Annotated in this window: 57 protein-coding genes (2 of these 57 cut by a window edge); 29 read left to right on the top strand and 28 right to left on the bottom strand. The window is 57.0% G+C overall.

The genetic code is table 11. The features are described 5' to 3' along the window. From glgP to asd, 6 genes are all read right to left on the bottom strand, one after another. Positions 1-2,179: the 5' portion of a glycogen phosphorylase gene (glgP, locus tag N6P30_RS07720; RefSeq protein ID WP_008503064.1), read on the bottom strand. It extends 269 nt beyond the left edge of the window; 2,179 of the gene's 2,448 nt are visible here — the first part of the coding sequence; the start codon lies at positions 2,177-2,179; its stop codon lies off the left edge, out of view. 18 nt (positions 2,180-2,197) lie between these two features. After that, entirely contained in the window at positions 2,198-3,631 is a 1,434-nt protein-coding gene (gene glgA / locus N6P30_RS07715; protein WP_008503065.1) for a glycogen synthase GlgA, read from the bottom strand. Beyond that, complete coding sequence (gene glgC, locus N6P30_RS07710; RefSeq protein ID WP_008503066.1) at positions 3,631-4,926, bottom strand: glucose-1-phosphate adenylyltransferase; 1,296 nt, start codon at positions 4,924-4,926, stop codon at positions 3,631-3,633. Before glgC ends, glgA begins: the two co-directional genes overlap by 1 nt. 17 nt (positions 4,927-4,943) lie before the next feature. After that, on the bottom strand, positions 4,944-6,917 hold the full coding sequence (gene glgX, locus N6P30_RS07705; protein WP_023294731.1) for a glycogen debranching protein GlgX: 1,974 nt from the start codon (positions 6,915-6,917) through the stop codon (positions 4,944-4,946). After that, positions 6,914-9,100, bottom strand: a complete 2,187-nt coding sequence (gene glgB, locus N6P30_RS07700; RefSeq protein WP_021242180.1) for a 1,4-alpha-glucan branching enzyme — start codon at positions 9,098-9,100, stop codon at positions 6,914-6,916. Before glgB ends, glgX begins: the two co-directional genes overlap by 4 nt. 248 nt (positions 9,101-9,348) lie before the next feature. Beyond that, the gene (asd, locus tag N6P30_RS07695) at positions 9,349-10,452 is read right to left on the bottom strand and encodes an aspartate-semialdehyde dehydrogenase (protein ID WP_021242179.1); all 1,104 of its coding nucleotides are present in this window, start codon (positions 10,450-10,452) and stop codon (positions 9,349-9,351) included. A gap of 177 nt (positions 10,453-10,629) precedes the next feature. Between asd and yhgN the strand changes: the two genes are divergently transcribed. Then, complete coding sequence (gene yhgN / locus N6P30_RS07690) at positions 10,630-11,223, top strand: NAAT family transporter YhgN (RefSeq protein WP_003861574.1); 594 nt, start codon at positions 10,630-10,632, stop codon at positions 11,221-11,223. Between the two features lie 136 nt (positions 11,224-11,359). Here the strand turns inward: yhgN and N6P30_RS07685 are convergent, their stop codons facing one another. Beyond that, positions 11,360-11,620 (bottom strand): hypothetical protein, encoded by a 261-nt coding sequence (locus N6P30_RS07685; RefSeq protein WP_032676980.1) that lies wholly within the window; start codon positions 11,618-11,620, stop codon positions 11,360-11,362. A gap of 44 nt (positions 11,621-11,664) precedes the next feature. Further along, positions 11,665-11,907 (bottom strand): sulfurtransferase TusA, encoded by a 243-nt coding sequence (gene tusA / locus N6P30_RS07680; protein WP_017693840.1) that lies wholly within the window; start codon positions 11,905-11,907, stop codon positions 11,665-11,667. A 167-nt stretch (positions 11,908-12,074) separates the two neighbouring features. Between tusA and N6P30_RS07675 the strand changes: the two genes are divergently transcribed. Both N6P30_RS07675 and N6P30_RS07670 read left to right on the top strand, forming a co-directional pair. Beyond that, entirely contained in the window at positions 12,075-12,740 is a 666-nt protein-coding gene (locus N6P30_RS07675; protein WP_023294732.1) for a 7-cyano-7-deazaguanine/7-aminomethyl-7-deazaguanine transporter, read from the top strand. 72 nt (positions 12,741-12,812) lie between these two features. Continuing rightward, entirely contained in the window at positions 12,813-13,370 is a 558-nt protein-coding gene (locus N6P30_RS07670; RefSeq protein WP_008503073.1) for a DcrB family lipoprotein, read from the top strand. Positions 13,371-13,374: 4 nt separating this feature from the next. Here the strand turns inward: N6P30_RS07670 and N6P30_RS07665 are convergent, their stop codons facing one another. After that, positions 13,375-14,592 (bottom strand): MFS transporter, encoded by a 1,218-nt coding sequence (locus N6P30_RS07665; protein WP_023294733.1) that lies wholly within the window; start codon positions 14,590-14,592, stop codon positions 13,375-13,377. A gap of 145 nt (positions 14,593-14,737) precedes the next feature. Between N6P30_RS07665 and N6P30_RS07660 the strand changes: the two genes are divergently transcribed. The 20 genes from N6P30_RS07660 to acpT all read left to right on the top strand — a co-directional run bounded on the left by N6P30_RS07660 (position 14,738) and on the right by acpT (position 31,824). Further along, the gene (locus tag N6P30_RS07660; RefSeq protein WP_008503075.1) at positions 14,738-15,787 is read left to right on the top strand and encodes an AI-2E family transporter; all 1,050 of its coding nucleotides are present in this window, start codon (positions 14,738-14,740) and stop codon (positions 15,785-15,787) included. Positions 15,788-16,123: 336 nt separating this feature from the next. Next, positions 16,124-16,513 carry a hypothetical protein gene (locus N6P30_RS07655; RefSeq protein WP_008503076.1) on the top strand — a complete coding sequence of 130 codons (390 nt, stop codon included), beginning with the start codon at positions 16,124-16,126 and terminating at the stop codon, positions 16,511-16,513. Positions 16,514-16,582: 69 nt separating this feature from the next. Continuing rightward, complete coding sequence (locus tag N6P30_RS07650; RefSeq protein ID WP_008503077.1) at positions 16,583-17,647, top strand: class I SAM-dependent methyltransferase; 1,065 nt, start codon at positions 16,583-16,585, stop codon at positions 17,645-17,647. A gap of 68 nt (positions 17,648-17,715) precedes the next feature. After that, a complete protein-coding gene (locus N6P30_RS07645; protein WP_023294734.1) occupies positions 17,716-18,438 on the top strand; it encodes a beta-ketoacyl synthase chain length factor in 723 nt (240 codons plus the stop codon). After that, positions 18,435-19,250: a lysophospholipid acyltransferase family protein gene (locus N6P30_RS07640; protein ID WP_008503080.1), complete on the top strand. Its 816-nt coding sequence runs from the start codon at positions 18,435-18,437 to the stop codon at positions 19,248-19,250. The genes N6P30_RS07645 and N6P30_RS07640 overlap by 4 nt, the downstream gene beginning before the upstream one ends. Next, positions 19,231-19,488, top strand: a complete 258-nt coding sequence (locus N6P30_RS07635; protein ID WP_008503081.1) for a phosphopantetheine-binding protein — start codon at positions 19,231-19,233, stop codon at positions 19,486-19,488. The genes N6P30_RS07640 and N6P30_RS07635 overlap by 20 nt, the downstream gene beginning before the upstream one ends. Positions 19,489-19,500: 12 nt before the next feature. Continuing rightward, entirely contained in the window at positions 19,501-19,752 is a 252-nt protein-coding gene (locus N6P30_RS07630) for an acyl carrier protein (RefSeq protein WP_008503082.1), read from the top strand. 54 nt (positions 19,753-19,806) lie between these two features. Continuing rightward, entirely contained in the window at positions 19,807-20,346 is a 540-nt protein-coding gene (locus tag N6P30_RS07625; RefSeq protein ID WP_023294735.1) for a hypothetical protein, read from the top strand. Then, positions 20,339-21,700, top strand: coding sequence for an acyl-CoA synthetase (locus tag N6P30_RS07620; RefSeq protein ID WP_021242173.1), 1,362 nt, complete (start codon positions 20,339-20,341; stop codon positions 21,698-21,700). Before N6P30_RS07625 ends, N6P30_RS07620 begins: the two co-directional genes overlap by 8 nt. Next, complete coding sequence (locus N6P30_RS07615) at positions 21,687-22,040, top strand: hydroxymyristoyl-ACP dehydratase (protein WP_008503085.1); 354 nt, start codon at positions 21,687-21,689, stop codon at positions 22,038-22,040. The genes N6P30_RS07620 and N6P30_RS07615 overlap by 14 nt, the downstream gene beginning before the upstream one ends. Further along, positions 22,031-23,722, top strand: a complete 1,692-nt coding sequence (locus N6P30_RS07610; RefSeq protein ID WP_023294736.1) for a glycosyltransferase family 2 protein — start codon at positions 22,031-22,033, stop codon at positions 23,720-23,722. The genes N6P30_RS07615 and N6P30_RS07610 overlap by 10 nt, the downstream gene beginning before the upstream one ends. Before the next feature lie 3 nt (positions 23,723-23,725). After that, positions 23,726-24,148 (top strand): acyl-CoA thioesterase, encoded by a 423-nt coding sequence (locus N6P30_RS07605; RefSeq protein ID WP_021242171.1) that lies wholly within the window; start codon positions 23,726-23,728, stop codon positions 24,146-24,148. Further along, complete coding sequence (locus N6P30_RS07600; RefSeq protein ID WP_008503088.1) at positions 24,145-24,750, top strand: LolA family protein; 606 nt, start codon at positions 24,145-24,147, stop codon at positions 24,748-24,750. Before N6P30_RS07605 ends, N6P30_RS07600 begins: the two co-directional genes overlap by 4 nt. Next, positions 24,719-27,043 carry an MMPL family transporter gene (locus N6P30_RS07595; RefSeq protein WP_023294737.1) on the top strand — a complete coding sequence of 775 codons (2,325 nt, stop codon included), beginning with the start codon at positions 24,719-24,721 and terminating at the stop codon, positions 27,041-27,043. Before N6P30_RS07600 ends, N6P30_RS07595 begins: the two co-directional genes overlap by 32 nt. Beyond that, entirely contained in the window at positions 27,040-27,618 is a 579-nt protein-coding gene (locus N6P30_RS07590; RefSeq protein WP_023294738.1) for a DUF3261 domain-containing protein, read from the top strand. The genes N6P30_RS07595 and N6P30_RS07590 overlap by 4 nt, the downstream gene beginning before the upstream one ends. A gap of 1 nt (position 27,619) precedes the next feature. Next, the gene (locus N6P30_RS07585; RefSeq protein ID WP_023294739.1) at positions 27,620-28,789 is read left to right on the top strand and encodes a beta-ketoacyl-[acyl-carrier-protein] synthase family protein; all 1,170 of its coding nucleotides are present in this window, start codon (positions 27,620-27,622) and stop codon (positions 28,787-28,789) included. Continuing rightward, positions 28,786-29,259: a 3-hydroxy-fatty acyl-ACP dehydratase gene (locus N6P30_RS07580; protein WP_008503092.1), complete on the top strand. Its 474-nt coding sequence runs from the start codon at positions 28,786-28,788 to the stop codon at positions 29,257-29,259. The genes N6P30_RS07585 and N6P30_RS07580 overlap by 4 nt, the downstream gene beginning before the upstream one ends. Further along, entirely contained in the window at positions 29,256-29,987 is a 732-nt protein-coding gene (locus N6P30_RS07575) for a 3-ketoacyl-ACP reductase FabG2 (RefSeq protein WP_023294740.1), read from the top strand. Before N6P30_RS07580 ends, N6P30_RS07575 begins: the two co-directional genes overlap by 4 nt. Next, positions 29,984-31,213: a beta-ketoacyl-ACP synthase gene (locus N6P30_RS07570; protein ID WP_021242168.1), complete on the top strand. Its 1,230-nt coding sequence runs from the start codon at positions 29,984-29,986 to the stop codon at positions 31,211-31,213. The genes N6P30_RS07575 and N6P30_RS07570 overlap by 4 nt, the downstream gene beginning before the upstream one ends. 2 nt (positions 31,214-31,215) lie before the next feature. Next, complete coding sequence (gene acpT / locus N6P30_RS07565; RefSeq protein ID WP_021242167.1) at positions 31,216-31,824, top strand: 4'-phosphopantetheinyl transferase AcpT; 609 nt, start codon at positions 31,216-31,218, stop codon at positions 31,822-31,824. Here acpT and arnF read toward each other — a convergent pair. The 8 genes from arnF to N6P30_RS07525 all read right to left on the bottom strand — a co-directional run bounded on the left by arnF (position 31,781) and on the right by N6P30_RS07525 (position 39,977). Continuing rightward, entirely contained in the window at positions 31,781-32,161 is a 381-nt protein-coding gene (arnF, locus tag N6P30_RS07560) for a 4-amino-4-deoxy-L-arabinose-phosphoundecaprenol flippase subunit ArnF (protein ID WP_008503096.1), read from the bottom strand. The two genes, acpT and arnF, sit on opposite strands and share 44 nt — an antisense overlap. Continuing rightward, a complete protein-coding gene (gene arnE / locus N6P30_RS07555) occupies positions 32,158-32,493 on the bottom strand; it encodes a 4-amino-4-deoxy-L-arabinose-phosphoundecaprenol flippase subunit ArnE (protein WP_023294741.1) in 336 nt (111 codons plus the stop codon). Before arnE ends, arnF begins: the two co-directional genes overlap by 4 nt. Next, a complete protein-coding gene (gene arnT / locus N6P30_RS07550; protein ID WP_023294742.1) occupies positions 32,493-34,148 on the bottom strand; it encodes a lipid IV(A) 4-amino-4-deoxy-L-arabinosyltransferase in 1,656 nt (551 codons plus the stop codon). Before arnT ends, arnE begins: the two co-directional genes overlap by 1 nt. Then, positions 34,145-35,047, bottom strand: coding sequence for a 4-deoxy-4-formamido-L-arabinose-phosphoundecaprenol deformylase (arnD, locus tag N6P30_RS07545; protein WP_023294743.1), 903 nt, complete (start codon positions 35,045-35,047; stop codon positions 34,145-34,147). Before arnD ends, arnT begins: the two co-directional genes overlap by 4 nt. Next, entirely contained in the window at positions 35,044-37,026 is a 1,983-nt protein-coding gene (gene arnA / locus N6P30_RS07540; RefSeq protein ID WP_008503100.1) for a bifunctional UDP-4-amino-4-deoxy-L-arabinose formyltransferase/UDP-glucuronic acid oxidase ArnA, read from the bottom strand. The genes arnD and arnA overlap by 4 nt, the downstream gene beginning before the upstream one ends. Further along, the gene (arnC, locus tag N6P30_RS07535; RefSeq protein WP_032676981.1) at positions 37,023-38,006 is read right to left on the bottom strand and encodes an undecaprenyl-phosphate 4-deoxy-4-formamido-L-arabinose transferase; all 984 of its coding nucleotides are present in this window, start codon (positions 38,004-38,006) and stop codon (positions 37,023-37,025) included. Before arnC ends, arnA begins: the two co-directional genes overlap by 4 nt. A 1-nt stretch (position 38,007) precedes the next feature. Continuing rightward, complete coding sequence (arnB, locus tag N6P30_RS07530) at positions 38,008-39,147, bottom strand: UDP-4-amino-4-deoxy-L-arabinose aminotransferase (protein ID WP_023294745.1); 1,140 nt, start codon at positions 39,145-39,147, stop codon at positions 38,008-38,010. A 326-nt stretch (positions 39,148-39,473) separates the two neighbouring features. Then, entirely contained in the window at positions 39,474-39,977 is a 504-nt protein-coding gene (locus N6P30_RS07525) for a phenolic acid decarboxylase (protein ID WP_008503103.1), read from the bottom strand. Positions 39,978-40,076: 99 nt separating this feature from the next. On the opposite strand from N6P30_RS07525, the gene N6P30_RS07520 reads away from it, so the two are divergent. Next, on the top strand, positions 40,077-40,958 hold the full coding sequence (locus N6P30_RS07520; RefSeq protein ID WP_023294746.1) for a LysR family transcriptional regulator: 882 nt from the start codon (positions 40,077-40,079) through the stop codon (positions 40,956-40,958). 32 nt (positions 40,959-40,990) lie between these two features. Next, positions 40,991-41,785: an SDR family NAD(P)-dependent oxidoreductase gene (locus N6P30_RS07515; RefSeq protein ID WP_021242161.1), complete on the top strand. Its 795-nt coding sequence runs from the start codon at positions 40,991-40,993 to the stop codon at positions 41,783-41,785. Between the two features lie 5 nt (positions 41,786-41,790). On the opposite strand, the gene N6P30_RS07510 is transcribed toward N6P30_RS07515, so the two are convergent. Further along, positions 41,791-42,237 carry an NlpC/P60 family protein gene (locus tag N6P30_RS07510; RefSeq protein WP_008503106.1) on the bottom strand — a complete coding sequence of 149 codons (447 nt, stop codon included), beginning with the start codon at positions 42,235-42,237 and terminating at the stop codon, positions 41,791-41,793. Between the two features lie 320 nt (positions 42,238-42,557). Between N6P30_RS07510 and N6P30_RS07505 the strand changes: the two genes are divergently transcribed. After that, positions 42,558-43,217 (top strand): HAD family hydrolase, encoded by a 660-nt coding sequence (locus N6P30_RS07505; RefSeq protein WP_023294747.1) that lies wholly within the window; start codon positions 42,558-42,560, stop codon positions 43,215-43,217. A gap of 84 nt (positions 43,218-43,301) precedes the next feature. Here the strand turns inward: N6P30_RS07505 and N6P30_RS07500 are convergent, their stop codons facing one another. Both N6P30_RS07500 and N6P30_RS07495 read right to left on the bottom strand, forming a co-directional pair. Continuing rightward, positions 43,302-44,327 carry a TerC/Alx family metal homeostasis membrane protein gene (locus tag N6P30_RS07500; protein ID WP_008503109.1) on the bottom strand — a complete coding sequence of 342 codons (1,026 nt, stop codon included), beginning with the start codon at positions 44,325-44,327 and terminating at the stop codon, positions 43,302-43,304. A 163-nt stretch (positions 44,328-44,490) separates the two neighbouring features. Continuing rightward, positions 44,491-44,889 (bottom strand): potassium channel family protein, encoded by a 399-nt coding sequence (locus N6P30_RS07495; RefSeq protein ID WP_008503110.1) that lies wholly within the window; start codon positions 44,887-44,889, stop codon positions 44,491-44,493. Positions 44,890-45,204: 315 nt separating this feature from the next. On the opposite strand from N6P30_RS07495, the gene N6P30_RS07490 reads away from it, so the two are divergent. After that, on the top strand, positions 45,205-46,542 hold the full coding sequence (locus N6P30_RS07490) for an MFS transporter (RefSeq protein WP_008503111.1): 1,338 nt from the start codon (positions 45,205-45,207) through the stop codon (positions 46,540-46,542). Between the two features lie 34 nt (positions 46,543-46,576). On the opposite strand, the gene N6P30_RS07485 is transcribed toward N6P30_RS07490, so the two are convergent. Beyond that, positions 46,577-47,314 (bottom strand): IclR family transcriptional regulator, encoded by a 738-nt coding sequence (locus N6P30_RS07485; protein WP_023294748.1) that lies wholly within the window; start codon positions 47,312-47,314, stop codon positions 46,577-46,579. A gap of 169 nt (positions 47,315-47,483) precedes the next feature. On the opposite strand from N6P30_RS07485, the gene N6P30_RS07480 reads away from it, so the two are divergent. Beyond that, positions 47,484-48,176: an RraA family protein gene (locus N6P30_RS07480; RefSeq protein WP_023294749.1), complete on the top strand. Its 693-nt coding sequence runs from the start codon at positions 47,484-47,486 to the stop codon at positions 48,174-48,176. Further along, entirely contained in the window at positions 48,176-49,114 is a 939-nt protein-coding gene (locus N6P30_RS07475; RefSeq protein WP_023294750.1) for an NAD(P)-dependent oxidoreductase, read from the top strand. Before N6P30_RS07480 ends, N6P30_RS07475 begins: the two co-directional genes overlap by 1 nt. A gap of 370 nt (positions 49,115-49,484) precedes the next feature. On the opposite strand, the gene pcoE is transcribed toward N6P30_RS07475, so the two are convergent. The 7 genes from pcoE to pcoA form a co-directional block, all read right to left on the bottom strand. Then, the gene (gene pcoE, locus N6P30_RS07470; RefSeq protein WP_000723069.1) at positions 49,485-49,919 is read right to left on the bottom strand and encodes a copper resistance system metallochaperone PcoE; all 435 of its coding nucleotides are present in this window, start codon (positions 49,917-49,919) and stop codon (positions 49,485-49,487) included. Positions 49,920-50,136: 217 nt separating this feature from the next. Continuing rightward, positions 50,137-51,537, bottom strand: coding sequence for a copper resistance membrane spanning protein PcoS (gene pcoS, locus N6P30_RS07465; protein WP_001211180.1), 1,401 nt, complete (start codon positions 51,535-51,537; stop codon positions 50,137-50,139). Further along, positions 51,534-52,214, bottom strand: a complete 681-nt coding sequence (gene pcoR / locus N6P30_RS07460) for a copper response regulator transcription factor PcoR (RefSeq protein ID WP_001188930.1) — start codon at positions 52,212-52,214, stop codon at positions 51,534-51,536. The genes pcoS and pcoR overlap by 4 nt, the downstream gene beginning before the upstream one ends. Before the next feature lie 54 nt (positions 52,215-52,268). Next, positions 52,269-53,147, bottom strand: coding sequence for a copper resistance inner membrane protein PcoD (gene pcoD, locus N6P30_RS07455; protein WP_229692861.1), 879 nt, complete (start codon positions 53,145-53,147; stop codon positions 52,269-52,271). Positions 53,148-53,202: 55 nt separating this feature from the next. Further along, the gene (gene pcoC / locus N6P30_RS07450) at positions 53,203-53,583 is read right to left on the bottom strand and encodes a copper resistance system metallochaperone PcoC (RefSeq protein WP_000025662.1); all 381 of its coding nucleotides are present in this window, start codon (positions 53,581-53,583) and stop codon (positions 53,203-53,205) included. 39 nt (positions 53,584-53,622) lie between these two features. After that, complete coding sequence (gene pcoB / locus N6P30_RS07445) at positions 53,623-54,513, bottom strand: copper resistance outer membrane transporter PcoB (protein ID WP_001378118.1); 891 nt, start codon at positions 54,511-54,513, stop codon at positions 53,623-53,625. A 5-nt stretch (positions 54,514-54,518) separates the two neighbouring features. After that, positions 54,519-55,868 carry the 3' portion of a multicopper oxidase PcoA gene (gene pcoA, locus N6P30_RS07440; RefSeq protein WP_001378117.1) on the bottom strand. 468 nt of this gene lie beyond the right edge of the window, so only the last 1,350 of its 1,818 coding nucleotides appear in the window; the start codon falls outside the window, past its right edge — the gene reads right to left on this strand; it ends in the stop codon at positions 54,519-54,521.

Genomic DNA, 55,868 nt, shown 5'->3' with positions numbered 1-55,868 from the left:
TCTGCGTCAGCACCTGACGCAACTCTTCATCCTCTTCGTAATACTGACGCGGCGAGTAGCCTTTCCTGCGCAGCGCCTCTACCTCTTCCGTCGTATTACCGAAGATAAAGATATTCTCTTCGCCCACGTGCTCCAGCATCTCGACGTTCGCCCCGTCCAGCGTGCCGATGGTCAGCGCGCCGTTAAGGGCAAACTTCATGTTACTGGTGCCGGATGCCTCCGTGCCCGCCGTGGAAATCTGCTCAGAGAGATCCGCCGCCGGGATGATCAGCTGCGCCAGGCTGACGCTGTAGTTCGGAATGAACACCACCTTCAGCTTGTCGCCAATATCCGGATCCTGGTTAACCACCTTCGCCACGTCGTTGATGAGATGAATTATGTGCTTCGCCATGTAGTAGGCCGACGCCGCCTTACCGGCGAAGATCTTCACGCGCGGCACCCATTCGGCCGTCGGGTCGGCCTTAATGCGGTTGTAATGGGTGATCACGTGCAGCACGTTCATCAGCTGACGCTTGTATTCGTGGATGCGTTTGATCTGAACGTCGAACAGCGCTTTCGGGTTTGCCACCACGTTCAGGTGCATCGCCAGCCAGACCGCCAGACGCTTTTTGTTCAGCAGCTTGGCTTCGCGCACGGCTTTGTTCACCGTCGGGAAATCAATATGCTGTTCCAGCTCGCTCAGCTGGCTCAAATCGGTACGCCAGGTGCGGCCGATATTCTCGTCCAGCACCTCAGAGAGCGGCTGGTTGGCCAGCGCCAGCCAGCGGCGCGGGGTGACGCCGTTGGTCACGTTGCAGAACCGCGTCGGGAAGATCTTCGCGAAGTCCGCAAACAGCGACTGCACCATCAGGTTCGAGTGGAGCTCGGACACGCCGTTGACCTTGTGGCTGATGACAACCGCCAGCCAGGCCATGCGCACGCGACGACCGTTCGACTCATCAATGATGGACGCGCGGCTCAGCAGGCCGGTATCGTTCGGATACTGCTCCTGCAGCGTCTTGAGGAAGTAGTCGTTAATCTCAAAGATAATCTGCAGATGGCGCGGCAGGATTTTGCCAAGCATGTCCACCGGCCACGTCTCCAGCGCTTCGCTCATCAGCGTGTGGTTGGTGTACGAGAACACCTGGCAGGTCACCTCAAAGGCGTCGTCCCAGCTGAACTTATGCTCGTCGATCAGCAGGCGCATCAGCTCCGGAATAGAGAGCACCGGGTGGGTGTCATTAAGGTGGATCGCGGTTTTTTCCGCCAGGTTGGCGTAGGTTTTGTGCAGCTGATGGTGGCGGCTGAGGATGTCCTGAATGGTCGCCGAAACGAGGAAATACTCCTGACGCAGGCGCAGCTCGCGGCCTGAGTAGGTCGAGTCATCCGGGTACAGCACGCGGGATACGTTCTCGGAGTGGTTTTTATCCTCCACCGCCGCGAAGTAGTCACCCTGGTTAAATTTACCGAGGTTAATTTCGCTACTGGCCTGAGCGCTCCACAGGCGCAGCGTGTTGGTGGCATCGGTGTCGTAGCCGGGGATGATCTGGTCGTAGGCCACGGCCAGGATCTCTTCCGTTTCCACCCAGCGGGATTTTTTTCCTTCCTGCTGAATACGCCCGCCAAAGCGCACCTTGTAGCGCGTGTTGTGGCGCTTGAACTCCCACGGGTTGCCGTACTCCAGCCAGTAGTCCGGGGACTCTTTCTGACGCCCGTCGACGATGTTTTGCTTGAACATGCCGTAATCGTAGCGAATACCGTAGCCGCGGCCCGGCAGCGCCAGCGTCGCCAGCGAGTCGAGGAAGCAGGCGGCAAGACGTCCCAGACCGCCGTTACCGAGGCCCGGGTCGTTCTCTTCGTCGATCAGTTCTTCTAAATCTAACCCCATCTCTTCCAGTGCGGTTTTGACGTCGTCATAAATACCGAGCGACAACAGCGCATTGGACAGCGTGCGGCCAATCAAAAATTCCATCGACAGATAGTAAACCTGACGCGTCTCCTGCGAGAGCTGGGCGCGGTTTGAGCGCAGCCAGCGTTCAACTAAGCGGTCGCGCACCGCAAACAGGGTGGCGTTCAGCCACTCGTGCTTGTTGGCAATAACCGGATCTTTCCCGATGGTGAACATCAGCTTGTAGGCGATGGAGTGCTTTAACGCCTCAACGCTGAGCGTGGGTGAAGAGTAGCTAAATGGAGCGTTCATATCAGTAACTTCGCCTCGTTACATCAAGCGTTGATAGAGATCGCGGTATGACTGCGCCGCAACGTGCCAGCTAAAGTCCATGGACATCGCCTGGCGTTGGACGTAGCGCCACAGCGATGGACGGGACCACAAGACGAAAGCACGCCGAATCGCCCGAAGCAGCGACCAGGCATTACTGTCCTCAAAGACAAACCCGCTGGCGATACCGTCCGCCAGGTTTTCCAGTGAGCTATCCGATACCGTATCCGCCAGCCCGCCCGTGCGGCGCACCAGCGGCAGGGTGCCGTATTTCAGGCCGTAAAGCTGCGTCAGGCCGCAGGGTTCGAAACGGCTCGGCACCAGGATGACGTCCGCGCCGCCCATAATGCGATGCGAAAACGCCTCGTGGTAACCAATCTGTACGCCGACCTGCCCCGGATGTTCCGCGGCGGCGGCAAGGAAACCTTCCTGCAGCACCGGGTCGCCCGCGCCGAGCAGCGCCAGCTGCCCGCCCTGCTCCAGTAAACCGGGCAGCGCCTCCAGCACCAGATCCAGCCCTTTCTGGCTGGTCAGGCGGCTTACGACGGCGAACAGCGGCACTTTGTCGTTAACCTTCAGGCCCATCGCAATCTGCAGCTGGCGTTTGTTTTCCGCTTTGTCCTCCACGGAATCACGGCCGTAGCGCGCCGCCAGCAGGAGATCGGTTTCCGGGCTCCAGATCTGTTCATCCACGCCGTTCAGAATGCCCGACAGGCGGCCTTCGCGGTGGCGCTGCTGCAGCAACCCTTCCATGCCGTAGCCAAACGCCGGCTGGGTGATCTCACGCGCGTAGGTTGGGCTCACCGCCGTGATGTGATCGGCGTAGTACAGCCCCGCCTTCAGGAACGAGATCTGCCCGTTAAACTCCAGACCGTGCATGTTAAAGAACGACCATGGCAGATCGATGTCATTCATGTGATGGGCGTAGTACATCCCCTGATAGGCCAGGTTATGCACGGTAAAGACCGATTTCGCCGGGTGGCCGCGCGCGGCGAGATACGCCGGGGCAAGCCCGGCGTGCCAGTCGTGCGCATGCACCACATCCGGACGCCAGAACGGATCCAGCCCCGTCGCCATTTCTGCTCCAACCCAGCCGAGGAGCGCAAAGCGCAGCACGTTGTCGGTATAGGCGAACAGGTTCGTATCGTGATACGGGCTACCCGGGCGATCGTATAAATGCGGCGCGTCAATCAGGTAAATCCCTACGCCATTGTAATGTCCAAACAGCAGGGTAATGCGTCCGGCAAACGTTTCACGGCGGGTCACCACTTTTGCATCGGGTATACCGCGCCGGATATCCGGAAAGGCGGGCAGCAGGACTCGGGTATCCACGCCTCCGGCGATTTGCGCCGCCGGTAATGCGCCAAGCACATCTGCCAGACCGCCCGTTTTTAATAACGGGAACATCTCAGAACATACGTGTAAAACCTGCATCATCGCTCCTGTTTGATTTGCAGCTTCCGCAACATTTCCCGTGTGACTAACACGATCCCCTCTTCCGAACGGTAGAAACGACGCGCGTCTTCTTCCGCATTCTCCCCAATGACCATCCCTTCAGGGATGACGCAGGCACGGTCGATCACGCAGCGACGCAGACGACACGAGCGCCCTACCCAGACATCCGGCAATAAGACTGCCGAATCGATATTACAGAATGAATTTATCCGCACGCGCGGGAACAGCACCGACTGCACCACGACCGAACCGGAGATGATGCACCCGCCGGACACCAGCGAGTTCAGCGTCATACCGTGGCTACCGGAGCGGTCCTGCACGAATTTGGCTGGCGGCAGCGACTCCATATGGGTACGAATCGGCCAGTTCTGGTCGTACATATCCAGTTCAGGCGTGACCGATGCCAGATCGAGGTTCGCTTTCCAGTACGCTTCCAGCGTGCCCACATCGCGCCAGTAAGGTTCCGCATTCGGGTCGGACTGCACGCAGGACAGCGGGAAAGGATGTGCATACGCCATGCCAGCTTTGGTGATTTTCGGAATGATGTCTTTACCGAAGTCGTGGCTTGAGTTTTCGTCTTTGTCGTCTTCTTCCAGCAGCTCATAAAGATAATCTGCGTCAAAGACATAGATCCCCATGCTGGCGAGCGATTTGGTGTCATCGCCCGGCATGGTTGGCGGGTTCGCCGGTTTTTCAACGAAGTCGATAATTTTGTCATCGGCATCCACGTGCATGACGCCAAACGCCGTCGCTTCAGCAACGGGCACAGGCAGACACGCCACGGTGCAGCGCGCCCCTTTTTCGACGTGGTCGATAAGCATGTGGGAGTAATCTTGCTTGTAAATGTGGTCCCCGGCGAGGATCACAATGTATTCCGCGTTATAGCGACGAATGATGTCGAGGTTCTGGGTGACCGCATCCGCTGTCCCGCGATACCAGTTCTCGCCGTGAACGCGCTGCTGCGCAGGAAGGAGATCGACAAATTCGTTCATCTCTTCGCTAAAGAATGACCAGCCGCGCTGAATATGCTGCACCAGGGTGTGCGACTGATACTGCGTGATGACGCCAATGCGGCGAATGCCCGAGTTCAGGCAGTTGGAGAGCGCAAAGTCGATAATACGGAACTTACCACCAAAGTGAACGGCCGGCTTGGCGCGCTTGATGGTCAAATCTTTCAGACGGGTACCACGCCCGCCCGCAAGTATCAGGGCAACCGTTTTTAATGGTAGCTGGCGTGCCAACATTAAGGGATCGTTCTTCTCTAATCTAACCATGACTAACTCCTTTTTTATCATCTTTGGAATACGCACACTCCGTGCGCAGGCCCGTGCCAGACAGCCATTACTACCGGATTATCCGCTCCGGCAAAGGGGGGAACGGCTCGCCACTCCCCGTCAGGTAAAACAATCTCTGCGACGTCATCCGTCGCGTTCAGCGTGACCAGCCATCTATCCGACAGCAGGATTTGCAGGCGTGGTACGCCGTGTTGCCACTCTTGCGCGCTTAACGGTTGCGCGTCTTTATTCAGCCAGCGAACGTTGCCGTCACCCTCTTCCCACCAGCTGTTGGCGGTCAGCGCGGGGATCTGCTGGCGAAGATGGATCAGCGCAGCGGTAAAATGAATCAGGCCGCTGTTGGCTTCACCCCAGTCGAGCCAGGTTAAGGTGTTGTCCTGGCAATAGGCGTTGTTGTTACCGTGCTGGCTGTGACCATGCTCGTCGCCTGCCAGCAGCATCGGCGTGCCCTGCGACAGTAAAAGCGTTGTCAGCAGCGCATGAACGCTGGCGCGTCGCCGCTCTATCACATCCAGACTTCCGCCTAACCCTTCTATACCATGATTAAAGCTATGGTTATTGTTAGTGCCATCGCGATTCTCTTCGCCGTTCGCCTCATTGTGTTTCTGATTGAAACAAACGCAGTCCCTGAGCGTAAAACCGTCGTGCGCCGTCAACAGATTAACGGTGGCCGACGGGCGTTTGCCGTCGCGCTTAAAGAGATCGCTCGACGCGGCAAAGCGCCCGGCAAATTCCCCCAGCGACAGGTTCCGCTCCAGCCAGAAGCGGCGTACGGCGTCGCGGTAGTGGTCGTTCCACTCGGCAAACAGCGGCGGGAAATTCCCGACCTGATAACCGCCTTCACCAATGTCCCACGGCTCGGCAATCAGCTTCACCTGCGAGAGCACCGGACAGTTTTTTATCGCCTCAAACAATGGCGCCTGCTGGCTGAACGCCGGCGTGCGTCCCATGACGGGCGCCAGGTCGAAACGAAAACCGTCGACGTGGAACGTCTCCACCCAGTATTTCAGGCATTCATACGCAAAATGCGTGACCGCCGGATGGCTGAGATTGAGCGTGTTACCGCAGCCGGTCCAGTTCTCATAATCGCCATCGTGCCTGATCCAATAATAGCTACGGTTATCAATTCCGCGCATGGAGAGCGTCGGGCCGTCGAGATCGCTTTCTGCGCTGTGGTTCAGCACCACGTCCAGAATGACCTCAATGCCCGCCGCGTGGAGCGCCTTCACCGCATCGCGGAACTCGTCCCGCGCCTTTTCCGGATGGACGGCATAGCGCGGCTCGAGCGCGAACATCGCCAGCGGGTTATAGCCCCAGTAGTTGCTCAGCCCCAGCCGCTGCAGACGCGGCTCGCTGGCAAAAAGGGCGACGGGGAGCAGTTCCAGAGCGGTGATGCCGAGGTGTTTCAGGTAGGCAATCATGGTGGGATGCCCGAGCGCCTTGTAGGTGCCGCGCATCTCTTTGGGGATCGACGGATGCAGGTACGTCAGCCCTTTGACGTGGGCTTCATAAATGACGGTCTTGCCCCACGGCGTCTGCGGCGGGGCATCGTCTTCCCAGTCATAAAGATCGTTCACCACCACGCTTTTTGGCGCGACGGGCGCGCTGTCGCGGTGGTCGGGCTCGCCGTAGCCCACGTGGAAGAGCGGGTCATCTTTAAATTCGCCGTCCACGCGGTGCGCGCACGGGTCAATCAGCAGCTTCGCCGGGTTAAACCAGTGCCCCTGCGCGGGATCCCACGGACCGTGAACGCGAAAGCCGTAGTGCATACCGGGCCGTCCTCCGGCCAGGTAGCCGTGCCAGGTATCCCCCGTGCGCGCGGGTAAATCGTAACGGTGCTCGTTACCTTCCCCGTCAAACACGCACAGTTCAACCCGCTCGGCGTGAGCGGAAAAGAGGGTGAAGTTCACCCCTTTTCCGACAAAATGCGCCCCGAGCGGTTCGGGTTTACCTGCCGTAAGCTGCGTCATTCGCCCTCCCGCATCAGCCAGATGGTGCCAAGCGGCGGCAGCGTCAGGCTCAGGGAGTTGGGTCGCCCGTGGCTTTCAATGGCGTCGCTCTGTACCAGCCCACCGTTACCGGCGTTGCTGCCGTGGTAGTGCATCGAGTCGGTATTCAGAATTTCGCGCCATTTGCCCGGCTGGTTAATGCCGAAGCGGTAATGTTCGCGCGGCACCGGCGTAAAGTTGCTGGCGACGATGATCTCGTTACCCGCTTTGTCACGACGCACAAAGACAAACACCGAGCGCTCGTGGTCGTCCACCACCAGCCATTCAAAGCCGTACGGATCGAAGTCGAGCTCGTGCAGCGCTTTGTGGTGGCGATAGGTCAGGTTCAGATCGCGCACCAGACGCTGCACGCCGTGGTGCCAGTTGTCGCCGCCTTCCAGCAGATGCCAGTCGAGGCTGGCGTCGTGGTTCCACTCGCGACCCTGGGCGAACTCATTGCCCATGAACAGCAGTTTCTTGCCCGGGAAGGCAAACATCCAGCCGTAATAGGCGCGCAGGTTGGCAAACTTCTGCCACGCGTCGCCCGGCATGCGGTCGAGAATCGATTTTTTACCGTGTACCACTTCATCGTGCGACAGCGGCAACATGAAGTTTTCGGTGTAGTTGTAGAGCATCCCGAACGTCAGCTTATCGTGATGATACTTACGGTGAACCGGATCCAGCTTCATGTAGTCGAGCGTGTCGTGCATCCAGCCCAGGTTCCACTTATACCAGAACCCCAGGCCGCCTGATGACGGCGGACGGGAGACGCCCGCAAAGTCGGTTGACTCTTCCGCCATGGTCACGGCACCGTCCACCTGCTCGCCGATAATGCGGTTGGTATTACGCAGGAATTCAATGGCTTCCAGGTTTTCGCGGCCGCCAAACTCGTTCGGGATCCACTCCCCCTCTTTGCGGCTGTAGTCGCGGTAGATCATCGACGCCACCGCATCCACGCGCAGGGCATCGATGCCAAACCGCTCGATCCAGTACAGGGCATTCCCGACCAGGTAGTTTGAGACCTCACGGCGACCGTAGTTGTAGATCAGCGTGTTCCAGTCCTGGTGATAGCCTTCGCGCGGATCGCTATGCTCGTACAGCTTCGTACCGTCAAACTCTGCCAGCGCAAAATCATCCGCCGGGAAATGACCCGGCACCCAGTCGAGGATCACGTTCAGCCCGGCGGCGTGCGCGGCATCAATGAAATAGCGGAAGTCGTCGCGGGTGCCGAAGCGGCGGGTCGGCGCATACAGCCCGGTGGGCTGATAGCCCCAGCTGCCGTCGAACGGGTGCTCGTTGACCGGCAGCAGCTCCAGGTGGGTAAAGCCCATCCATTTGGCGTACGGGACCAGTTGGTCGGCAAGCTCCCGGTAGCTGAGCCAGAAGTTGTTATCGGTGTGGCGACGCCATGAGCCGAGATGGACTTCATAAACGGAGATCGGCGCATCAAAGCGGTTAGCCTGTTTACGCTCCTCCGTCTGGACGACCTTCTCCGGCAGGCCGCAAATCAGCGATGCGGTATCCGGACGCATCTGCGCTTCGAAGGCATACGGGTCGGCTTTAATGCGCAGCTTGCCGTGGGCGTCGATCATCTCGAACTTATAAAGCTGCCCGTGGTGCGCCCCGGGGATAAACAGCTCCCAGATGCCGGTTTCCCGACGAAGGCGCATCGGGTGACGGCGGCCGTCCCAGTAGTTGAACTGGCCGACCACGGAGACGCGCTGGGCATTGGGCGCCCACACGGAGAACCGCGTGCCGGTGATGCCGTCCATGGTATCGGCATGGGCGCCCAGCGTTTCATAAGGACGCAGATGCGTCCCCTCGGAGAGCAGCCAGGCATCCATCTCTTTAAGCAGAGGGCCGAAGCTGTAGGGATCGTCAATCAGGTTCTGCTGGCCGTGCCAGAGAACGGCGAGCTGATAGCGAAAAGGGTTTTTACGACGGGGCATCACGCCCGAGAAGAAGCCACGGGAATCGAGGCATTCAAGGTTACCGACTTTGCGGCCGGTTTTGGGTTCAATCACCCAGACTTCTGTGGCATCCGGCAACAGGGCACGAACTTCCAGACCTGCCTCAGTACGGTGCATCCCAAGCACAGAAAAGGGGTCAGCGAAATGACCCGCAATAAGCGCATTAATCACGTCTCTATCCACACGATCGGACATGGTATTCATCCTGTTTTTATGTCGTCCTTTTTAAGCGCTCCGGGACGACTTTTAATGTGACCTGAACGGGACAGCACAAAAATGTGCATCCATTCTGCTCCGTTCGAACCTCAGGTAAGAAATGACTCTTCCTTAAAGCATAGCCAACGCTCTAAATGACTCCTGATAAAAAATAAGACATACGCGTGTTACTCCATGTAGTACGCAAAAAAAAGGGGTGAAAATCACCCCCGGTATTTAACAAATTATTACGCCAGCTGGCGCAGCATGCGGCGCAGCGGCTCAGCGGCGCCCCACAGGAGCTGGTCACCAACGGTGAACGCGGAGAGATACTCCGGCCCCATGTTCAGCTTACGCAGACGGCCAACCGGCGTGGTCAGCGTGCCGGTCACCGCTGCCGGGGTCAGCTCACGCATGGTGATATCGCGATCGTTTGGCACCACTTTCGCCCACGGGTTGTGCGCGGCCAGCAGCTCTTCCACGGTCGGAATAGACACATCTTTTTTCAGTTTAATAGTGAAAGCCTGGCTGTGGCAGCGCAGCGCGCCGATACGCACGCACAGACCGTCAACCGGAATGGTGTTCGCGGTATTGAGGATTTTGTTGGTCTCGGCCTGGCCCTTCCACTCTTCGCGGGTCTGGCCGTTATCCAGCTGTTTGTCGATCCACGGGATCAGGCCACCGGCCAGCGGTACGCCAAAGTTATCCACCGGCAGCTCGCCGCTGCGGGTCAGCTCGGTCACTTTACGCTCGATATCCAGAATAGCGGATGCCGGATTTGCCAGCTCGGTCGCAACGCTCTGGTGCAGCTGGCCCATCTGTGTCAGCAGCTCGCGCATGTGACGCGCGCCGCCGCCGGACGCCGCCTGGTAGGTCGCCACGGAGACCCACTCCACCAGATCCTGCGCGAACAGGCCGCCGAGGGACATCAGCATCAGGCTGACGGTGCAGTTACCGCCAACAAAGGTTTTTACGCCGTTGTTCAGGCCATCGGCGATCACGCCCTGGTTAACCGGGTCGAGAATGATGATGGCATCGTCTTTCATGCGCAGCGACGAGGCCGCGTCAATCCAGTAGCCCTGCCAGCCGCTTTCACGCAGCTTTGGATAGATTTCGTTGGTATAATCGCCGCCCTGGCAGGTCACAATAATGTCGAGTGCCTTCAGCGCTTCCAGATCGTAAGCATCCTGCAACGTGCCTGTGGTACCACCAAAGGACGGAGCAGCCTGGCCGAGCTGAGAAGTGGAGAAGAAGACCGGGCGGATAGCGTCGAAATCGCGCTCTTCAACCATGCGTTGCATGAGTACAGAGCCGACCATACCGCGCCAGCCGATAAAACCAACGTTTTTCATAGCATTTTTTTCCTGCTGAGGGTGTGTGCTGATTGTGCAAGCCAGTATTGAACTGGGATATGCTTCACATTACAAAATGCTGCCAAAGTCGCAAGCGAAATTAATCGATGATTGCCCGGCAATCAGAAATACAGCTAATTATCATAATAACCTTAGAGAGTTTCAGGGATAATTTACATGAGTGAAATCATTTCCGCCGCGGTTTTATTGATCCTGATAATGGATCCCCTGGGTAACCTGCCGATCTTCATGTCGGTGTTGAAGCACACCGAGCCGAAGCGCCGCCGGGCGATCATGATCCGCGAGCTGCTCATCGCCCTGCTGGTGATGTTTATCTTCCTGTTTGCGGGTGAAAAAATCCTCGCCTTCCTGAACCTGCGCGCTGAAACCGTGTCGATTTCCGGTGGGATTATTCTGTTCCTGATTGCGATTAAGATGATTTTCCCGAGCGCGGAAGGCAGCAGCAGCGGCCTGCCTGCGGGTGAAGAGCCGTTTATTGTGCCGCTGGCGATCCCGCTCGTCGCGGGGCCAACCATTCTGGCGACGCTGATGCTGCTGTCGCACCAGTATCCGAATCAGATGAGCCATCTGGTCATTGCCCTGCTGATTGCCTGGGGCGGGACGTTTATCATCCTGCTGCAGTCGTCCCTGTTCCTGCGCCTGCTGGGCGAAAAAGGGGTAAACGCGCTGGAACGCCTCATGGGGCTGATTCTGGTCATGATGGCAACGCAGATGTTCCTGGACGGGATCCGGGCGTGGATGAAAGGATGACGTTCTCCCTCTCCCTGTGGGAGAGGGCATCAGGCCGCAGAGGCCGTATTCTTGCCGGGTGGCGGCTTCGCCTTACCCGGCCTACAACGGCTCTAGTCCCGTAGGTCGGGTAAGCGTTAGCGCCACCCGACTTTTTTCACAGTGGCAAGATGCCTTCATTTGTACGCAACCAGCGCGGTGCTTTCAACATACCGCTATACAGCCCAACTAAGCCTTGCAACAAATCTCCAGCCACTCTTTCATCACTCTCTGAAAGTGAACGAGCCAACAGCAACTGCGTTAATAGCGGGCAATAGCTTCCCAACTGATCAACTTCTGGTTCGAAGGCAGGGACGTCCAGAGGCAGGTCATCTACCGTTAAACTCGCTTTTAAATATTCAGGAACAGGTTCAAGCATGGGTGCGGCCTGATACCCTCAACCTCCCCCCAAATAAGTGAGGGCTACCCCTTACGAATCAAATACCGGTACGGCAGCGTTTCCGTCTGCTGCGCCACCAGCTCATGCTCCATAAAGGTACAAAAACCGGGAATGTCGCGCGTGGTGGCAGGGTCGTCGGCAACGATCAGCAGCGTTTCACCGGTCTGCATGTTGCGCACGGTTTTACGTACCATCATTACCGGTTCCGGGCAGCGAAGGCCCTGGGCATCAAGAGTGTGGTCTGGGCTGGAAAACAGGTCGGTCATGATCTTCTCGGTCAGGTAAAAACGGCTGTAGTTTACGCCCCGTTGCGGTCAATGCAAACCAGGTTAACGATTGCGTAAAAACTAACCATTGCAATGTCCCGCCAAAGCAGTATCATGCTGCGGTTTTTATTGGGTTCCCTCACCCCAACGTATAAAAAGGTCACAATATGACGCAGTTTTCTCAATCACAGCGCGTAAAAGCGTTGTTCTGGCTTTCGCTTTTCCATTTGCTGGTGATCACCTCCAGCAACTATCTGGTGCAGCTCCCTATCTCCATCTTTGGTTTTCATACCACCTGGGGCGCGTTCAGCTTTCCGTTTATTTTCCTCGCCACCGATCTGACCGTGCGTATTTTTGGCGCACCGCTGGCTCGCCGCATTATTTTTGCGGTCATGCTCCCGGCGCTGTTCATCTCGTACGGGGTTTCGTCCCTGTTTTATATGGGAAGCTGGCAGGGTTTTGAGGCGTTAACCCACTTCAACCTGTTTGTCGCCCGTATCGCCGCAGCAAGCTTTATGGCCTACGCGCTGGGGCAGATTCTGGACGTGCACGTGTTTAATCGCCTGCGTCAGAATCATCGCTGGTGGATGGCACCCACCGCCTCCACGCTGTTCGGTAACGTGAGCGATACGCTGGCCTTCTTCTTCATCGCCTTCTGGCGTAGCCCGGATGCGTTCATGGCCGAACACTGGATGGAAATCGCGCTGGTGGACTACTGCTTCAAGGTGCTCATCAGCATTGTGTTCTTCCTGCCCATGTACGGCGTGCTGCTGAATATGCTGCTGAAAAGGCTGGCAGATAAATCTGAAATCACGGCATTGCAGGCTGGTTAAGGGTTCGCTTTATCAGTTGTGATAAGATGAGCGAATGAGCCGTTATGGCCGTTTATCGAAAGGAAGAAGTCAATGCGCAATCTGGTTAAATATGTCGGGATTGGCCTGCTGGTTGTGGGTCTTGCAGCCTGTGATAACAGCGACACGAAAACGCCTGCTCAGGGCGCATCCGCAGAAAGCAATGCGACCGGCCAGCCGGTGAATCTGATGGATGGCAAACTCAGCTTCTCTCTGCCAGCCGATATGACTGACCAGAGCGGCAAGCTGGGCACTCAGGCGAATAACATGCACGTTTACTCCGACGCAACCGGGCAGAAAGCGGTCATTGTGATTGTGGGCGACGACACCAGCGAAGATCTGGCCGTCCTGTCCAAACGTCTGGAAGATCAGCAGCGCGGCCGCGACCCGCAGCTGCAGGTCGTGACCAATAAATCCATCGAGCTGAAAGGCCATAAGCTGCAGCAGCTGGACAGCATCATCTCCGCGAAAGGCCAGACCGCTTACTCCTCTGTCGTGCTGGGCAAGGTCGATAACAAACTCCTGACCCTGCAGATCACCCTGCCAGCGGAAGATCAGCAGAAAGCGCAGACGGCTGCTGAAAACATCATTAACACCATCGTAATCCAGTAACGTTTCACGATGATGACGTGGCCTCCGGTGCCTGCACCGGGGGCCATTTTTTTAACCGCCACGTCAGCAGCAATGCCATCATGACCAGACCCGCCGCGGCAAGATAGATCACCGGCACGCCCGCCCGGGCCATTACCAGCCCTGCCAGCGGCCCGGTAATGCCCAACGACATATCCATAAATACCGTATAGGTCGCCAGCGCCGCCCCCTGGTTCTGCTGCGGTACCGCTTTTACCGCGACCACGCCCAGCGCCGGGAAGACCAGTGAAAAACCGGCTCCCGCGAGAAATACGCCCATTTTCGCCATCCAGGGCGCGCTGGCTACGCCGGTCAACAGCAGCCCGACAATCTCTACCACAAAGCAGATCGTCGCCACGTTCAGCCCGCCCAGACGGTTGATGCCGTTAGGGAAAAGCAGGCGCGCGCCAACAAACGCACAGCTGAACAGGGTTAACGCAAAGGCCGCGCCGTCCCAGCCTTTGGCGTCATAGAACAGGGTAATGAAGGTGGCGATGACCCCGAAGCCGGTGGTCGCCAGCGCCAGCGCCATCCCGTATGGCCAGACCCGCCCGAGCACCGCCCGGAACGGCAGCGGCTTGCCCTTGCTGGCCTTCACTGTCGGGCGCGGCAGCGCAAACAGTATCGCCACAAGCGCGACCGCCATAATGGTGAGCGACAGTCCATACAGCCCGCCAAACGCATAGCAGGCGACGCCAAGCGGCGCGCCGAGCGCCATCGCGCCGTAGGTGACAATCCCGTTCCAGGAGATCACCCGACCAATGTGTGGCGTCCCGACAACCCCCACGCCCCAGAGCGTCGAGCCGGTTCCCGCCAGGCTTTGCCCAATGCCGAGGATGACGCGGCCCAGGCAGAGCAGCGCCAGGCTGACCAGCGGCCAGTGGCTGGCTGAGGCAGCCAGCAGGTAGCCCAGGCCACTGAGGAAGCAGCCGCACAATCCCACCACCACGATGCTTTTTGGACCGAACGTGTCCGCGTAGCGCCCGGCATGCGGGCGGCTCAGGAGCGTGGCGAAATACTGCAGGCTAATCACCAGCCCCGCCCAGAAGGCACTGAAGCCCATGACGTCATGGACATAGCCCGGCAGAACCGCCAGCGGCAGGCCGATGGTGAGATAGCTGGCAAAGTTAAAAATCACAACGGAAACGATGCGCAGATTGAGGCGCAGTCCGCTCAGTGCCGGTTCAGCGGCAGGTTCGGGCATGGGGTTCTACCTGGATTTTTTACAACAGTGTTTCACTATTACCACGCCCCAATAAGAAAATCAGCAGCGACTTTCAGATTAACGGTGCCAGACGAAGCGAGGCCCGGGCACTACACTTACCGGGTCATCACATTAAGGAACGCGCATGATCGCTAACCCGTCCGACAAAGCAGGACTCCACATCTTATTAAAACTCGCCTGTCTGGTGGTTATCCTTGCGGGTATCCATGCGGCCGCCGACATCATAGTTCAGCTCCTGCTGGCGCTCTTTTTTGCTATTGTGCTTAATCCTCTGGTCACCTGGTTTCTTCGCCGGGGCGTCAGCCGTCCGGTCGCCATCACCATCGTCGTCATCGTGATGCTGATTGCCCTGACGGCGCTCTTCGGCGTGCTGGCGGCCTCGCTGAGTGAATTCTCCACCATGCTGCCGCAGTACAACAAAGAGCTGACGCGGAAGATCGTCGCACTCCAGGAGATGGTGCCTTTCCTTAATCTGCATATCTCACCCGAACGGATGCTGCGCAGGATGGATTCCGAGAAGGTCATGACCTACGCCACCACCTTGATGACGGGGCTTTCCGGCGCGATGGCCAGCATTCTGCTGCTGGTCATGACGGTGGTGTTTATGCTGTTTGAAGTCCGCCACGTCCCCTATAAGCTGCGCTTTGCACTGAATAACCCACAAATTCACATTGCTGGCTTACACCGGGCGCTGAAGGGCGTCTCTAAATATCTGGCGCTGAAAACGCTGCTGAGCGTCTGGACCGGGATCATCGTCTGGCTGGGGCTGATGCTGATGAACGTGCAGTTCGCGCTGATGTGGGGCGTGCTGGCGTTTCTGCTGAACTACGTGCCCAACATTGGCGCGGTGCTTTCCGCCGTGCCGCCGATGATTCAGGCGTTTCTGTTTAACGGTTTCTACGAATGTATGCTGGTCGGCGCGTTATTCCTCGTCGTGCACATGGTGCTGGGCAATATTCTCGAACCACGCATGATGGGGCACCGGCTCGGCATGTCGACGCTGGTCGTCTTTTTATCCTTACTGGTTTGGGGATGGCTGCTGGGCCCGGTCGGTATGCTGCTCTCGGTCCCCCTGACCAGCGTGTGTAAGATCTGGATGGAGACCACCAAAGGCGGCAGCAAGCTGGCCATTTTGCTCGGGCCGGGAAGGCCGAAAAGCCGGTTGCCTGGGTAGCTGACCTACCTGTATAGGTAGGTTTAAACCGTCAATAATCCGCCTTAAATTACCGCGTTCATAATCTGTCGCGGTATTTTTATTTGCGTTAAGGAAATATTAATTCTGTTTTTGTTTACGTCGGTCGCATTACGTTGAAACGCAAATCATGATTTAACGCAAATTAAAAAAAATGAAATTGTTAATTATTTTCCATGTTATTATGCCCGCCTTCGCGTCAACGTAATGCAAACCTTAATATTGATTAAAAAAACATCTGGCACATAAGAAACGCCGGATGAATATTATTTGTAAAAACCACTACCTTTAATTGTTATTATTGATATGGAGTTGTTGATGAAAAAGATCGTTAAATGGTGTGCTGCCGCCGTATTCGTTGGCGCACTGGCAGGCTGTGCGCGTACTGCCCCAATCGCTCAGGTTCACTCTACTGTGAGCGCGGGTCATACCGCCGACCAGGTAAAAACAGCGATTTTGAAAGCAGGACAAAAACGTGACTGGATCATGACGGAAGCCGGTCCGGGCGTTATCAAAGGTCGTCTGCAGGCGCGCGACCACTCGGTCGACGTTCGTATTCCTTATTCCGCAACAAGCTATTCCATTAACTACGAAAGCAGTATGAACCTGAAAGCGGCTGACGGTAAAATTCACAAAAATTATAACCGTTGGGTGAATAACCTCGACCACGATATTCAGCTGAACCTCTCCGCGGGCGCCGCACTGTAATATTTTTCTAAAGTCGGGCCGCATTTGGCCCGATAACCCTTATTTCTTGCCCTGAAAGGTTACGCAGCAATGTACGAAAAGGATACGCTCAGCGCACTGGATGCCATTACCGAAGCGCAACGCATCGCTTTTGCTCCGATGTTATTTCAGACCGCGCTTTGTCTGCGTAACTCAGGCATTCTCGCCTGGCTCGATAAACAAGGTAAAGAGGGTGCCAGCCTCGAGGAAATAACCGAACACAGCACGCTCGGCAGCTATGGCGTCAGCGTACTGCTGGATATGGGATTAAGCGGGCGGATCGTTACCCAACAGCATGGACGTTATTTTCTGGCGAAAGTGGGCCACTTTTTACTGCACGATGAAATGACCCGCGTAAATATGGATTTCACTCAGGACGTTTGTTACAAAGGGCTATTTCACCTGGCGGACGCCCTGAAGGAAGAAAAACCTGCGGGATTAGCGGTGTTTGGCAACTGGCCAACCATCTATCCGGCATTATCCCAATTACCGGCACAGGCGAAAGAGAGCTGGTTCGCCTTTGATCATTACTATTCCGACGCCGCGTTTGACGCCGCTTTGCCATATATATTCGCAAGCTCGCCGACAAAATTGTACGATGTGGGCGGAAATACGGGTAAATGGGCGTTACGCTGCTGCCGCTATGACGAAAATGTTGCCGTGACGATCCTCGACCTGCCGCAGCAGATAGCGCTGGCGCAGGAAAACATCGCAAAAGCAGGTTTTTCTCATCGTATTGGATTCCATGCTGTCGATATGCTTAGCCCAGCAGCCTTGCCGGGTGAGGCCGACGTCTGGTGGATGAGCCAGTTTCTGGATTGTTTCTCTCCGGATCAGATTGTCGCCATGCTGACGCGCGTCGCACAGGTCATGAAGCCAGGCGCACGTTTGTGCATCATGGAGCTTTTCTGGGATGCCCAGAAGTTTGAAGCGGCCTCTTTCAGCCTGAATGCCACCTCGCTCTATTTCACCTGTATGGCGAATGGCAATAGCCGGTTTTACAGCGTAGAGGCGTTTTATCGTTACCTGGAGAGCGCAGGTTTCAGCGTTGAACAGCGTCTGGATAACCTTGGGGTCGGTCATACCCTGCTGATATGCACCAAACGTGAACAATAGAGCAGCTTAGCTGCCCGGGTGGCCAGGTCTGCCCTTTGAATACGGTTTTTTTTCGCGGACGCGCGTAGATGAAATTTTCACTGAACATTATCGACTGGCAGGCGAGAGCCCCAGGACTCAGCGATGCCACAGAGTGGCAGGCGTGGTCACGCCTGCAGCTGCCCGTCGATCCAGCGGCCCCGCTTCCCCGGCTGACCGCTTTACCCATGATGACCGCGCGCCGCCTCAATTCAGGCAGTAAGCTGGCGGTGGACATTGGTCTCGCTATGCTGCAACACCACGCCATTGATGCCGTCGTCTATTCCAGCCGCCACGGCGAGCTGGAGCGCAACTACCGTATTCTGCATGCTCTGGCGACGGGGCAATCCGTATCGCCTACCGACTTCGCCATGTCCGTGCACAACTCGGCGGTGGGCAATCTCACGATTACCGCACGCCAGGCAATCGTCTCGTCATCCATTTCTGCCGGGCTGGACACCTTCCAGCAGGCATTATGTGAAGTCCTGAGCCTGCTGCAGGCGGGCTACTCCCGCGTCTTGCTGGTCGATTTTGACGGCGCACTGCCGGAATTTTACCACCCGGCGTTACCGCACCAGATGCCCACCTGGCCCTACGCGCTGGCGCTGGTGATTGAATCCGGCAAGGAATTGCAGTGTGAAACCCGCAGCGGCAGCACGGGGGGTGAACCCGCCCTTCCGCAAAGCCTGGTGTTCCTGCAACGCTATCTCAGCGAGGCACGCCAGTTTGTGGTACCCGGCGAACGTTTGCTGTGGCAATGGACGCGCGCATGAACCGCCTGACTGCCCGAATTAACTGGTTATGGCGTCTGGTGATGACCGGATTCTGCTTCGTGCTGTTTGGCGTGGGCGGGCTGCTGCTGTCACTGGTATGGTTCAACCTGCTGCTGATCGTCCAGCGCGACCGCACCAACCGCCGTCGCCTTGCGCGGCGCAGCATTGCGGCCAGCTTCCGCTTCTTCCTGACCGTTGCCCGTGGCCTCGGGGTACTGGACTATCGCATTCACAATCTTGACGCCCTGCGCAACGATCGGGGTTGTCTGGTGGTGGCTAACCACCCCACGTTAATTGACTACGTGATTCTGGCATCGGTGATGCCAGAAACCGACTGTCTGGTGAAAAGCGCGCTGCTGCGCAATCCGTTTGTCAGCGGCGTCATCCGCGCGGCGGATTACCTGATTAACAGCGAAGCCGAGCCTCTGCTGGCTGCAAGCCAGCAGCGTCTGGCTCAGGGCGACACGCTGTTAATCTTCCCGGAAGGCACACGTACCCGGTCTGGCGAAGCTATTTCCCTCCAGCGCGGCGCAGCAAATATCGCCGTGCGCTGTAACAGCGATCTGCGGGTGGTGCTGATCCACTGTAGCGAACATCTGCTGGATAAAAAAAGTCGCTGGTATGATGTGCCGCCAGAAAAACCTGTCTTCACCGTGGATGTCCGCGACCGCGTGAACATCGACGAATTTTACGATGCAAATGAACAAGAACCGGCGCTGGCGGCAAGGCAGTTAAACCGGCATCTACAGCATCGATTAACATCAGGCCTTCAATCTTTGTCAGGAATTAATGATGCAAGCGCTTTATCTTGAAATTAAGAATCTCATTATCACCACGCTGAATCTGGACGAGCTTACCGCAGAGGATATTGATACCGATGCCGCGCTGTTTGGCGATGGGCTGGGTCTCGACTCTATCGACGCGCTGGAACTGGGTCTGGCTGTGAAAAACCAGTATGGCGTGGTGCTTTCCGCTGAAAGCGAAGAGATGCGCCAGCACTTCTTTTCCGTCGCCACGCTGGCGTCCTTTATCAACGCTCAACGCGCCTGAGATGTGATCACGATGACCGAACAAGAAACCATTTATCAGGAAGTCTGTGGCCTTCTGACCCGACTGTTTGAAATCGACCCGCAGGATATTACCCCTGAAGCCCGTCTTTACGAAGACCTGGAGCTGGACAGCATTGATGCGGTGGACATGATTGTTCATCTGCAGAAGAAAACGGGCAAGAAAATCAAGCCGGAAACCTTCAAATCGGTTCGTACCGTTCAGGATGTGGTAGACGCCGTCGAACAGCTTCTGCGCGAAGAGTAAGACGTCGTGCGCGGCGGACGGACATTCCCGATCATCCCACTTCTGACGGGGTTGATGCTGCTGGCGTGGCCCTTCCTGATTGGATTTGGGCTGGCGCATAACAGCCTGCAGTGGCTATTACCCGTGATGGCTCTGGTGTTACTGCTGCGGCTGCGTCAGGCGCAGCGGAACACAAGCCCGATGCGGTATGTGGTGCAGTGCGTGGCGCTGGCGGGGATCGCCCTCTGCACGGCAAGCTACCTGCTGAAAGCCCACCAGTGGCTGCTGCTCTACCCGGTGGTCGTCAACCTTGTCATGCTGGCCGTGTTTGGCGGTTCGCTGTGGACAGCGATGCCGCTTGTCGAACGACTGGCGCGCTTGCGCGAGCCAAACTTGCCCCCGGAGGGCGTGCGCTATACCCGTAAGGTGACCCTCGTCTGGTGCGGTTTTTTCGTCGGCAACGGCACGATGGCGCTGTTTACCGTCCTCCACGGCGACATGCATCTGTGGACGCTATGGAACGGTATGGTGGCTTACATCCTGATGGGGATGCTGATGGCAGCAGAGTGGCTGGTGCGCCAGCGGGTGATAAAAAAAGAGATGCACAATGACTAACCCCCTTCCGCTGGGCCAGTGGTTAAATGCGCCGCGCCCTGACGACACGCCTGTTGCCTGGCTTGACGATCGTACCTGGACGCTGGGCCAGTTGCGCCACGACGTAACCTTACTGGTCGAGACCCTGCGTCAGCAGGAAGGCGAGCGCTGGGCGCTGTGCTTTGAAAACAGCTACCTGTTTATTGTTGCGCTGCTGGCCTCGCTGCACGCCGGTAAAACACCGGTCATTCCCGGCCATAGCCGCGTCTCGCAGCTTGAAGAACAGCAATCTTTGTTTAGCGGCGTTCTGAGCGATCGAACGCTTGGTTTTCATGGGAAACAGATTGTGGTGGCCTCCAGCCACCAGACAGCCAGCCACTGGGTGCCTCTGCCGGCCATTGACGAAAACCGCTTCGTTGAACTGTTCACCTCAGGCTCCACGGGCACGCCGCGCCGGGTGGTTAAGCACATCGTCAGTCTGGATCGCGAAGCCCGCCTGCTGGCTAACCGCTTTGGTGAGCGTCTGGCCGGATGCAGCATTGTGGCCTCGGTCGTACCGCAACACCTGTATGGCCTGACATTCCGTATCGTCTTGCCGATGGCGCTGGGCCTGCCGCTGCATGCCGCGATGCTCTATTACGCAGAACAACTGGCCGCCCTGCCTCCTGACAGGCAATACCTGTTTATCAGCAGCCCGGCGTTCCTGAAGCGCCTGGATACCGAGCTTGCCGCGCCGCCCGTCAGGATGCTGATTTCAGCAGGTGGAATGCTGCCCTGGCGTGACGTCTCGACCACCTCCGGCTGGCTTAACCTTTGGCCGGATGAAATTTATGGCAGTACCGAAACCGGGATCCTCGCCTGGCGCCATCGTCAGGAGGATAACGTGCCCTGGCTACCGTTCCCCGGCGTGATCTTCCATCAGGAAGATGGCGCCTGTCGCGTTACGTCGCCACTGATCCATGAGCCAGAAGGGCTCCAGCTCGACGATATCCTGCACTTCGACAGCGAGGGGCTTTTCAGCATCGCCGGTCGCCGCGGGCGGGTGGTCAAAATTGAAGAAAAACGCATCTCGCTTAACGAGATCGAACGCCGCCTGCTGGAGCTCGACGGTATTTGCGAAGCGGCCGCACTGCCTGTCACGCGCGGGGGTCGTCAGGGGATTGGCGCCCTGCTGGTTCTGGATGAAACGGCCCGTCAGCGCGGGTATGTGCAGGATAAAAAAGCGCAGGAGTTCGCCTGGCGTCGCGCCCTGCTGCCGTGGCTTGAACCTGTCGCGGTGCCGCGCTACTGGCGCATCGTTGATGAAATGCCGGTAAACAGTATGAACAAGCGTGTCTATGCGCAGTTAGAGGAGTTATTTCATGAAAATTCATGAAATTGAGCGCCACCAGACACAGCCGGAGAAGCTGGAGATCGTTTTGCATCTCGACGCAACGCTGTTCTGGTTTCAGGGCCATTTCGCCGTACAACCGCTGCTGCCCGGCGTTGCGCAGCTTGACTGGGTGATGCACTACGCCACGACGTTACTGGCACCGGGCTATCGCTTTCACAGCATTCAAAACGTGAAGTTTCAGGCACCACTGCTGCCGGAAACCACGGTGACGCTGATGCTTGAGTGGCATGCCGAACGTCAGATGCTGACCTTCAGCTATCAGCGCCATGCCGGGGCTGAGCGCCACACCGCCAGCAGCGGGAAAATTCGTCTATGTCAGTAATCTTTCGTCCCTGCGTGCTGATCCCGTGCTACAACCACGGCGCGATGATTGCCCGCGTGCTGTCACGTCTCGCGCCGTTCGGCCTGCCGTGCCTGGTGGTGGATGACGGTAGCGACGCAGTCACCCGTCAGGAGCTTGAGCGCCTGGCGGCGGAGCAGCCGCAGATGACGCTGGTTCGTCTGGCGCAAAACGCCGGAAAAGGTGCCGCGGTCATCAGAGGGCTGGAGGAGTGCGCGCGGACGGGCTACACCCACGCCGTGCAGGTGGATGCGGACGGCCAACACGCCATCGAAGATATCCCCAAACTGCTGGCGCTGGCGGAGCGCCACCCGGACGCGCTGATTTCCGGCCAGCCCATTTACGATGACTCTATTCCGCGCTCCCGACTTTACGGGCGCTGGATCACCCACGTCTGGGTGTGGATTGAAACCTTATCGCTGCAGCTTAAAGACAGCATGTGCGGCTTTCGGGTCTATCCGGTTTCACCCACGCTGCGGCTGGCAGCGCGCGAACCGCTCGGCAAGCGGATGGACTTTGACACCGAAGTGATGGTTCGTCTCTACTGGCAGGGCAACACCAGCGTCTTTCTGCCCACGCGCGTTACCTATCCGCAGGACGGTTTGTCCCACTTCGACGCGCTAAAAGATAACGTGCGGATCTCCCTGATGCATACCCGGCTCTTCTTCGGCATGCTGCCCCGCATGCCCGGCCTGCTTTTCCGTCGACGCCGCCAGCACTGGGCGCAGCAGGACGAGGTCAAGGGTCTGTGGGGGATGCGCCTGATGCTGCGCGTCTGGGAACGGCTGGGTCGGCGGGCCTTTACCGTGCTGTTGTGGCCGGTTATCGGCGTGTACTGGCTTATCGCGCGTCCGGCGCGGCAGGCCTCGCGGCAGTGGATGGCGAGAGTGAAGCAAGAACTGCGTCAGCGGAGCATGCCTGTTCCCTCACGGCTTAACAGCTTTTTCCATTTCATGCGCTTCGGCAACGCGATGCTGGATAAAGTCGCCAGCTGGCGCGGCGAACTGAAGCTTCATCGCGATATTGTCTTTGCCCCCGGCGCGAGCGAAGCGTTAAACATCGCGGCTCCACAGGGCAAACTGCTGCTGGCCTCGCACCTTGGCGACGTAGAGGCCTGCCGGGCCCTGGCTCAGCTGGAAGGCAGTAAAATCATCAACGCCCTGGTTTTCAGCGAGAACGCCCAGCGCTTTAAGCAAATCATGAGCGAAATGGCGCCCGAAGCTGGCGTGAATTTGATGTCGGTCACCGACATCGGCCCGGACACCGCCATTGCCATCAAAGAGAAGCTTGAGCGCGGTGAATGGGTCGCGATTGTGGGGGATCGCATCGCGGTGAATCCGCAGCGCGGCGGCGAATGGCGCGTGATCTGGAGCCGATTCATGGGCCAGCCTGCACCGTTCCCACAGGGGCCGTTTATCCTGGCCTCCATCCTGCGCTGCCCGGTGGTGCTGATTTTCGCCCTGCGCCAGCAGGGTAAGCTCGTCCTGCACTGCGAGCCGTTTGCCGACCCGCTGCGCCTGCCGCGCAGTGAACGCCAGCAGGCACTGCAAGATACCGTCGATCGCTATGCGCAGCGGCTGGAACATTACGCCCTCATGTCGCCGCTCGACTGGTTTAATTTTTTCGATTTCTGGCATCTGCCAGAGTCCAGTGAGAAGGAGTAAAGGGTGCTGACCGATCCCCGCTTTACGACTGAAGTCGAGATCACCGTTCCGTTCCACGACGTCGATATGATGGGCGTGGTCTGGCACGGTAACTATTTCCGCTACTTTGAGATCGCCCGCGAGGCGCTGCTCAATCAGTTCGATTATGGCTATCGCCAGATGAAGGCCTCCGGCTACGTCTGGCCCGTCGTCGACACCCGGGTGAAATACCGCGATGCGGTGACCTTTGAGCAGCGTATTCGCGTCCGCGCGCACATTGAAGAGTATGAAAACCGCCTGCGCATTGCCTATCAAATTTTCGATGCGCAGACCGGCAAACGCACGACCACCGGTTACACCATTCAGGTGGCGGTGGAAGAAGCGACCCGCGAAATGTGCTTTGTAAGCCCGGCAATACTGTTTGAACGTATGGGAGTATCACCATGAAATGGTTGCCTTTACTGGCGCTGATCGTCAGCCCGCTGGTCAGCGCCGTGACGCTGGATGAGCTGCAGCAGCGCTTCACCGAGCAGCCCGTGGTGCGCGCGCACTTCGAACAGGTTCGCACGATAAAAGATATGCCGCAGCCGCTGCGCTCGCAGGGCGAAATGCTGATCGCCCGCGACAGCGGCCTGCTGTGGGATCAAAAAGCGCCGTTTCCGATGACGCTCCTGCTGGACGACAAGCGGATGGTGCAGGCGATTAACGGCCAGCCGCCGCAAACCATCACTGCCGACAATAATCCGCAGATGTTCCAGTTCAACCATCTTCTGCGCGCCCTGTTCCAGGCGGACCGCAAGGTGCTGGAAGAGAACTTCCGCATCGATTTTAAAGACCTGGGAGCGGGCCGCTGGTCGCTGGTGCTTACGCCAAAAACGACGCCGCTGGACAAGATTTTCGCCACCCTCGATCTGGGGGGCGCGACCTATCTGGAAACGATTCGCCTCAACGACAAACAGGGCGACCGTACCGATATCGCCCTTTCTCGCCACCAACTGACGCCCGCCAGCCTGACCGATGACGAACGCCAACGCTTTGCCGCACCGTAAATCCCTGCGCCCGGCGCTGCTGTGGGCCACGCTATGCCTGATTCTGCTGGGCGTGTTGCTGTCGCTGCTGCCCGGCGCGCGACTGAACAGCAGCGTGCTGGCCATGCTGCCGAAGCAGACGCTGGGGGCGATCCCGCCGGCGCTCAACGACGGGTTTATGCAGCGTCTCGACCGCCAGCTGGTCTGGCTGGTCAGTCCCGGCAAAGAGCCGGATCCGCGCGTGGCACAGCAGTGGCTGGCGCTGCTGCAAAGCACTGATTCGCTCAGCGAGGTCAAAGGCCCGATGGACGCCGCCGGGCAAAAGGCCTGGGGAGAGTTCTTCTGGCAGCACCGAAATGGCCTGATTGACCCCGCCACCCGCGCCCGCCTGCAAAACGGCGGAGAAGCGCAGGCGCAGTGGATTTTATCTCAGCTCTACTCGGCCTTTTCCGGCGTCAGCGGCAAAGAGCTGCAAAACGATCCCCTGATGCTGATGCGCGGCTCGCAGCTCGCTCTGGCGCAAAACGGCCAGAAGCTGCGGCTGATGGACGGCTGGCTGGTCGCAAAAGATGAGGCGGGAAACTACTGGTATCTGCTCCACGGCGAGCTGGCGGGCTCATCATTTGATATGCAGCAGACCCACCGGCTTGTGGCGACGCTTAACGCGCTGCAGGAGACGCTGAAAGCCCGCTACCCTCAGGCACAGCTGCTTTCCCGCGGGACCGTGTTCTACAGCGATTACGCCAGCCAGCAGGCCAAACGTGATGTTTCGACGCTGGGTATCGCCACCCTGCTTGGCGTGTTCCTGCTCATCGTGGCGGTGTTCCGCTCTCTGCGCCCGCTGCTGCTGAGCGTGCTCTCCATTGCCATCGGCGCGCTGGCGGGGACGGTGGTGACGCTGCTGCTCTTTGGCGAGCTGCACCTGATGACGCTGGTGATGAGCATGAGCATCATCGGAATTTCGGCAGACTACACGCTTTACTACCTGACCGAACGGATGGTACACGGCGCGGAGCATACTCCCTGGCAAAGCCTGGCCAAAGTTCGCAATGCGCTGCTGCTGGCGCTGCTGACGACCGTCGCCGCCTACCTGATTATGATGCTGGCCCCCTTCCCCGGGATCCGCCAGATGGCGGTGTTCGCTGCCGTGGGACTCAGCGCCTCCTGCCTGACGGTGATTTTCTGGCATCCGTGGTTGTGCCGCGGGTTACCGGTGCGCCCGGTTCCCTTTATGGTCCTGATGTTGCGCTGGCTGGCCGCCTGGCGACGCAGTAAAAAACTGTCAATTGGTCTTCCCGTCGCGCTGGCGCTGCTCTCCGCTGTGGGAATAAGCACGCTGAAGGTGGACGACGACATCGCCCAGCTGCAGGCGTTGCCGAAAGATATTCTGGCGCAGGAGAAGGCCATTACCGCCCTGACCGGACAGAGCGTGGATCAGAAATGGTTTGTGGTTCATGGCGCTTCGCCTCAGCAAACGCTGGAGCGGCTGGAAGCCTTTACCCCGGCGCTGGCAGAGGCGCAGAAAGCGGGAGAAATTACCCGCTGGCGCACCCTGCCGCTGAACTCGCTGGCCCGACAGAAAAGCGATCTTACGCTGCTGCAAAACGCCGCGCCTGCGGTAACGAACGTGCTGAAAAGCGCAGGGCTCAACGCCGTCTCCCCGAATCTGGACGCCATGCCGGTCAGCGTGGACGCGTGGCTTAAAAGCCCGGCCAGCGAAGGCTGGCGTCTGCTCTGGCTGACCCTGCCCGACGGTCAAAGCGGCGTGCTCGTACCGGTGGACGGCGCAAAAAACAGCGCGGCCCTCGGCGAGCTGGCCGCGCGCCATGACGGTGTCGTCTGGGTCGATCGCAAAGCCAGTTTTGACACCCTGTTTGCCCTCTACCGCACGCTGCTGACGGGGCTCCTGTTTGCCGCGCTGGGGGTGATTGCCTGCGGGGCGATGGTGCGCCTCGGCTGGCGTAAGGGGCTGATAAGCCTGGTGCCGTCCGTGCTGTCGCTGAGCTGCGGGCTGGCGGTACTGGCCGCAACGGGCCACCCGGTGAACCTGTTTTCACTGCTGGCGCTGGTGCTGGTGCTCGGCATTGGCATTAACTACACGCTGTTTTTCAGCAACCCGCGCGGCACGCCGCTGACCTCGATGCTGGCGATTACGCTGGCGATGATGACCACGCTGCTGACGCTGGGCATGCTCGTCTTCAGCGCCACGCAGGCCATTAGCAGCTTTGGTATCGTGCTGGTGAGCGGTATTTTTACCGCCTTCCTGCTGGCGCCGCTGGCGATGCCGGATAAGAAAGAGAGAAAACGTAAATGAACGCTTTTTACCGCGCCGTCGCGCTAACCGTGGCGCTGCTGCTGGCAGGCTGCAGCCATTCGACCGATACCCAAGAGACGCGTCCCCAGGCCTGGCTCCAGCCGGGAACCCGCGTTACGCTCCCGCCGCCCGGCATTAGCCCGGCGGTAAGCTCCCAGCAGCTGCTGACCGGCAGCTTTAACGGGCAAACGCAGTCCCTGCTGGTGATGCTCAACGCGGATGCGCATAAAGTGACGTTGGCCGGGCTCTCTTCCGTGGGCATTCGTCTGTTCCTGGCGACGTACGATGAGACCGGTATTCATACCGAGCAGTCGATCGTTGTGCCGCAGTTGCCGCCCGCCAGCCAGGTGCTGGCCGACGTGATGCTCAGCCACTGGCCGATTAGCGCCTGGCAGCCGCAGTTGCCGAAGGGCTGGACGCTGACTGACACGCGCGATCGGCGCGAACTGCGTAACGCCAGCGGCAAGCTGGTGACGGAAATTGTCTACCTGCAGCGTAAAGGCAAGCGCGAGCCGATCAGCATCGAGCAACACGTTTTTAAATACCACATCACCATTCAATATCTGGGTGACTGAGATGATTTATATTTCCGCTGTTGGCATGGTCAACGCGCTGGGCAACTCGCATGATGAAATCGCTGCTAACCTGGTGACGGGCGTAGCGCCGGGTATGCATGCCCGAACCGGCTGGTTACAGGGTTCACCCGACGCCGTGCTGGGCGGTGTGGAAGGCGAACTGCCGCCCATCCCGGAAACGCTGTCCGCACACCGCACCCGCAACAACCAGCTTCTGCTGGCCGCGCTGGCGCAGATTCAGTCGACCGTCGACGAGGCTATCGCCCGCGTCGGCCGCGATCGGGTGGCCGTGGTGCTGGGGACCAGCACCTCTGGGCTGGATGAAGGCGATGAGCACGTGCAGCGCATGACCCATGGCGAAGCGAGCACGCACTGGCAGTACCCGCAGCAGGAGCTCGGCGATCCGTCCCGCTTCCTCGCCAACTGGCTTCAGCTCGAAGGCCCGTCCTATACGATCTCGACAGCCTGCTCTTCCAGCGCGCGGGCGATGATCGGCGGCAAACGTCTGATTGAAGCCGGGCTGGTGGACATCGCCATTGTTGGCGGAGCAGATACCCTGAGCCGGATGCCCGTCAACGGGTTTAACAGCCTTGAATCCTTCTCCCCTACGCTCTGCGAGCCTTTTGGTCGCGACCGTCGGGGGATCACCATCGGTGAAGCCGCCGCGCTGATGGTGCTTAGCCGTGAGCCCGCGGACGTGGCGCTGCTCGGGACGGGTGAATCCAGCGATGCGTACCATATCTCCGCTCCGCATCCGCAGGGCGAAGGGGCGATTAGGGCCATCACGCAGGCGCTCAACGAAGCGGGTATGCAGCCCGGAGATATCGGCTACATCAACCTGCACGGCACGGCCACGCCGCTTAACGATCAGATTGAATCGCAGGTGGTACACGATCTCTTTGGGGAAAGCGTGCCCTGTAGCTCTACTAAACACCTTACCGGCCATACGCTGGGCGCTGCCGGTATCACCGAAGCGGCCCTGAGCTGGCTGATTCTGACGCGCGATCTGCCCTTACCGCCGCAGGACTTTGCCCGCTACGCACCGGACGACACGCTGGCGCCGTGCGGTCTGCTGCACCAGCGCACCGCGCTGACAAAGCCGGTCATTCTGTCTAACTCGTTCGCGTTTGGCGGCAACAACGCCAGCATTCTGCTGGGGAGAGCGTCATGAGCTACTTATCACCCGAAGCCTATTTGCCGCACGATGCGCCCATGATGTTGCTGGAGTCCGTTGAGAATGTGACGGACGACATGGCGGTATGCCGCGTCGCGATAGACAGACAAAGCGTGCTGGCACCCTTTCTGAATGCCGATGGCGACCTGCCGGGCTGGTACGCGCTCGAGCTGATGGCGCAGACCGTCGGCGTCTGGTCCGGCTGGCATCGCCAGCAGCAGGGGCAGGAGCATATTGCGCTGGGCATGGTGCTCGGCGCGCGTGAACTGATCTGCGCCAGCGGGCGTTTCGCCGCAGGCTTGACGCTGGACATCACCGTTAAGCTGCTGATGCAGGACGAACGCTTCGGCAGTTTTGAATGCGCAATTTCCGCTAATGAAGAGACGCTGGCCACGGGCCGGGTCAACACCTTCCAGCCAAGCGCAGAAGAATTAACCTCGCTTTTTAATCAGGGATCTAACGCATGAGTCGTTCCGTACTGGTCACCGGGGCCAGCAAAGGCATAGGGCGCGCCATCGCCCGCCAGCTTGCCGCCGACGGGTTTACCGTAGGCGTACATTACCATCGTGATGCCGCAGGCGCGCAGGAGACGCTGGACGCCATCACGCAGGCGGGCGGCAACGGCCGTTTACTCTCGTTTGATGTGGGCAACCGCGAACAGTGCCGCGAGGTGCTGGAACAGGACATTGAAGCCCATGGCGCATGGTATGGCGTGGTCAGCAACGCGGGTATCACCCGCGATGGCGCCTTTCCGGCATTGAGTGAAGACGACTGGGACAGCGTGATCCACACCAATCTCGACAGTTTTTATAACGTCATTCACCCCTGCATTATGCCGATGATTGGCACCCGTAAAGGGGGACGCATTATCACCTTATCGTCCGTGTCCGGCGTGATGGGTAACCGCGGGCAGGTGAACTACAGCGCGGCAAAAGCGGGCATTATCGGTGCCACCAAAGCGCTGGCGATTGAGCTGGCAAAACGCAAAATCACCGTGAACTGCATTGCGCCGGGGCTGATTGGTACCGGAATGATTGAAATGGAAGAGGCCGCGCTGAAAGAAGCGATGTCCATCATTCCAATGAAACGCATGGGCCAGGCTGAGGAGGTCGCCGGGCTGGCAAGCTATCTAATGTCAGATATTGCGGGTTACGTCACCCGCCAGGTCATTTCCATTAACGGAGGAATGCTATGACGCGTCGCGTGGTGATTACGGGCATGGGCGGCGTGACCGCCTTTGGCGAAAACTGGCAATCCGTGTCCAGCAGGCTGCTGGCGTATGAAAACGCGGTGCGTAAAATGCCGGAATGGCAGGTCTATGATGGCCTGCACACCCTGCTGGGCGCGCCGATTGATGACTTCACGCTGCCGGAACATTATACCCGCAAACGGATCCGCGCCATGGGCCGCGTGTCGCTGATGTCGACCCGCGCCACCGAGCTGGCGCTGGAGCAGGCGGGGCTGATTGGCGAGGCGGTGCTCACCAATGGGCAAACGGGTATCGCGTATGGCTCATCCACAGGCAGTACCGGGCCCGTCAGCGAATTCGCCACTATGCTCACCGAAAAGCACACCAATAACATCACCGGCACAACCTACGTGCAGATGATGCCGCACACCACCGCGGTGAATACCGGACTGTTCTTCGGATTACGTGGCCGCGTCATCCCGACCTCAAGCGCCTGTACGTCCGGCAGCCAGGCAATTGGCTACGCCTGGGAGGCGATTCGCCACGGCTATCAGACCGTTATGGTTGCGGGGGGCGCTGAGGAGCTGTGCCCGTCTGAAGCGGCGGTGTTTGACACGCTGTTTGCCACCAGCCAGCGTAACGATGAACCCAAAACCACCCCTTCGCCATTTGATACGCAGCGCGATGGTCTGGTGATTGGGGAAGGCGCGGGCACCCTGATACTCGAAGAGCTGGAGCATGCCAAAGCGCGCGGAGCCACTATCTACGGCGAAATCGTGGGCTTTGCCACTAACTGTGATGCGGCCCATATCACCCAGCCTCAGCGTGAAACCATGCAGATTTGTATGGAGCAGTCGCTGGCCATGGCGGGGCTAAGCGCCCTGGATATGGGGTATATCTCCGCACACGGTACTGCCACCGATCGCGGTGATATTGCTGAAAGCCAGGCCACTGCCGCTATCTATGGTGACAACGTGCCGATTTCATCGCTGAAGAGCTATTTTGGCCACACGCTCGGAGCCTGCGGCGCGCTGGAAGCGTGGATGAGTTTACAGATGATGCGTGAAGGCTGGTTTGCCCCGACACTCAATTTAAGGCAACCGGATGAGCAATGTGGTGCTTTAGATTATATTATGGGAGAAGCCCGCCAGATCGATTGCGAGTACCTGCAGAGCAATAACTTCGCGTTTGGCGGCATCAACACCTCGATTATCATTAAACGCTGGGCGTAACTATGTACCAGTTTGTACTGGGAAAAATATCCACCCTTTGCGCGGACCCGCTGGCGTCAACGTTCGCAGACAGCGCACCTCAGGGTGCTCGCAATGCCTCATGGCTGGCTGGCAGGATGCTGCTCGCCAGAGCGTTATCCCCTCATCCGCTCCCCGACATTATTTACGGCGAGCAGGGGAAACCGGCCTTTGCGGAGGGCCATCCGCTGTGGTTCAACCTGAGCCACAGCGGTGACGATATCGCCTTGCTGATGAGCGATGAAGGCGAAGTCGGCTGTGATATCGAAGTAATTCGCCCCAGGAAGAACTGGCAGGCGTTAGCGAATGCCGTCTTCAGCATGACGGAGCATGATGAGCTTGAGCGCGAAGCGCCAGAGGAACGGCTTGCCGCCTTCTGGCGTATCTGGACGCGAAAAGAGGCAATCATCAAACAGCGTGGCGGTAGCGCCTGGCAGATTGTCAGCATCGACAGCACGGCGCCGTCGCACTCGGTCAGCCAGGTGCAGATCGGCTCACTCAGCCTGGCCGTTTGTACGTCGACCCCTTACACCCTGACCACCGAGTCGATTATCCACGTCGGGGCAGGAAAATCACCAGTACACCCAACATAATAAACACGACGCCGACCAGCCCGTGCCAGGAGAAGCTTTCTCCCCAGCCCGGCAGCAGGATCGCGGCGCCCCACACCAGGATATAGCTAAGACTCAGCAAGGCATACGCTTTGCTGAGGGCCATGCGATGCAGCGCCAGGTACCAGCAGCCCATAGAAGCCACATACCCCATCAACCCCAGCAGCAGCGCGCCCGTGCCGGACGAGACGTGCCACAGCGCGGAAATAAACGTCAGAATCTCGCTGACCGGAGGCAGAGCCTGCATGGCATCGCGCAGCAGCAGCTGCGCGGCGCTGACTAACAGCACGCTGCATAAGGCCCAGAACGCCCCTTTCACAGGCTCCCTCCCAGGATAACAATCCCAATGATGATCAACCCCACCCCCAGCCAGTGATGCAAGGCGACGTTTTCACGCCAGAATACCTTCGCCGCCAGCGTCACCCAGACAAAATTGAGGCTCAGCATAGGGTAGGCAATGCCGACAGGCAGGCGCTGCAGCACCACCAGCCAGACCAGCATCCCGCTGCCCAGCGCCAGCAGAGCCAGGCCAAGCCATAGCGCGATATGCACGCCACGCCGCCCGGCTTTCGCCGGACGGGTAGCCTGTTTCTGGCACAGCTGTCCCGCACAGCTGAGCAGGCTTGCCAGTATCAGCCAGATCCAGGTCATCACTTCGGCAGATACTGCAGGTAGGCCAGACGGCCCTGGATATACAGGCTGTCCGGTTCTGGCAGATTCGCCCGCGAAAGGTCATCGCGTTTTGACAGCAGGATAACCAGCGATACGCGTCCCTGCTGACGGTGCTCAGCCAGCCACTGCGCGAAGTCATCTTTACCGACAAAACGATCTTTCACATCAGGATAATCCAGCCCGTAGCGCAGCTCGCCACTCTGACCAAACAGCGTGATGTCATTGCGCTTCAGTTCCCACGCCAGGCCAGCGGCCAGGCCGACGTTATTGGCCAAGACAAATCGGCTGTCCTGAAGCGGCTCGCGCACGGTGTCGACCAGCGACTGCGGCTGTTTGGAATCCACCACCAGGTTAGGAATGGCAAAACCGATCAGCAGCGCCAGGCCCGCAGGGCAGAGCGCCGCAAGCCACCAGCGCTGCTGACTCTGCCTGAACGTAAACCAGCCGACCGCGGCCCAGATGAGGAACGCGACCACCGCGCAGAACACTTTATACAGCTCAACCGAGGACCAGACCGGATGCTTAGCGAACCCCCACGGAGAGACCACCAGCGCCGCCACCATGCCGATAACGCCAAACGCCAGGTTGATCCCGCCGTTAATGCGTAACGCTCTGGCGCCCTTCTCCGCCGCGAGGCAGGCATAGCGCGCCATCAGGATCGCCAGCGGGGCAAAGCACGGCAGGATATAGGTCGGCAGCTTGCCTTTGGCGATGCTGAAGAACAGCAGCGGCATTATCACCCATCCCAGCAGATAGAACCCGCCGCCCGCGTTTTGTCGGTCATGCCAGCCGAGACGGAACGCGCCGGGCAGCAGCGCCAGCCACGGCAGGCTACCCGCGATCAGGAACGGCACGTAGTACCAGAACGGGGCTTTGTGCTGCGCGTCGCTCTGGGCAAAACGCTGAATATGCTCCACCCAGAAGAAGTAACGCCAGAAGTCAGGCTCACGCTGCGCAATCGCCAGCCCCCATGGCAGAACAATCAGCACGCAGCTCAGGATCGCGAGCCAGCCAAAAATCAGCACCTCTTTCCAGCGCTTCTGGGCGATCACCCACGGCAGCACGCCAATCACCGGTACCGCCAGCGCCAGGAAGCCTTTGGTCATCACCCCCATCCCGCAGGCCAGCCCAAGCAGCACATAGCCGCCCGCTTTTCCGGCAACGGTCTGGGCCTGTGACGCCAGCCAGAAGCTGCACATCGCCGCCACCAGCCACAGGGTGATGATGGGATCCAGCACCGCATACGTGCCGATGCCATACACCAGGAACAGGGTCAGGAAGATCAGGCCGGAGAAAATGGCTGTCCGCTTATCCCGCCAGAGACGCCAGGCCATCCAGATGACCAGCAGCGCCGCTAAACCGGTGGAGAAGATAGACCCGGCGCGCACGGCGAGGTTCGTGTGCCCGAACAGCATCTGCCCGATGCTGTTGATCCAGTAGCCAGCAATCGGCTTTTCAAAGTAACGCAGCCCCAAAAAATGCGGGACTACCCAGTCTCCGGAGGCCAGCATTTCGCGGCTGATTTCCGCATAGCGCGTTTCATCAGGCTGCCAAAGCAGGCGGATATCAACCGGGATGAGGTAGTAAACGATAAACAGTGCGAGAAGCGCTAAGCCATAACGGGCTGTTTTCATTGGACCGGACTCACGGTTTGTTGATAGCCAAGCCAGCCTTCCCGGCCAGCCAGTTCATTGCGGACCACTTTGCCCACGGGCAGGGTGCTGAGGTCGTCTGGCAGCAGCTCGCTTAACGGGCAAAACGCAATGCCTTCCTGAGCGGCCATCGTCAGCAGTTCGTCGAAATCATGCTGATACGCAATCCCTTCCACTTCGGCATGGATGGTATACACCGGCGTACCGGCGTCACGATGAATGCGGTCCAGGATGTAGCGATTGAACTCATCAGCTTTCACCTCGCGCCCGACCACTTCATCCCAGGTGGGAAGCGTGACCGGAATTTGCACCGTACCGTAGCGATTTTCGCCCAACAGCGGCAAAAAGGGCCCGGTTCCGCGGCAATCGCTGTTGTAGCGAAACGCAAAGGCTTCTTTGGCCTTCACGACGCGCTGATCCGCACGCCATCCCGCCACGGCGGAGCAGCGCACGGGCTGACCGATAATGGCCTCCAGTTCCAGCATCCCACGCTCGACCTCACGGGACAGGCGCGGGATATCCCAGACGCCCGCCCAGGCTTGCCAGGCATGGTGATCCCAGGCGTGCAGACCCACCTCATGATGCTGTGCCGCCTCACGGATAACCGCTTCATTACCCGCGCCTATGCGTCTGCCGGGCCAGGCGGTGCCGGCCAGCAAAATATCCCAGCCGTAGAGGGATGCTGCGCGCGAGCGCAGCATTTTGAACAGAAATGCCGGTTTAACCAGACGCCATAAATGGCGTCCCATGTTGTCAGGCCCCACGCTGAAGAAAATGCTGGAGCGCACGCCGTGCTTGCTCAGCAGTTCCAGCAGTTTGGGTACGCCGTCACGCGTTCCCCTGAAGGTGTCGACATCAATGCGTAAACCGACTTTTTTCATGAGACCTGTTCCGACAGCTCCACGGTGCGCAGGAAGAAATCAAGCGTTTCATCAATGGTCTGTTCCATCTTCACCGTCGGCGTCCAGTTCAGGCAGCGCTTCGCATTGCGAATGCTTGGCTTACGGTGCTCAACGTCCTGATACCCTTTACCGTAGTAGCTGCTGCTTTCCACTTCGCGGAAGCCGGCAAACGGCGGGAATTTATCGCGCAGCGGGTGGCGCTCAAAGCTGGCCAGCAGCATCTCGGCCAGCTCGCGAATGCTCGCTTCGTTGTCCGGGTTGCCGATGTTAATGATTTCACCGTTGCAGCGATTATCTTTGTTTTCGATGATGCGGAACAGCGCTTCGATACCGTCGCTGATATCCGTAAAGCAGCGTTTCTGTTTCCCGCCTTCGATAAGCTTGATTGGCGAGCCTTCCACCAGGTTCAGGATCAGCTGGGTGATCGCACGGGAGCTGCCGATACGCGCCGCGTTCAGGTTGTCCAGACGTGGACCCATCCAGTTGAACGGACGGAACAGGGTAAAGCGCAGGCCCTCTTTCTCACCGTAGGCCCAAATCACGCGGTCCAGCAGCTGTTTGGAGACGGAGTAAATCCAGCGCTGTTTGTTGATCGGCCCGACCACCAGGTTGGAGGTGTCTTCATCGAAGTTCTTATCGGTACACATGCCGTACACTTCAGAGGTGGACGGGAAGATGATGCGCTTGTCGTATTTCACGCAGTCGCGGATGATCTTCAGGTTCTCTTCGAAGTCCAGCTCGAACACGCGCAGCGGGTTACGGGTGTACTCGATTGGCGTGGCAATAGCGACCAGCGGCAGCACCACGTCGCATTTTTTAATGTGGTATTCAATCCACTCGGAGTGGATGCTGATGTCCCCTTCCACGAAGTGGAAGCGCGGGTTGTCGAGGAAACGGCTGATCGCATCCGCGCCAATATCCAGGCCGTAGATTTCGTAGTTATCGTCTTTGAGCAGACGTTCGGTCAGGTGATTACCGATAAAACCGTTCACGCCGAGGATCAGCACGCGGGTACGGCGTTTGATGGCCACCACCGGCGCGCTGGTGATCAGCGCCCCGGCCACCAGCCCCAGCGACTGCGCCAGCTGGGTGCCCTGAACGTACAGACCGTTGTCGGTTTGGCCGGTAACGATCTCCAGCGCCTGCTCGCCGCAGCTCACAATCAGCGGGGAGACGGAGACGACGGTGCCCGGTTTTGCCGCCGGAATGTCGTCACGCACGCGGGATTTCCAGACGATGAACTTGCTGACGCCCGCAAAGCTGTAGGCGCCCGGCCACGGGTCGGTCACGGCGCGCACCAGGTTGTGCAGCTGGCGGGCCGGTTTGTTCCAGTCCAGACGACCATCTTCCGGCGCGCGGCGGCCAAAGCAGCTTGCCTTGCTCTCGTCCTGTGCGGTTTCGCTGAAGGTGCCGTTAAGGATGCCCGGCAGCGCATCGCGCAGCAGCGTCTGTGCCGTCGCGTTCAGCTTTTGATGCAGCTGCAGCGCGGTATCGTCCGCATCAATAGCAACCTTCTGCTGCGCCACGATAGCGCCCGCATCCGCACGGCGTACCATGCGGTGCAGCGTCACGCCCGTTTCCGTTTCACCGTTCACCAGCACCCAGTTCAGCGGGGCGCGGCCACGGTAGGCAGGCAGCAGAGAACCATGAAGATTAAAGGCGCCTTTTGCAGCCAGGCCTAAGATCTCGTCGGAGAGCAGGTTGCGATAGTAAAACGAGAAGATGACGTCAGGCGCGAGGGCGCGGATGCGCTCCACCCACAGCGGGTGGTTGACGTCGTCTGGCGCATAAACCGGAATACCACGCTCGGCGGCGATACGCGCCACGGAGCCGAAAAAGTTATTCTCTCCAGCCGTGTCCGGATGGGTAAAGATTGCCGCAATGTCATAGCCCGCTTCCAGCAGGGCCTGCGTGCCCGTGCACCCCATATCGTGATAGGCAAATACAACAGCTTTCATGGGTGAATTTCCTCTTGAGATGCTTTGTGTTCCTGACGGACAACACGTTGAATAAAGTAGCGCGGACGCGCGCGAACGTCGTTATAGATACGGCCAATGTATTCACCGAGGAGACCCATCCCGACAAACTGGGCGCCGATGAACATAAACAGCACGGCAAAGAGCATAAAGACCCCTTCCGCCGCCCACTGCGGGCCAAAGACCAGGCGCAGCACCACCAGCAGAACGGACAGCGCAAAACCGGCCACGGCGATGATGCTGCCGAACACGCTCAGCAGACGCAGCGGCGTGGTGGTCAGGCAGGTGATGAGGTCGTACATCAGGTTGATGAGGCGCATAAAGCTGTACTTCGACTCCCCGTGCTCGCGCTCGGCGTGCAGGACCGGGATTTCCGTTGCCTTACGGGCAAAGGTATTCGCCAGAATCGGAATGAAGGTGCTGCGCTCGTGGCAATGCAGCATGGCGTCGACGATATGGCGGCGGTAGGCGCGCAGCATGCAGCCGTAATCGCCCATCGCTTTACCGGTCGTGCGCTGGATCAGACGGTTGATGGTACGGGAGGCCAGCTTGCGGAACAGGCTGTCCTGGCGGTTCTGACGGACCGTGCCGACCACGTCATAGCCTTCGTCGGCTTTGGCAACCAGGCGCGGGATCTCTTCCGGCGGGTTTTGCAGGTCCGCGTCCAGGGTGATGATCAGATCGCCCGTGACGTGGCTAAACCCCGCCATAATCGCCGAGTGCTGGCCGTAGTTACGGTTGAGCAGCACGGCAACGATGTGGCTGCCTTCGGCCTGCGCGGCGTCGGTCATCATCAGCGCGGAATTATCGCTACTGCCATCATCCACCAGCAGAATTTCGTAGGCCTTGCCCATCGTGTCGCAGGCGGCCGTTGTGCGGCGGATCAGTTCGGGCAGGCTCTCCTGCTCGTTATAAACCGGGATGACCACGGATACTTTTTGTACAGGCGGTGCACTGAACATATCAATGTCCTGCAAGCTGATGGAGTGCGGTAATGACGCGGGTTGTGTCGTCATGAGTCATGTCCGGGAAAAGAGGGAGAGAACAAATACGTGCGCTATTCCATTCAGAATTCGGGAGCGATACATCAGGAAAACGCTCGCGGTAGTATTTTTGCGTGTGGGCCGCGCGGAAATGGAGGCCGGTACCGATGCCTTTCTCTTTCAGCGCCGCCATCAGGGTGTCGCGTGAGATCCCGCAGCGCGCTTCATCCACGCGAATAATAAACAGGTGCCAGGCGTGAACATGCGGCCATGACGGAATAGTGAGCGGCTGGAACGGCGTATCGGCAAGCTCCCGCAGGTAGCGTTGTGCTATTTCCTCACGGCGCCTGTTGGCCTCTTTCAGTTTGTCTAACTGCACCAGCGCCAGCGCGGCGTTGATGTCCGCCAGGTTGTATTTATAGCCCGGCGCGATCACTTCCGCCTGCGGCGCGCGACCGTGCGTCTGGCGATCATAGGCGTCTACGCCGAGGCCATGGAATTTCAGACTGCGGATCCGCTGTGCCAGCTGGGCATTATCCGTGACCACCAGGCCGCCTTCCGCGCAGGTCATGTTTTTAATGGCGTGGAAGGAGAAAATTGCCGTTCCTTTCCAGCCCACGTGACGGTTTTTGTAATACGTTCCGGCGGCATGAGCCGCATCTTCAATCACCGGAATACCGTGACGTTCACCGATGGCATGAATTGCGTCGATATCACACGGCGCGCCGGCATAGTGAACGGGAATAATGGCTTTAGTGCGCGGGGTAATAGCGGCTTCCACGGCTTCTGGCGTCACCATTAATGTATCTTTGTCCACATCAATCATGACCGGCGTGGCGCCCAGCAATACGATCATATTCAGCGTGGAGACCCAAGTCTGGGAAGGGGTAATAACTTCATCGCCCGGGCCAATATCCAGCGACATCAGCGTAACGTGCATGCCCGCGGTGGCGGAACAGAGGGCAATCGCATGCTGATTCCCGGTAAGTTGACAGAATGCCTCTTCAAGTTGCTGATTCTTAGGCCCTGTGGTGATCCAGCCCGACATCAAAACGTCCTGAAGCGCCGCAATTTCCTCAGCGCCCATCGACGGCCGCGAAAAAGGCAGAAAATCACTCATTATTAATTTCCTTGCAATCAAAATGGCATGTTTTTGATATTAACCAAATGCCAGCCCGCTTATTTCAACGAACCATAAACTCATATCAAAGTAGCTCTCTTTCCTTAGGGAAAAATTAAGACAGCGTTTACAACGCTATAAGACAACTAGCAGCCAATTGAAAAACAACAAGTTAATTTTATATTAAATATTTTTGATGTGATCTTCCGCAACATTTTGAAATGGAAACATTTAAACCAATCCTCAACAAACAAAAAAAATCCCGGCCATTTCAAAATAATATGAAATAGCCGGGAACTTTTCTATTTAGTTAATTGTCGCGCTTATTACAGGTTATCTGGAAAGTTTTTCGGTAATTCACTGGCCGCGCAGGCGATCACGCTTTCATTATTGGCACCGCAGTCGCGTACAAAGGTGATTGTGGCAAATTCATCAATCACTTCGGTTGGATACGCCGGGCCCGCATCACGGTAGCTGTTCATCAGCGGAATATGATCGTTCTGGAAGCAGACGGTTTTTTCCGGGTTGTTCATGACCCAGCGCGGGAAGAAGATGGTGCCGTGGAACAGTTTGTCGCCCAGGTTCACAATCAGGCTGACGTCGGTACCGGTTGGCTCGGTCCAGGAAATTTTATAGATGCTCTCCCCTACCCGCACGATGTAAGCCTGCTGATCTTTCACCCAACGGTTTGCCACCAGACCGCTGTGAATACGGTAATCCAGGGTCGTCTCATTTTTGACGTAAATCTCGTAGTTCCAGCCGTTGTCGTAGGTATAAACAAGGTGTTTGCCAACGAAGCCGCTTAAGTCGTGTTTGTCGAAGGTGTTCATAAGATGTCTCCTTTGTTTTGATGAGACGATCGTACCCCTTCAAAAAATGAATGAATAACGCTATGTTTTAATCAAATTCATCCAAATTTTAGATAATTTATGCATAAGACGACGCTGGAACAATGGTCTTTACTGGCAAAAGTGGTCGAGGCGGGCAGCTTTGCCAAAGCCGCAGAAGAAACCCACCGCAGCCAGTCCTCGGTGAGCTATAACCTGTCGCTGCTGCAGGAGCGGCTGGGCGTGGCCCTCCTGGTGCCGGAAGGACGACGGGCGGTGTTAACGCCGGCAGGAGAACTGCTGCTCAACCAGGTTAAACCGCTGCTGAAAGCCTTTTCGTACGTTGAGACGCGCGCAGCGGCCCTTCGCAACGGAATGCGCACGCGGCTGGATCTGGTGGTGGATTCCATTTTCCCTCGCCGCCGCCTGTTTGCCATTCTGCGCCAGTTCCAGCAGCAGTATCCGCAAACCCAGGTACGCCTCACCGAGGTGCTGGAAAACACCCGGGACGATGCCATTAACGACGAAGCCGATGTGATGGTCCTCACCCGCCGCCAGGACATGACCGGGCTCGGCGAATGGCTGATGAATATCGACTTTGTTGCCGTGGCCCACCATCAGCATCCTCTCTTTCACCTCGACGCGCCGCTTAACGACGACATGCTACGCCCGTGGCCGCTCATTCAGATTGCGGACAGCCAGCCCGCCGCGCGCGCGGCCGGTGAGTCATGGACCTTCTCCACCATCGATGCCGCCATTGAGGCCGTTCTCTCTCAGGTCGGCTACGGCTGGCTGCCAGAGGAACGCATCCAGACCCAGCTGGATCAAGGCATCCTGAAACGCCTGCCGCTGAGCCACGGTGCACGCAGAGCGACGCCGCTTCACCTGATTGTTAAGCGCTCTCTCGCCCCGCTTGACGAGCAGGTGGAGACGCTGCTGCGCCTTTTTAGCCAGGAGCCGTCATCCTCACCTGCTACGCTTTAAGGTCCGAACGTTAAAACGATAAGGAGCGGATGATGAAAATCGACTTTACGGGGAAAGTGGCGCTGGTGACCGCCTCAACCGGCGGGATCGGGTTCGCCATCGCCAGAGGGCTGGCAGAAAGCGGTGCCGAGGTGATCGTCAATGGCCGCAGCACGGAATCGGTGAATAAAGGCATTCAGCAGCTGCAGCAGGTGGTGCCGGGCGTGCAGGTGCGCGCCGCGATTGCCGATCTCAGCACGGCGGAAGGGGTCGAGTCGCTGCTGAAGGTGGCGAATAACGTCGATATTCTGGTTAACAACGCCGGGATTTACGGCCCGCAGGATTTCTATGCCACCGACGATGAGACCTGGGAGCGTTACTGGCAGACCAACGTGATGTCCGGCGTGCGTCTGTCCCGCGCCCTCCTGCCGGGCATGGTGCAAAAGGGCTGGGGACGGGTGGTGTTTATCTCCTCCGAGTCGGCCTGCAATATCCCGGCGGATATGATCCACTACGGCGTGACCAAAACGGCGCAGCTCTCCCTGGCGCGCGGGCTGGCGAAGTTCGTGGCGGGAAGCGGCGTGACGGTCAACAGCGTCTTGCCGGGGCCAACGATGTCGGACGGTTTCGCAGAGATGATGAAGGATGAAATCGAAAAAACCGGTAAATCGCTGGAGCAGCTGGCGAAAGAGTTTGTGATGGCCAACCGCCCCAGCTCGGTGATCCAGCGCGCGGCCACGGTTGAAGAGGTGGCCAATATGGTGATTTATGTCTGTTCGCCCCAGGCTTCCGCCACCTCGGGCGCGGCGCTGCGCGTCGATGGCGGCGTCGTGGATGACATCATCTGAGGCTGTCAGGCTGCACTGCCTGCAACCCGACGGGCAGTAATGTAGTGCGCCTGCCAGTAAGCATCCGTCAGGGTTGATACCGTGACGCCCTGGCTGCTTGAGGCATGAATAAACTGGCTATTGCCAATATACACGCCGACATGCCTGCGGTTCGGACCCGTCTGGAAGAACACCAGATCTCCGGGCCTCAGGCGGTATTGCGTCACCTGCACCCCGCGGTGGATCTGCTCGCCGGTCGTGCGCGGTAAGTTAAGATGCGCCACATCGCTGAAAAGATGTTGCATCAGCGCGGAGCAGTCCACCCCGCGGCGCGTGGTTCCGCCCCACTGATACTGGGTCCCCTTCCACTTTTGGTATTGATCAAGGATGCGCGCGCGCAGCGGGCCCGTATCCTGTTGCATCAGTGCAGATTTCGCTGGCGAGACGGCCAGGTCACTGTTCATCGATAGCATCGACGCGGGGAGTTGAAAACTGAATGCAGAAAACGAAGCAAAACTTAACGTCAGGATTGAAATAAACGATCTAAGAGTCATATCAAGAAAGCAGTAGTGAGTGAGTTTTTCCTTACCTGTGGGGCCAAAGGGTTCCCCTGAATATCGTGCGATGTGGCGATAATATAGACAGATCGTTTTTTCACCAATTCTTATCGAGGCCAAAAATGGACTCACTTTGAGATCGCAAGATCGAGAAAAAAATGGTGGTGATGTAAGGACTGTCCTGGTAAAGCAGGTAAACTGATCCACAGAATGTGTATTTCAGCTAAGACGTATTTATGACCAATATGATTGCCGACGAGACGGTGGCGAAATCCAGCGTGCTCTCTGTCTTTGACTTTGATGGGACGTTAACACACCACGACAGCTTTATTCCTTTCCTGCGCTTTGCCTTCGGGAAACGCTACTTCGCGGGCCGTCTGGTGCGTATGGCGCTGCCCACGCTCCACTGCGTGCGTCGCAAGCTGACGCGCGATGAGCTAAAGGAAGTGCTGATCAAAACGTTCCTGACGGGCGTGGATGAACGCTGGTTGCGCCAGCAGGCGGAAGCGTTTTGCGAAAAATACTGGAGCAAGCTGATGCGCCCCGAAGGGGTTCTGGCCGTGGCGGCAGAGGTGAATTCCGGTGCGGAGGTGACCATCTGTTCCGCGTCTCCGGCGCTGGTGCTTCAGCCGTGGGCTGACAAACTGGGCATTAAGCTGATTGGCACGCAGCTGGAAGTGAAAGACGGCAAGCTGACGGGGCGCATCACGGGCCATAACTGCCGCTGCGCCCAGAAGGTGGCCAGGCTGGAAAAAGTGTATGGCGATCTGAACGCCTATCACCTGCGCGCCTGGGGGGACACCCGCGGTGACCACGAGCTGCTGGCGGCGGCGCAGGATCCGCACTGGCGGCACTTCCACCCGCCGCGCAAGCGCCGCAATTCACCCATCAAGTAGCCTTTTTGCCGGGTGGCGGCTGCGCCTTACCCGGCCTACATTCGAACTGTAGGCCCGGTAAGCGAAGCGCCACCGGGCGGTACATCAGGCTTCTCGTTTCCCCGGGAACATCACGCTCGCAATAATTCCCAGCGCCAGCACGCCCAATACCACAAACAGGCTGGCCGTCGCGCCAATGCTGTAACCGTGATGCCAGAAGTGATCGGTGGCATTTAACCCCAGCTTGAACGCCACGAAGAACAACAGCAGCACCACCGCTTTCTCGAGATGCACCAGATACTGCTTCAGCGCTTCCAGCACGAAGTAAAGGGTACGCAGGCCGAGAATAGCGAACATCATGGCGCTGTAGATAATCAGCGGCTCGCGGCTGACGGCGATAATGGCCGGCACGGAGTCAAATGCGAACATCACGTCTGAGAGTTCCACCACCGCCACGCAGAGCAGCAGCGGGGTCGCATAGCGCTTCGCCTTCTTCACGCGCCCAACCATCACGTCCTGGTTTTCCGGCTTTTCAAGCTCCGCATCCACCTCTTTCTGCGTCAGAATAAAGGCGTTGCTGCTGATTTTCGGCCAGACCGGATAGAAGCGTTTCACCAGGCGATAGGCGAGATGACCCGAGTAATCTTCCACTTCGTCACTCTCTTCATTGCGTCGGAGCATCATTACCGCCGTCCAGCCGACGACCAGCGCGAAAATCACCTCGACGTAAGGCCCCAGACTTAACAGGCTGGTGCCGATAGCCACGAAAATACCGCGGAAGACAATCGCCCCCAGCACGCCCCAGTAGAGCACGCGGTGACGGTACTTATCCGGCACGCCGAACCAGGCGAAGATCGCCATCATCACAAACAGGTTATCGACGGAGAGCACCTCTTCCAGCGCATAGCCGGTGAGGAACAGGCTCGCCATCTCGGCGCCGTGGTGAACGTACAGGAACCCGGCGAAGGCCATCGCCATCATGACCCAGAAGAGGGACCACATTGCGGCGCTTTTCAGCGAGATCGGTTTATCGTGACGGTGCATAAAGAGGTCGATAAACATCGCCCCAACGGCCATCACTACAAAGACAACAACGGTTTCCGTCGGGAAACCGAGATGAGCAGCAGACATACAAAACCCTTTTATAGAGGCAAAGCACAGCACCATGCAGGCTGGCGTAAACCAGCAGAGAAAAAGGGTGGGCTGTTTATCACATCCACCCTCAAAACCGCAGCGCGACGGCCGCGTAAGGGGTGTACTTTACCTTACCAGATGGGGATTGCACATCTACCGTTTAGGCGCTCATGCCACGCAAACGCTGCAGCACTGCGACCAGAACCGCCACAGACCAGCCTACCATCAATGCGCCCACCAGTCCTTCCACCCCGCCGATGAGCCGCCAGTGCTGGGGTAACGTGACGTCGCCGTACCCTACCGTCGCGTAGCTGACCAGCGAAAAGTAGAAGCTGGTGTTCCAGTCATTAAACGCGTCGATGACAAAATAAAAGGCAGCAAACAGCCCGGCCTCCAGGAGATGGGCGAAAATCATAGAGATCACGATACCGACATTGCGTAAAACAATGCGTACCGCAGAATCGACGTCTAACGTGATGAATTTTAAAACACCAAACATCCACAGCGAATGAATGACCACGGTTAGGGTAAGCAAAATAATAATGCTGAGTAGCTGCATGGTACGTGCTCTGACCAAAAGGAGTATGGCCCCGCGAGCGCGGCGGGGCATCTGGTCGAAGCTTAGTCGAAGGGAGAGGAAAAGTTGGTGCAATAATTGCGTTACGTGATTATTTCTCTGCCGGCACGTCCTGCTTGCGGCTGGTCAGTAGCCTTGAGCGATATCCGCAGCGCACTATCTGTGAGTCACCTCTTATTTACATCATTTAAACCTTCCATTAACTGGATAAAAAGAACGCGCCGTCGCTATAGTGGTTTTGTTTAATAAAACTAAGTTGTACCTAATAAAACAAAGAACACACCCTGCGAGGATACAATGACAGAACATTTACGTAACGGCGCGACCGCCACCGAGGACATAGAAAGAGAGACGATGCGGAAGGTGATCTGGCGTATTCTTCCGTTTCTGATTGTCAGTTACCTGGTCTCGATTATCGATCGCGGGAATATCGGCATGGCTTCGCTGCAGATGAATGAGGACCTTGGCCTCAGCAAAGCGGCGTTTGGCTTCGCCAGCAGCCTCTACTTCGTGGCCTATTTCCTGTTTGAGGTGCCGAGCAACCTGGCCATGCAGAAAGTCGGCGCCCGGCTGTGGATCCCGCGCATTATGATCAGCTGGGGCATCGTCTCCATGGGCATGGCGCTGGTTCAAAATACCACGTCGCTCTATATCGTCCGTTTTCTTCTCGGAGCAGCGGAAGCAGGCTTCTTCCCCGGCGTCGTGCTGTATCTGACCTGGTGGATCCCTGCCCGCTACCGCGCGCGCATTATTGCGTCCTTTATGGTCGCCATCCCGCTCGCTAACTTCATCGGCTCCCCGCTTTCCGGATTGATACTGTCGCTGGATGGCTGGCTGGGTCTTCGCGGCTGGCATCTGCTGTTCATTATTGAAGGCTTACCTGCGGTGCTGCTGGGTATTGCGGCCTGGTTTATTCTCCGGGATCGCCCTCATCAGGCGAAATGGCTCAGCGATGAACAGAAAAAGTGGCTGGAAACCACCCTTGAGACCGAGCGTAGCCAGCAAAAGAACATTGGACACCAGACGACGTGGCAGTTGCTGAAGCATCGTCAAATCTGGCTGATGGCGCTGATTTACGCGGGCGCATCGTCCGCGGGCACCACTATTAGCGTCTGGTCTCCTCAGCTGCTGAAATCCTTCCATCTTGATAATCTTCAAACCGGTCTGTTTAACGCCATTCCTTACGGTCTGGCATCGGTTCTGATGATTGTCTGGGGACGACACTCCGATCGCACCAATGAACGCCGCTGGCATACTGCGCTGACGCTGTTCATGATTGCCGCCGGCGTGTTCGCTGCCTTTGTCAGCGTCTCGCTCTTTGCCACTCTCGCGATCCTGAGCATTATCCTGACGGGCGCGTATTCGATGAAAGGGCCTTTCTGGGCGCTGGCGTCCGGCTGGATGAGCAGCTCCTCGGCGGCGGCAGGGCTGGCCGCGATTGGTGCCATCGCGAACCTGATTGGCGGGGCGGTCATGGTAAATGCCTACGGCATGATCAGCGAGCAAACGGGCAGCTACACGCTGGCTATGCTTCCGCTGGCCGTGCTGTGCCTGGCCGGGGGTATCGCGGTACTCATTATGGGACGACAGGCACGCAACGCTCAGCTACACGAAAAACAGGTCACACATTCGTGATGACAGAAGCGGGACACATGTCCCGCTTCTGCGTTTAAAGATTTTCTTCCGCCGCGTCGCTCGTTTCACCAAAGAACTGCTGACAGAAGGACTTACTGGCTCCCATTTTCTGCGACAGACGGCTGGCCGCCGCCTTCATCAACGGGCCTATCTCCTTCTCACGACGATCTTCCGTCAGCCGTGAGATGGGGCCGGTCAGGGCTAACGCCGCAACCAGCTTGTCGTGAACGCCGAAGACAGGCATCGCAAACGCCGCGGTGTGGGGATCGCGTGCGCCTGACGTGTAGAAAGGGAGTTCAGCGTCGCCCTCCGGCAGGCTCTCATTGAGCCCCCAGTGGCGCAAGACCTTACTGATGGCCGAATTATCGAGCGGGAACTGGCTGCCGGGAAGATTGCTGTGTCGCAGGCCGTGCGACGCTTCCGCGCGAAACAGGCAAAGGCGCTGCCCGCCCTCCAGCACATACCAGCTGGCACTCTCCTGAGACGCCAGGGAGAGCGCCTGAAGCTCTGGCTGAACCACCCGCGAAAGATGGAAAGATTGTTCATACAGCTTGCCGAGGTAAAGCAGACGTGGGCCAAGCGCATAATTGCCGTCTTCATGCCTGACGACGTAATTCATCCGTTCAAGAGAATTCATCAAGCGGTAAACCGTGGTTTTGTGATAACCCGACAGCTGTGCCAGCGCGGTCAGCGTCAGGCTCTCCTCTCCAGGACGGAAGCAATCCAGTAAAGCCAGCGCTTTTTCAACCGCTACAACGCCTTCATTCCCCATCATTATCTCCTTGTTAGCCCGGCAGTGAGTGTACCTCAAATTTTGTGAGTCACTTCGTGTTTACATCACAAACGCCACCTCGGGTCTGGCTAAAAGGAAAGCAACACCGCTATAGTTGTTTTGTTCTGTACACCTGCGTTGTACTAAGTAAAACAACATGGAGGCATTCATGTCCGTTTCTGAAAAAAAACCGATTAATCGCCAGTTCGAACGCGTTTCTGTCGAGGACGTTCGTCGGGCTGCCGAGTATCAGGCCGCCATTCTGGCCGACGTCGCCGGTCGCCGCGGTACGCTTCACGGCCGCATCAAACCGCTGGCTCCTCACATGTCCGTTGCGGGTCCGGCCATCACCGTGGAAGTCCGTCCGGGTGATAATCTGGCGATTCATGCCGCGATGGCGGTTGCGCAACCCGGCGATGTCCTGATCGTCGATGGCAAAGGCGACCTGAGCTGCGCGCTGCTGGGCGAAATCATGGCCACTCAGGCTCAGGCGAGCGGCATTGCGGGCATCATTATTGACGGTGCTGTACGTGACGCCGATTCCCTGAGCAAAGGTCACTACCCTGTCTTTTCTGCCGGTCTGAACCCCTGCGGCCCGACAAAGTTAATTTCTGGCCGGGTTAATCATCCCATTTCAGTCGCCGGGGCGACGGTTCAGGCCGGGGATCTGGTTGTCGCGGATATCGACGGCGTGGTCGTCATCCCGCGTGATGAGGTTCAGCAGGTCATCGCGCTGGCAAAAGAAAAGCTGGAGATGGAGACCCGGCGTCTTGCCGCCATCCGTGAAGGCGATTTGCGTCCACACTGGCTAGATGACGCGCTTCGTAAGGCAGGTATGTTAGCCGACGGGGAGACGCTGTGATGGGGGGCAAAGACGTAATTCTGGTTACCGGAAGCGACCTGGCGGAGCAGGCCATGGTGATGCTGCAGGGCTTTGAGGTGGTGTTTGCGGGCCGCCAGCCGACAGAAGATGACCTGATCGCGCTGTGTGAACGACACAATCCCGTGGCGATTCTGGTTCGTTACGGCCGGATCACCGCGAAAGTCATGGATGCCGCCCCGGCTCTGCAGGTTATTTCCAAGCACGGAAGCGGGATCGATGTGATAGACCAGACGGCAGCGGCCGAGCGCAATATCGCCGTCCGCGCGGCCCCAGGCGCAAACGCGGCGGCAGTGGCTGAACATACCTGGGCGCTGATCCTCGCCTGCGCAAAGTCCGTGGTGCCTCTGGACAAGCGGCTGCGGGACGGGCACTGGGATAAGGCGACGCATAAATCCATTGAGCTGGAGGGATTAACCCTGGGGCTAATCGGATTGGGCGCTATCGGCTCGCGCGTGGCAACTATTGGTCATGCCTTCGGCATGAAGGTGCTGGCTTACGATCCCTATGCTAAATCGATGCCTGCCCTGTGCGAACGTGCAGAGACGCTGACCGGACTTCTTTCCCGTTCCGATGTCATCTCTTTGCACTGTCCGCTAACCGATGAGAATCGGGGAATGATCAATAGCGAGGCGCTCGCACACTGCAAACGGAACGCCATTCTGGTCAATACGGCACGCGGTGGACTGATCCACAGTGAATCGTTACTGGCGGCGCTCCGGGATGGCACGCTGCACAGCGCAGCGCTGGACAGCTTTACCCAGGAGCCGCTGACGGCGCCGCATCTCTGGCAGTCCGTAGAAAACGTGGTGATTTCACCGCATATCGGCGGCGTTACCGCCGCGTCATACATCAAGATGGGGACCGTGGCCGCGGGCAATATTCTGGCCGTGACGGATGCCACCACCGTCAGCCCGTAAAGCCAAGCGTGACGAGTGGCAGCGCGCTGATGTCACTTGTCTTCTGCTGTGTAGAGACATTAAAGTTGTATCCTTTAACCTGAAAAAGACTTTAAAGTTGTAAAGTTTTAAAAAAACACATACAAAACATGATGCTAAGTGTGTATCACACGCTGTTCCAACATTATACCTTGATGTTCTTGCAGGAACTGCAATTTACAGGAGGAAAAAGGTGTTTTTGTAGTTATCTGGCGTTACGTGACAGTGTTGGTCAGATACTTCCACCTCTTCAGAGTTAAAGTTTGATATATGGGAAAAAAAACGCTCCCGGACGGGAGCGTAAGCCAGTGACTTCGGCGTCAAATGAGGGTCTAACAAGTGGAGCTGCGGGTTAATTCTGGGTGATCTGACTGCGATGCTTATCAGCCTGCTGCTGGTGAACAACGGAAGACTGACCATTATTCGCCTTCTCATGTACAGCTGCGGCCTTCTCATGCTCGCTCATTTCAGAAAATGACTTTGCTGTTTCGTTGGTAGCTCCGGGTTTAGCTTTCATCATTTTTTTATGCATTTCAGCCATGTCCTGGTGGGCAGCAGAATTGCTGTTTTGCATCATGTCATGGGACATTGCGGCCTGATCGTGACTGCTCATATCCATCATTGTCATGCTGTCTCCCTGAATTGCACTTTTTTCAGCAGATGACTGCATCTGGTGGGCAGGTGCCTGTGCATTATTTACCTGGTCATGCATGTTCATTGTCTCTGCAGCCATGGCAGATGAAGCGGCAGCCATAATGGCAACAAATGATACGAGAATCTTTTTCATGGTTGGGTCTCCGGTGTTTACATACCCAAACAATCAATGGCTTATAACAGAGAAAGCAGTTGATCTCAGGGCGGGTTAATCATCACTCCAGGAACCAGGTGATTGTGTTATCACGCTGCTCCTGATTTATGAATAATTATAAAAAACCGCCTCTGTTTATCGCGTGACTGAATGATGACAATTTTGTCACCTTCCAGGTTTCTCCTGAACAACGGGATTAATCCATTAACAGGCGCACTTTGAACACAATTTCACGCCCCTGCTGTTCTGCTGACAGCTCGCCGCCGTGAGCATGAATGATCGACCTTGTAATTGATAATCCCAGCCCCGCGCCTTCCGTGTTGTAGAACCTTGATGAGTCTGCGCGATAGAACCGGTCAAACAAACGTTCCAGATTAGCGGGAACCTGGCCGGACATCGTATTCGTAATCATCACGTTCACACAGTCACTGTCACGCTCAAGGTGTATCGCTGTACAGGTGTTATCGGGAGAATACTTGATTGCATTGGAAAGCAGGTTACTGAAAGCACGTCGGAGCATATCGCTGTCTCCGGCAACAACGCCCTCTCCTTCAACCGTGATTGTCTTTCCTGTTTCGTCTGCCAGGGGCTCGAACAACTCACGTAATTCATTCAGTTCGGCTGCCAGATCCACATCATGTTTATCCAGCCGCAGCAGACCATGCTCTGAACGTGCCAGAAAAAGCATGTCACTGGTCATTCGTGACAACCTTTTCAGTTCTTCCAGGTTAGCGAATAAAATTTCGCGGTAATGCGAAACATCCCTTTCCTTAGCCAGTGCAAACTGCGTCTGCATCATCAGATTACTGACTGGTGTGCGCAGCTCATGCGCGATGTCAGACGAGAAATCTGACAGTTTCCGGAATGCCCCCTCCAGGCGATCAAACATATTATTGAACTCCTGCATGGTCTCAGAGATTTCCGGCGGAGCCAGATCGGGATTTAGACGCTGATCCAGGCTGTGTACGGTCATGGAGGAAGCCAGACTGGTCATTTCCCGTAGCGGTTTCAGACCAATACGTGTGGTCAGCCAGCCCAGAAAAACAGAAATAAAGACCAGACCGATATTGAACCAGAACAGCCAGGTACTGAGTTTGTCCATAAACAGGGTGTGATACCCAGTATCCGTGGCAACCGTAATGATGACATGTTTGCTTTTACCCTGTTCCGGCGTCACGGCAACCCGCCGCGAGATACTGCGGTACACGGTGTTATTTTCTTCCGTCTGGATCATATAGTCGAGAATATCACCCGACTTATTAAGCAGGACCGCTGGAACAACAGAATTTTTGGCATAGAGTTCAACAATTTTTTCATTTTCCATGTTTTTTATAGAAATGAATAAGCCATTGTGCCCCACCATCGCATCGTTTATTTTTTCTGATAATGACTTAATATCCGTTTTGTTCCTGAACGTCTCTGTTTTAAGAAACTCTTCGGTGAGCTGAAGTTTACCTGTCAGAAAATCGCGGTCCTGATTATCGAAATAGCCATTAAGGGTGCTAATCAGGATAAAACTTGATAACCACCATACCGTAAGCATCACCGCAGAAAAAATCAGGCTCAGGCGTGTGGTCAGGGAAATTTTGAACCTCACTCTTCTCTGATCTCCAGGACATATCCGGCACCGCGAACGGTATGGATCAGTTTTGGCTCAAAGTCATCATCAATTTTACTTCTCAGACGTCTCACGGCGACATCAATCACATTCGTATCACTGTCAAAATTCATGTTCCAGACCAGGGACGAGATAAGACTCCTGGGTAACACTTCTCCGGTGCGTTGCAGCAGCAACTCAAGCAGAACGTATTCTTTACCGGTGAGATGGATCTTCTTCCCCGAACGGATCACGGTCCGGCGCACCATATCAACGGTCATATCGGCGATGGTGCAGACTGTTGCGGCCTGCGAGCGTGCCCGGCGCAGTAGGGTTCTTACACGTGCAACCAGCTCCGTAAAATCAAAGGGCTTAATCAGGTAGTCATCTGCGCCAAGCTCCAGTCCTTTCACTTTGTCCCGCACGTTGTCCTTTGCGGTTAAAAACAGGACCGGTTCTTCGTGCCCGGACTCCCTCAGTGCGCTGATGATTTGCCACCCGTCGAGGAAAGGCAGCATCACGTCCAGTATTATCAAATCATACTGTCCCTTCGACGCGGCCCCGAGACCATCGCGGCCATTATTAAAGAGATCGGCCTGATAGCCTTCCTCAACCAGTCCCTGCTGCAGGTAACGACCTGTTTTTTGTTCGTCTTCAACGATTAAAATACGCTGCATGGTCAACTCGCTGATATGAAAGTAAAAATCTCACGCATGAGCTTTGGCTGTCCCCTAGCTGACCTGAGACGGAGCAAGCATTCCGAGCCACGCTACGGCGCCCAGAATGATAATCGCAACAACGAATTCTGTCAGGATGCTGTTTCGCATCAGGGCAACGCTGCGATCATAATTCCCTTCCCTGACCATAACTTCAAGCCGGGGACCCAGGTGAAACCGGTTTGCTGCAGCCAGAAGAAGCATCAGAACAAACAGAGCCGTCTTGGCAAGCAATATCCTCCCCCAGGAACTGTTGAATAAGGGAGTTAAGTTACCCTCAGCAATATACAGATAGTTGACCAGCGCACTCAGGATCAGGGCTACAACAATCACCGTTCCTGCCGTGGCAAATTTTGCCAGGGAGTCAGATATCACAATGACGCTCTGTGCATTATGCTCGTTTCTGCGCATCAGCAGGATAGCAAATGCAACCAGAGCACCTGTCCAGGCACCTGCAGCGCCGAGATGGGTCAGATCGCTCAGTAAATGGAGATAGTAATGCAGACCGTCATGCATAACGGCGTGTCCTCCCCAGGCAAGTGTAGCCAGCGCCACGCCCCCACTCATCGTCATCAGCAGGCAGGACAATACTCTCTTATTAGTGTAAAGGAACAAAGCACCGAGTGTGGTAAACAGGGCACAGAGCCTGACAATCCAGCTAATACCCACATCAGTTTCTTCTATCACCATCTCGATAACATGGATGGATAATTCTCTGAGGTCAGTTACTCCACTCATGGCATTAGATACCAGGAGCATATTAATGCCAGTAAGAATGATGCCTGTAACAACAGCAAAAGTTATAAACGACCTGAAATTAGTCAGGTTATAGGTTTCATGTCTGACACCGCTTATTCCATATATCTGAAAAAATGGCAATCCAAATATTACCATCAAATCCAGATAAAGAAGAAAACGAATAACAATCATAATCAGGTCGTTCATAATATTACTTCACTGTAAAGGTGTAATTACCGGTAATAGGGTGCGTATCTGAAGAAACCGCGCGCCAGTCAACACGATAAGTGCCAGCGGGTAAAGGCTCTCGCGGAATAATGACCATCGATTTAGGGTCAGCGCCTGGCGCCACTTTTGCCGCGACCGGCATCGGAGAATGTGATGACATGCCTTTCATACCCGTCATCGTTAATTTTGCACCTGAGAATTTCACGGTCAGATTTTCCGAGAAATTAAGCTGAATCTTTTCCGGGGCCGCTACGGCTGAATCAGCCTGTGGCACAGAGCTTTTTAATTCCGGATGGGCCATAGCAGAGAAAGCAACGCCCATAACGAGGCCACCTGTAAGAATGGCTTTATTTAAAATCGACATTTTATTTACCTGTTTAGTTGAGTGTTTTATATCAGTGCGTTAAAACCAGATTCTGGCTCCCGCCAGGAATACTACCTGATGGTCTTTCTCACCTTCTCTTTTCGCCATATCGGATGTTTTCCCGTAAAGTTGATTCCAGGAAACGCCTATATAGGGTGCAAACTCACGGCGTATTTCATAGCGCAGCCGGAGCCCCAGCTCTGTGTCAGTCAGTCCCCTGCCGCGACCCCGCGATTCATCATCCTGACTGTAGAAATTCACCTCATAGGATGGCTGGAGTATGAGCCGGTTAGTCAGTAAAACGTCGTATTCTCCTCCCAGACGAAGGGCTGCTTTTCCGCCATTACTGACAAAACCCGTAATTTCAGACTCAAAATTATAGAGTGCCAGCCCCTGAAAACCGACAGCAGCCCAGGTCCGGGCAGAAGCAGGTCTGAAATCCTGCCTGACACCCGCAACCAAATCCCACCATGGGCCAACCGCATGTCCCCAGAGTAACTGCGCTTCAGCCGCCTCCGTTTCCCCATTGCTTCGTTCACCTTCACTCTTTAGCCAAATCCGATCTGTGTCGCCTCCAATCCAGCTGTTAACACTCCAGCTGAAATTGTTGGTGTTATCCGACCGTTGCCATTCCAGTTGATCCAGCAGAACCAGATAATTAATCGCACTGTCGTGAATCGCATGCCCCTGTAAATTGCCGAATGCAGCCTTCCGGTCGGCATCGGTAACAGGCGGAATTGGCGTTCTGCTCTCAGTTACAATGGGCTCCATTGACGTCATCTCAGTGAAATTCTCATCTGCTGGCATCTGCATGGCAGACATGTCGTGCCCGGCGTGGGGATCTGCAGAGACGGAGCCCGCCGCAATAGAAAGCTGTGAGGTAAACAAACCGGCGACCAGAACAGGTATGGCCTTCAAATTTCTCTTCATTCGCATCATTCCTCCACCCGGACTTCACGAAACATTCCCATTTCCATGTGATAGAGCAAATGGCAGTGATACGCCCAGCGGCCAAGCGCATCTGCTGTCACTCTGTAACTGCGTTTTGTACCAGGGGGAACATCTATTGTGTGTTTACGAACCATGAAATTACCGTTTTCATCTTCCAGATCGCTCCACATACCATGCAGGTGAATGGGGTGAGTCATCATGGTATCGTTGATCAGCGTGATCCTGAGCCGCTCACCGTATTTCAGCAGCACCGGTGCGGCATCTGAAAACTTGATTCCGTTAAATGACCAGGCAAACTTTTCCATGTGGCCGGTTAAATGCAGTTCTATGGTACGGCCAGGTTCACGTCCGTCAGGATCCTCAAAGCGGCTTTTCAAATCCGCGTACGTGAGAACCTTTCTTCCGTTATTTCGAAGACCAATACCCGGATCATTTAATTTCGGAGAGACGCTCATCGCCTGCATATCAACCAGTGGGTTATCCGTTTCTGACGCAGGATGACTTTGCATACCCGGCATTCCGGCCATCCGGGAATGATCCATACCGGCCATGCTGCTGTGATCCATGGGCGCGGAGGATGTCCCGCTATCCGGAAGGCCAGCACCGTCCATAGACATCATCTCTCCGCTGTTATCCATGCCTCCCATCTGGCTGTGGTCCATTCCTGCCATATCATGTCCCATTCCCCCCATACCCATATCTTCCATGGTCAACAGAGGACGGGGATCGAGGGGGGGAACGGCAGCACTTAACCCCTCTCTCGTGGCCAGTGTCCCTCGAGCGTAACCGGTCCTGTCCATGGATTGTGCGAAGATGGTATAGGCCTCACCCTGAGGCTCCACAATGACATCATAGGTTTCGGCAACGGCAATCCTGAATTCGTCAACGGTAACCGGGTTTACATACTGGCCATCTGCAGCCACGACCGTCATTTTCAGCCCGGGGATACGGATATCGAAATAGGTCATTGCCGAGCCGTTGATAAACCGTAAGCGTATCTTTTCACCGGGACGGAACAGTCCGGTCCAGTTTTTCAGCGGGGCCTGCCCGTTCATGAGATAGGTGTAGGTGTAGCCACTGACATCCGCGAGGTCAGTCGGATTCATTTTCATTTCAGCCCACATTTTCCGATCGGCAATGGTGGCTGACAGCCCCCTGGTATTCACGTCGCGGAAAAAAGAGCCAACGGTTGGTTTATTGAAATTGTAGTAATCCGACTGTTTTTTTAATTTTTTCAGCAGGCTGTGAGGATTTTCATCGGTCCAGTCAGACAACATGACCACATGCTCACGATCGTAAGTAAACGGTTCTGGCTCCCCGGCATCGATGATAAT

This window comes from Enterobacter sp. PL1, from assembly GCF_945957325.1.
GTDB classification, from domain to species: Bacteria; Pseudomonadota; Gammaproteobacteria; order Enterobacterales; family Enterobacteriaceae; genus Enterobacter; species Enterobacter roggenkampii.
The sequence above is the reverse complement of the archived record's forward strand: the minus strand, read 5'-3'. Positions and strand labels throughout refer to the sequence as shown.

Excerpts from the sequence above, each read along its gene's own strand:
- glgA (WP_008503065.1), bottom strand. The coding sequence starts at position 3,631 with ATGCAGGTTTTACACGTATGTTCTGAGATGTTCCCGTTATTAAAAACG.
- glgC (WP_008503066.1), bottom strand. The coding sequence starts at position 4,926 with ATGGTTAGATTAGAGAAGAACGATCCCTTAATGTTGGCACGCCAGCTA.
- glgX (WP_023294731.1), bottom strand. The coding sequence starts at position 6,917 with ATGACGCAGCTTACGGCAGGTAAACCCGAACCGCTCGGGGCGCATTTT.
- glgB (WP_021242180.1), bottom strand. The coding sequence starts at position 9,100 with ATGTCCGATCGTGTGGATAGAGACGTGATTAATGCGCTTATTGCGGGT.
- asd (WP_021242179.1), bottom strand. The coding sequence starts at position 10,452 with ATGAAAAACGTTGGTTTTATCGGCTGGCGCGGTATGGTCGGCTCTGTA.
- yhgN (WP_003861574.1), top strand. The coding sequence starts at position 10,630 with ATGAGTGAAATCATTTCCGCCGCGGTTTTATTGATCCTGATAATGGAT.
- N6P30_RS07685 (WP_032676980.1), bottom strand. The coding sequence starts at position 11,620 with ATGCTTGAACCTGTTCCTGAATATTTAAAAGCGAGTTTAACGGTAGAT.
- tusA (WP_017693840.1), bottom strand. The coding sequence starts at position 11,907 with ATGACCGACCTGTTTTCCAGCCCAGACCACACTCTTGATGCCCAGGGC.
- N6P30_RS07675 (WP_023294732.1), top strand. The coding sequence starts at position 12,075 with ATGACGCAGTTTTCTCAATCACAGCGCGTAAAAGCGTTGTTCTGGCTT.
- N6P30_RS07670 (WP_008503073.1), top strand. The coding sequence starts at position 12,813 with ATGCGCAATCTGGTTAAATATGTCGGGATTGGCCTGCTGGTTGTGGGT.
- N6P30_RS07665 (WP_023294733.1), bottom strand. The coding sequence starts at position 14,592 with ATGCCCGAACCTGCCGCTGAACCGGCACTGAGCGGACTGCGCCTCAAT.
- N6P30_RS07660 (WP_008503075.1), top strand. The coding sequence starts at position 14,738 with ATGATCGCTAACCCGTCCGACAAAGCAGGACTCCACATCTTATTAAAA.
- N6P30_RS07655 (WP_008503076.1), top strand. The coding sequence starts at position 16,124 with ATGAAAAAGATCGTTAAATGGTGTGCTGCCGCCGTATTCGTTGGCGCA.
- N6P30_RS07650 (WP_008503077.1), top strand. The coding sequence starts at position 16,583 with ATGTACGAAAAGGATACGCTCAGCGCACTGGATGCCATTACCGAAGCG.
- N6P30_RS07645 (WP_023294734.1), top strand. The coding sequence starts at position 17,716 with ATGAAATTTTCACTGAACATTATCGACTGGCAGGCGAGAGCCCCAGGA.
- N6P30_RS07640 (WP_008503080.1), top strand. The coding sequence starts at position 18,435 with ATGAACCGCCTGACTGCCCGAATTAACTGGTTATGGCGTCTGGTGATG.
- N6P30_RS07635 (WP_008503081.1), top strand. The coding sequence starts at position 19,231 with ATGCAAGCGCTTTATCTTGAAATTAAGAATCTCATTATCACCACGCTG.
- N6P30_RS07630 (WP_008503082.1), top strand. The coding sequence starts at position 19,501 with ATGACCGAACAAGAAACCATTTATCAGGAAGTCTGTGGCCTTCTGACC.
- N6P30_RS07625 (WP_023294735.1), top strand. The coding sequence starts at position 19,807 with ATGCTGCTGGCGTGGCCCTTCCTGATTGGATTTGGGCTGGCGCATAAC.
- N6P30_RS07620 (WP_021242173.1), top strand. The coding sequence starts at position 20,339 with ATGACTAACCCCCTTCCGCTGGGCCAGTGGTTAAATGCGCCGCGCCCT.
- N6P30_RS07615 (WP_008503085.1), top strand. The coding sequence starts at position 21,687 with ATGAAAATTCATGAAATTGAGCGCCACCAGACACAGCCGGAGAAGCTG.
- N6P30_RS07610 (WP_023294736.1), top strand. The coding sequence starts at position 22,031 with ATGTCAGTAATCTTTCGTCCCTGCGTGCTGATCCCGTGCTACAACCAC.
- N6P30_RS07600 (WP_008503088.1), top strand. The coding sequence starts at position 24,145 with ATGAAATGGTTGCCTTTACTGGCGCTGATCGTCAGCCCGCTGGTCAGC.
- N6P30_RS07595 (WP_023294737.1), top strand. The coding sequence starts at position 24,719 with ATGACGAACGCCAACGCTTTGCCGCACCGTAAATCCCTGCGCCCGGCG.
- N6P30_RS07590 (WP_023294738.1), top strand. The coding sequence starts at position 27,040 with ATGAACGCTTTTTACCGCGCCGTCGCGCTAACCGTGGCGCTGCTGCTG.
- N6P30_RS07585 (WP_023294739.1), top strand. The coding sequence starts at position 27,620 with ATGATTTATATTTCCGCTGTTGGCATGGTCAACGCGCTGGGCAACTCG.
- N6P30_RS07580 (WP_008503092.1), top strand. The coding sequence starts at position 28,786 with ATGAGCTACTTATCACCCGAAGCCTATTTGCCGCACGATGCGCCCATG.
- N6P30_RS07575 (WP_023294740.1), top strand. The coding sequence starts at position 29,256 with ATGAGTCGTTCCGTACTGGTCACCGGGGCCAGCAAAGGCATAGGGCGC.
- N6P30_RS07570 (WP_021242168.1), top strand. The coding sequence starts at position 29,984 with ATGACGCGTCGCGTGGTGATTACGGGCATGGGCGGCGTGACCGCCTTT.
- acpT (WP_021242167.1), top strand. The coding sequence starts at position 31,216 with ATGTACCAGTTTGTACTGGGAAAAATATCCACCCTTTGCGCGGACCCG.
- arnE (WP_023294741.1), bottom strand. The coding sequence starts at position 32,493 with ATGACCTGGATCTGGCTGATACTGGCAAGCCTGCTCAGCTGTGCGGGA.
- arnT (WP_023294742.1), bottom strand. The coding sequence starts at position 34,148 with ATGAAAACAGCCCGTTATGGCTTAGCGCTTCTCGCACTGTTTATCGTT.
- arnD (WP_023294743.1), bottom strand. The coding sequence starts at position 35,047 with ATGAAAAAAGTCGGTTTACGCATTGATGTCGACACCTTCAGGGGAACG.
- arnA (WP_008503100.1), bottom strand. The coding sequence starts at position 37,026 with ATGAAAGCTGTTGTATTTGCCTATCACGATATGGGGTGCACGGGCACG.
- arnC (WP_032676981.1), bottom strand. The coding sequence starts at position 38,006 with ATGTTCAGTGCACCGCCTGTACAAAAAGTATCCGTGGTCATCCCGGTT.
- arnB (WP_023294745.1), bottom strand. The coding sequence starts at position 39,147 with ATGAGTGATTTTCTGCCTTTTTCGCGGCCGTCGATGGGCGCTGAGGAA.
- N6P30_RS07525 (WP_008503103.1), bottom strand. The coding sequence starts at position 39,977 with ATGAACACCTTCGACAAACACGACTTAAGCGGCTTCGTTGGCAAACAC.
- N6P30_RS07520 (WP_023294746.1), top strand. The coding sequence starts at position 40,077 with ATGCATAAGACGACGCTGGAACAATGGTCTTTACTGGCAAAAGTGGTC.
- N6P30_RS07515 (WP_021242161.1), top strand. The coding sequence starts at position 40,991 with ATGAAAATCGACTTTACGGGGAAAGTGGCGCTGGTGACCGCCTCAACC.
- N6P30_RS07510 (WP_008503106.1), bottom strand. The coding sequence starts at position 42,237 with ATGCTATCGATGAACAGTGACCTGGCCGTCTCGCCAGCGAAATCTGCA.
- N6P30_RS07505 (WP_023294747.1), top strand. The coding sequence starts at position 42,558 with ATGACCAATATGATTGCCGACGAGACGGTGGCGAAATCCAGCGTGCTC.
- N6P30_RS07500 (WP_008503109.1), bottom strand. The coding sequence starts at position 44,327 with ATGTCTGCTGCTCATCTCGGTTTCCCGACGGAAACCGTTGTTGTCTTT.
- N6P30_RS07495 (WP_008503110.1), bottom strand. The coding sequence starts at position 44,889 with ATGCAGCTACTCAGCATTATTATTTTGCTTACCCTAACCGTGGTCATT.
- N6P30_RS07490 (WP_008503111.1), top strand. The coding sequence starts at position 45,205 with ATGACAGAACATTTACGTAACGGCGCGACCGCCACCGAGGACATAGAA.
- N6P30_RS07485 (WP_023294748.1), bottom strand. The coding sequence starts at position 47,314 with ATGGGGAATGAAGGCGTTGTAGCGGTTGAAAAAGCGCTGGCTTTACTG.
- N6P30_RS07480 (WP_023294749.1), top strand. The coding sequence starts at position 47,484 with ATGTCCGTTTCTGAAAAAAAACCGATTAATCGCCAGTTCGAACGCGTT.
- N6P30_RS07475 (WP_023294750.1), top strand. The coding sequence starts at position 48,176 with ATGGGGGGCAAAGACGTAATTCTGGTTACCGGAAGCGACCTGGCGGAG.
- pcoE (WP_000723069.1), bottom strand. The coding sequence starts at position 49,919 with ATGAAAAAGATTCTCGTATCATTTGTTGCCATTATGGCTGCCGCTTCA.
- pcoR (WP_001188930.1), bottom strand. The coding sequence starts at position 52,214 with ATGCAGCGTATTTTAATCGTTGAAGACGAACAAAAAACAGGTCGTTAC.
- pcoD (WP_229692861.1), bottom strand. The coding sequence starts at position 53,147 with ATGGTAATATTTGGATTGCCATTTTTTCAGATATATGGAATAAGCGGT.
- pcoC (WP_000025662.1), bottom strand. The coding sequence starts at position 53,583 with ATGTCGATTTTAAATAAAGCCATTCTTACAGGTGGCCTCGTTATGGGC.
- pcoB (WP_001378118.1), bottom strand. The coding sequence starts at position 54,513 with ATGAAGAGAAATTTGAAGGCCATACCTGTTCTGGTCGCCGGTTTGTTT.